Here is a 55,158-nt window from a genome sequence, read left to right on the forward strand (position 1 = left end):
CCGACCGTGGCGCCCTTGCTCTTGAGCCGCTCACGCAGCTCGGCGCGCGCCTTGCGGGCGGCCGCGGCCTTCTCCAGGGCGGCGGCGCGCTGTTCGGGTGACAGGTCAGGAAGGGGCATGGTGCGTGTCCGATCGTGTCGTCGCCGGGGCCTGTTCGCCCCGGCGTCTCTGTGCTGTCTCTCGTGCCGCGTCTGCGGGTCCGGCCCCGGCTCCTCAGGCCCGGCGGTCAACCTAGTAACCGGGAATCCGCAGGTCACGCGCCGTACGCCCGACGTTCTCGATCTCCGAACGTCCGCCGGTGACGCTGTGTGTGCCGTGTGTGTGACCGACCGTGAGACGCGCAGCTCACACCGTATACGGAACGGAACAGGTCCGCCGGACGGGGGATCCGACACGTCCGTCGCGACACGCCGGGGTCAGCGCCCGGCGCGCCGCCCCGACCTGCGGCCGAGCGCCCAGCCGCCGACTCCCGCCAGCACCAGCGCGCCCGCCACCGCCAGTCCCGCACCCAGCAGGGAGCCGTACGTCCAGAGGACGTCGACGCGGTCGAAGGAGAGCTCCAGCGAGCTCTCGTACGCCCGGGTCGGCGTCAGCGGCGCGTAGCTCCCGCCGTACACGACGGCGCCCGGCCGGCTCTCCCGCCGGAACACGACGACACCAGCGACGAGGAGCACCAGCCCCAGCGCCGCGACCGCCCACGGCAGGCCCCGCCTCACCGCGCGAGCTCCTCCGCCCACCGGGCCGCGGCCGCCCGCAGCGCCGCCGCGTCGGGGCCGGCGGCGAGGACGTCGCGGGAGACGGTCGGGACGACGGCGCGCCCATCGCCGAACAGCCGCCGCAGGTCGGCCGGGGTGCCGCCCTGGGCGCCCAGGCCCGGGGCCAGCACCGGCCCGCCGAGGCCGTCGAGGTCGACGTCGAGCGTGCGCAGCGTGGCCCCGACGACGACGCCGAAGGACCCCGTGGTGGCGCCCCAGCGCGACGCCTGGTCCTGCACCGCCCCGAGGTCGGGCAGCGGGTCACCCACCACCCAGCCGGGGGTGTTCCAGCCGCGGACGGTGTCGACGACGACCTGCGCGGCGCTCCGCTCCCCCACCGCCGCGGACTGCAGCGTCCCGGCGTCGGGGTTGGACGTGCGGGCCAGCACGAACAGCCCGCCGCCGGTCAGCCGGGCGGTGTCGACGGCCGGCTGCAGCGAGCCGGGGCCGAGGTAGGGGCTGACGGTCAGGGCGTCGACCGCGCACGGGTGCTCCGGCCGCAGCACGTCGGCGTAGGCGTCCATGGTCGAGCCGATGTCGCCGCGCTTGGCGTCGAGCAGCACCAGCGCCCCGGCGGCGCGGGCCCGGGCGACGCCGTCCTCCAGCACGGCCAGGCCGCGCGAGCCGTGCCGCTCGTAGAAGCCGGACTGCGGCTTGAGCACCGCCACCTGCCCCGCGAGTGCGTCGACGACGGCGTCGGTGAAGCGGGCCAGGCCGTCCGGGGAGTCGGGCAGGCCCCACCGCTCGAGCAGCGGCGCGTGCGGGTCGATGCCCACGCACAGCGGTCCCCGGACGGCGACGGCGTCGGCGAGGCGCTGCCCGAACGGCGCCGTCACCGGGGCACCGACCGCGAGAGCGTCTCGCCGTGCGCGGCGATGCAGTCGCGGGCGAGGAACGGGTCGGCGAAGGCGCCGGCGGCCGACTGGACGGCGTCGGCCCCGGCCTCCCACAGCGCGGCGAAGGAGGCCGGGTCGGTGACCCCGCCCATCGCCAGCACGTCGAAGCGGTGCCCGCCGGCGTCGCGCAGCGCGACCAGCCGGCGGGTGGCGTCCAGCGCCCGCTCGCGGACGGCCGCACCCGAGAGCCCGGCGACCGCCCGGCCGGGGAACGTCGGCTCGCCGTCGTCGCGCACCACCCGGGTCGCCACGGTGTTGATGCCGGCGACGCCGTCGACGAGCGGGCCGATCCGCGGCACCAGCGCGGCCAGCCGCGGCTCGTCCAGCCAGGAGAGCTTGGCGACCAGTCCGGTGCGGTCGTCGAGGCCGCGGCGCACGGCCTCGACCACCGCCACGGTGGCGTCGGCGTCGAGGCACAGCGGCGGCTTCACGCCGTCCGGGGAGGCCGACAGGGTGTTCGGGCAGGACAGGTTCAGCTCCACCACCCCGGCGCCGGCCTCCTGCGCGAGCCGCGCCACGGCGACGAAGTCGTCGACCAGGTCGGTCCCGGCGCCTGCACCCATCACGCTGACCAGGAGCAGCTGGTCGTCGTCGACAGCGGCCAGCGACCGCTCCAGGTCGGCCATCCACTCCGCCGGCGCCGGGGAGGGGACGCCGAAGGAGTTCACGGTGCTGACGCCGGGGTCGCCGGGCGCCGTCCAGTCCCACGGGTGGGAGACGACCTCGTCGACGGCCCCGTCGCGGGGCGGACGCGGCGCGAACGTCCAGTTCGGCTGCTCGTTCGGGTCGTGGGCGCGGCTGCGCACGGTCTTGTACGTGAGCACGCTGAACCCGTTGCGGGCGTGGAAGCGCACCCACTCCTCGCCGCCGTTGAGGACGCACGCGGGCACCCCGACCGGGAAGGCGACGTCGCGGCCGAGCACCCGCCAGCGCCGGTCGCCGGCCCGCGGGCGCTCCGGCAGCCGCGGGCCCACCGGCGTCGCCAGGTTCTCCCGGTAGGAGCCGAGCAGGTCGTAGGACGGCGTCCGCACCCCGTGCGCGGCGAGCACCCCGCCGAGCCGGGCCGTGAACAGCACCCGGGTGAGCAGCGGCAGGTCGCCGGCACCGGCCTCCCCCGCCGCCAGCCGGACGACCAGCGCCCCGGCGTCGGTGCGCAGCGCGTCGAGCGCGGGTGCCGGCGGCGTCGCGAACCGGGTGACCCCGGCGAGGAACGCCGCCGGCAGCCCGTCGAGCAGCCGGCGGGCGACCAGCTCGTCCCGCACGGCGCCGACGACGTCCCCGCCCTCCGCGCGCGAGGGGCGGCTCACGGTGCCGCGGTGAGCGCCGCGTGGACCTCCTGCAGGCTGCGCACCCCGAGGTCGCCGCGGCGCAGCGCCTCGACGCCCTGCACGGCCGCGGCCATCCCCTGCACCGTCGTGATGCACGGGATGCCGGCGGCCACCGCCGCGGTGCGGATCTCGTAGCCGTCCAGCCGCGGCCCGCTGTTGCCGGGCGACCCGAACGGCGTGTTGACGACGATGTCGACGTCGCCGGCCAGGATCCGCTCGACGCAGTTGCCCGGGCCCTCGCTGTACTTGCCGACCACCTCGCAGTCGACGCCGTTGCGCCGCAGCACCCGCGCGGTGCCGGCGGTGGCGAGCACGCGGAAGCCGAGGTCGGCGAGCCGCTTGATCGGGAAGACGGCGGCGCGCTTGTCGCGGTTGGCTAGCGAGACGAACACCGTGCCCTCGGTCGGCAGCGGCCCGTAGGCGGCGGCCTGCGACTTGGCGAACGCGGTGCCGAAGCCGTCGTCGAGGCCCATGACCTCGCCGGTGGACTTCATCTCCGGCGACAGCACGGTGTCCACGCCGTGGCCCTCGACGGTGCGGAACCGGTGGAAGGGCAGCACCGCCTCCTTGACCGCGATCGGCGCCCGCTCGGAGAGGTCGACGCCGTCGCCGGCGGCCGGCAGCACGCCCGCGGCGCGCAGGTCGGCGATCGTCTCGCCCACCGCGATCCGCGCGGCGGCCTTGGCCAGCTGCACCGCCGTCGCCTTGGACACGAACGGCACCGTGCGCGAGGCGCGCGGGTTGGCCTCCAGCACGTAGAGGACGTCGTCCTTGAGCGCGTACTGCACGTTCATCAGGCCGCGGACGCCGATCCGGGCGGCCAGCGCCTCGGTGGCGGCGCGGATCTGCTCGAGGTCGCCGGAGCCCAGGGTGATCGGCGGCAGCGCGCACGCGGAGTCGCCGGAGTGGATCCCGGCCTCCTCGATGTGTTCCATGACGCCGCCGAGGTAGAGCTCGGAGCCGTCGTAGAGCGCGTCGACGTCGATCTCGACGGCGTCCTCGAGGAACCGGTCGACCAGCACCGGGTGCTCGGGGCTGACGTCGGTGGCCTTGGCGATGTAGGCCTCGAGCGTGGCGTCGTCGTAGACGATCTCCATGCCGCGCCCGCCCAGCACGTAGGAGGGCCGCACGAGCACCGGGTAGCCGATGCCGGCCGCGATCTCCCGTGCCTCGGCGAACGTCGTCGCGGTGCCGTGCAGGGGGGCGAGCAGGCCGGCGTCGGCGAGCACCCGGGAGAACGCGCCGCGGTCCTCGGCGTCGTCGATGGCCTCCGGCGAGGTGCCGAGCACCGGCACGCCGGCGTCCTTGAGCCGCTGCGCGAGGCCCAGCGGCGTCTGTCCGCCGAGGGTGCAGACGACCCCGGCGACGGGACCGGCGGCGCGCTCGGCCTCGACCACCTCGAGGACGTCCTCGAAGGTCAGCGGCTCGAAGTACAGCCGGTCGGCGGTGTCGTAGTCGGTGGAGACGGTCTCGGGGTTGCAGTTGACCATCACGGCCTCGTAGCCGGCGTCCTGCAGCGCCATGACCGCGTGCACGCACGAGTAGTCGAACTCGATGCCCTGCCCGATCCGGTTGGGCCCCGAGCCGAGGATGAGCACCGCCGGCTTCTCCCGCGGCTCGACCTCGGTCTCCTCGTCGTAGGACGAGTAGTGGTACGGCGTGCGGGCGGCGAACTCGGCCGCGCAGGTGTCGACGGTCTTGTAGACCGGCCGGATGCCCAGGCGCCAGCGCAGCACCCGGACGCCGTCCTCGCCGGCGAGCTCGGGCCGCAGCGCGGCCACCTGCCGGTCGGACAGGCCGTGCCGCTTGGCGCGGCGCAGCAGCCCCGGGGTGAGCGCGGGGGCGTCGCGGACCTCGGCGGCGACCTCCTGCACCAGCGCGACCTGGTCGACGAACCACGGGTCGAAGCCGCTGGCCTCGGCCACCTGCTCGACGGTCGCGCCGGCCGCCAGGGCCGCCTCGGCGGTGTAGAGCCGCCCGTCGACCGGGGTGCGCAGCGCCTCGAGCAGCTCGGCGGCCGAGCGCGGGTCGGGCGCGCCGGTCCAGAAGCCGGCCACCTTCGTCTCCGTCGAGCGCATGGCCTTGCCCAGCGCCTCGGGGAAGTTGCGGCCCATGGCCATGACCTCGCCGACGCTCTTCATCGTCGTGGTCAGCCGCGGGTCGGCGCCGGGGAACTTCTCGAACGCGAAGCGCGGGATCTTCACGACGACGTAGTCCAGCGTCGGTTCGAACGCCGCCGGGGTGACCCCGGTGATGTCGTTGGTGATCTCGTCGAGGGTGTAGCCGATGGCGAGCTTCGCGGCGATCTTGGCGATCGGGAAGCCGGTGGCCTTCGACGCCAGCGCCGACGACCGGGACACCCGCGGGTTCATCTCGATGACGACCAGGCGCCCGTCGGCGGGGTTGACCGCGAACTGGATGTTGCAGCCGCCGGTGTCGACGCCGACCTCGCGCAGCACCGCGATGCCGACGTCGCGCATCCGCTGGTACTCGACGTCGGTGAGCGTCATCGCCGGGGCGACGGTGACCGAGTCGCCGGTGTGCACGCCCATCGCGTCGACGTTCTCGATCGAGCAGATGACGACCACGTTGTCGCTGCGGTCGCGCATCAGCTCGAGCTCGTACTCCTTCCACCCGAGCACCGACTCCTCGATGAGCACGGTGTGCACGGGTGAGTCCGCGAGGCCGTGGGAGGCCATGCGGCGCAGCATCGCCTCGTCGGTGGCGAAGCCGGAGCCGAGGCCGCCCATGGTGAAGCTCGGCCGGATGACGACGGGGTAGCCGACCTCCTCCGCCGTCTCCAGCGCCTCCTCGACCGTGCCGCACACCCGCGAGCGCGGGGCGTCGGCGCCGATGGACCGGACGATGTCCTTGAACTTCTGCCGGTCCTCGCCGCGGTTGATCGCGTCGACGTCGGCGCCGATGAGCCGCACGCCGTAGCGCTCCAGCGTGCCGTTCTCGTACAGGCCGATGGCGATGTTGAGCGCGGTCTGCCCGCCGAGGGTGGCCAGCAGCGCGTCGGGGCGCTCCTTGGCGATGACCCGCTCGACGAACTCCGGCGTCAGCGGCTCGACGTAGGTGGCGTCGGCGACGTCGGGGTCGGTCATGATCGTCGCCGGGTTGCTGTTGACCAGGCTGACCCGCAGGCCCTCGCTGCGCAGCACGCGGCAGGCCTGGGTGCCGGAGTAGTCGAACTCCGCGGCCTGGCCGATGAGGATCGGCCCGGAGCCGATGACCAGGACGTGCTCGATGTCGGTGCGCTTGGGCATCAGGCGTTCTCCCCCGTGCTGTGCTGGACGACCGGCGCCGGGCTGACGGCCGTGCCGTCCCGCCGGTGGGCGTCCATGAGGTCGACGAAGCGCTGGAACAGCGGCGCGGCGTCGTGCGGGCCGGCCGCCGACTCCGGGTGGAACTGGACGCTGAACGCCGGCGCGTCGAGCAGCCGCAGCCCCTCGACGACGTCGTCGTTGAGGCCCACGTGGCTGACCTCGGCGCGGCCGTACGGGGTGTCGGTGGGCCGGTCGAGCGGCGCGTCGACGGCGAACCCGTGGTTGTGGCTGGTCACCCGGACCGTGCCGCTGACCCGGTCGAGCACCGGCTGGTTCAGGCCGCGGTGGCCGAAGCGCAGCTTGTAGGTGCCCAGGCCCAGCGCGCGGCCGAGGATCTGGTTGCCGAAGCAGATGCCGAACAGCGGCCGGCCGGCGTCGAGGACACCCCGCACCGCGGCCACCGCGTAGTCGGCCGCGGCCGGGTCGCCGGGGCCGTTGGAGAGGAAGACGCCGTCGGGGCCGTGCGCCAGCAGGTCGGCGGCGGTCGCCGTCGAGGGCAGCACGTGCGTCTCGACGCCGAGCGCGGCCAGGTGCCGCGGCGTCGCCGTCTTGATGCCGAGGTCGAGCGCGGCGATGGTGAACCGCCTCTCCCCCTCCGCCGGGACCACGTAGGGCTCGCGGGTGCTCACCTGCGGCGCGAGGTCGGCGCCGGTCATGCCCTCGGCGGCGCGGACCCGGGCGAGCAGGGCGTCGGCGTCGCCGGACTCGCTGCTGATCCCCGCGCGCATGGCGCCGCGCTCGCGCAGGTGGCGGGTGAGCGCGCGGGTGTCGATGCCGCTGATGCCGACGACGCCCTGCGCGGCGAGCTCGTCGTCGAGGCTGCCGGTGGCCCGCCAGTTGGCCGGGCGGCGGGCCGGGTCGCGCACGACGAAGCCGGCCACCCACATGCGGCGGCTCTCGTCGTCCTCGCCGTTCACGCCGGTGTTGCCGATGTGCGGCGCGGTCATGGTGACGATCTGGCCGGCGTAGCTGGGGTCGGTCAGCGTCTCCTGGTAGCCGGTCATCCCGGTGGCGAACACCGCCTCGCCGACCGTCGTGCCGACCTTGCCGTAGGCCTCGCCGCGGAACGTCCGCCCGTCCTCGAGCACGAGGATCGCCTCGGTCACTTCACTGCCTTCCCGTCCAGAACGGTCGCCTCGCCCCGCAGGAACGTGGCGACCACGCGGCCGGGGAGCTCCCGGCCGGCGTAGGGGCTGTTGCGGCTGCGGCTGGCCAGCGCGGCCGGGTCGACGGTGGCCCGGGCGGCGGGGTCCAGCAGCAGGAGGTTGGCCGGCTCGCCGGGGGCGAGCGGGCGGCCGTGGCCGTCGAGGCGGCCGATCGCGGCGGGCCGCACCGACATGCGGTCGGCGACGCCGGCCCAGTCGAGCAGGCCCGGCTCCACCAGCGCCTCGAGGACCACCGAGAGCGCCTGCTCCAGCCCGAGCATCCCGGGCCGGGCCTGCGCCCACTCGCTCTCCTTGTCCTCCACCGCGTGCGGCGCGTGGTCGGTGGCGACGGCGTCGATCGTGCCGTCGGCCAGACCCGCGCGGAGGGCGTGCACGTCCTCGTCGGTGCGCAGCGGCGGGTTGACCTTGAACACCGGGTCGTAGGACTCGGCGCAGGCCTCGGTGAGCAGCAGGTGGTGCGGGGTGACCTCGGCGGTCACCTGGACGCCGCGGGACTTCGCCCAGCGCAGGAGCTCCACCGACCCGGCGGTCGAGACGTGGCAGACGTGCAGCCGCGCGCCCACGTGCTGGGCGAGCAGCACGTCGCGGGCGATGACCGCCTCCTCGGCGGCGGCCGGCCAGCCGGTGAGCCCGAGCCGCGCGGAGCGGTCGCCCTCGTTCATCTGCGCGCCGACGGTGAGCCGCGGCTCCTCGGCGTGCTGGGCGACGACGCCGTCGAAGGCCTTCACGTACTCCAGCGCCCGGCGCATGAGCGCGGGGTCGGCGACGCAGTGCCCGTCGTCGGAGAAGACCCGCACCCGGGCGGCCGAGTCGGCCATCGCGCCGAGCTCGGCCAGCCGCTCGCCCCGGAGGCCCACCGTCACCGCGCCGACCGGGACGACGTCGACCAGCCCGGCCTCCTGGCCCAGGCGCCACACCTGCTCGACGACGCCGGCGGTGTCGGCGACCGGGTCGGTGTTGGCCATGGCGTGCACCGCGGTGAACCCGCCGAGCGCCGCGGCCCGGCTGCCGGTCTCCACCGTCTCGGCGTCCTCGCGGCCGGGCTCGCGCAGGTGGGTGTGCAGGTCGACCAGGCCGGGCAGCGCCACGAGCCCGTCGGCGTCGACGACGGTCGCCCCCGGGACGGACAGCCGGCCACCGACCGCCGCGACCCGGCCGTCCTTCAGCAGCAGGTCGGCGGGCTCGCCGCCGAGCACGCGCGCCCCCTTGATCAGCGTGGTCACGCGTTTCCTCCGAGGAGCAGGTAGAGCACGGCCATGCGGACGCTGACGCCGTTGCCGACCTGCTCGACGATCGTCGAGCGGACCGAGTCGGCGACGTCGGCGGCGATCTCCATGCCGCGGTTCATCGGGCCGGGGTGCATGACGATCGCGTCGTCGGACAGCGCGGCCATCCGGACGGCGTCGAGGCCGTAGCGGCGGCTGTACTCCCGCGCGCTGGGGAAGAACGAGGCGTTCATCCGCTCGGCCTGGACGCGCAGCATCATCACCGCGTCGGCCTTGGGCAGGACGGCGTCGAGGTCGTAGGAGACCTCCACCGGCCACGAGCCCACGCCCACCGGCAGCAGCGTCGGCGGCGCGACGAGGGTGACCTGCGCGCCGAGGGTCGTCAGCAGCCAGACGTTGGACCGCGCCACCCGGCTGTGCAGGACGTCGCCGACGACGACCACCCGGACGCCGTCGAGGCGGCCCAGCCGGCGGCGGATCGTGTAGGCGTCGAGCAGCGCCTGGGTGGGGTGCTCGTGGGTGCCGTCGCCGGCGTTCACCACGCTGCCCTGCACCCAGTTCGCGAGCCGGTGCGGGGCGCCGGAGGCGGAGTGGCGGACGACGATCGCGTCGCTGCCCATCGCCTCCAGGGTCAGCGCGGTGTCCTTCAGGCTCTCGCCCTTGGAGACGCTGCTGCCCTTGGCCGAGAAGTTGATGACGTCGGCCGACAGCCGCTTGGCCGCCAGCTCGAAGGAGATCCGGGTGCGGGTGGAGTCCTCGTAGAAGAGGTTCACCACCGTGCGCCCGCGCAGCGTGGGCAGCTTCTTGACCTCGCGGCCGGCCAGCGCGGCGTCGATCTGCGCGGCCGTGTCGAGGACGAGCGTGGCGTCGTCGCGGTCGAGGTCGGCCGCCTCCAGCAGGTGCCGCTTCACTGCTCCACCACCACGACCTCGTCGGTGCCGTCGGTCTCGGCCAGGTGCACGCGCACCTTCTGGGCGCGCGAGGTGGGCACGTTCTTGCCCACGTAGTCGGCGCGGATCGGCAGCTCGCGGTGGCCGCGGTCGACGAGCACCGCCAGCTGCACGGCGCGCGGGCGGCCGAGGTCGCGCAGCGCGTCGAGCGCCGCCCGGACCGAGCGGCCGGAGAACAGGACGTCGTCGACGAGGACGACGAGCCGGCCGTCGATGCCCGCGTCGGGCAGGACGGTGTCCTCCAGCGCGCGGACGCCGCGCAGCCGCAGGTCGTCGCGGTAGAGGGTGATGTCGACGGTGCCGGTGTCGACCGCCGTGCCGCTGAACGCGGCCACCCGGGCGGCGAGCCGGCGGGCGAGCGGGGCGCCGCGGGTGGGGATGCCGACCAGCACCAGGTCGGCGAGGGACTCCCCCGCCTTCTCGATGAGCTGGTGGGCCATCCGGTCGACCACGCGGGCGACGTCGGCGGGGGCGAGCAGGACGCCGGGCGTGGACGCGCGACCGGCAGGGGGCTCCGGGGAGCCGGCCATCAGGCCTCCTTCCCCGCCTCACGGGACGGGTCGTTAAAGGAGTGGGGTGGACCGGCGACGACCGTACTGCACCCTCCCGTGTGACCGTCGTCGCGCGTCGCGCCACCGCAGGTGGGCACGGGGGGAGAAGGATTCCCCAGGAGGAGGGAGCCGCTGTCGCACCTCCCGACGAACCAGTACGCTCAGTCACCAACGAGCCTCCTCCACGACGACGGACAGTGAGCAGACACGCATGAGCACGGACTACTCGCGGGCCCTGGGCGCCCGGCTGCGGGCCATCCGCAACCAGCAGGGCCTGTCCCTGCAGGGCGTGGAGGACAAGTCGCACGGCCGCTGGAAGGCCGTCGTCGTGGGCTCCTACGAGCGCGGCGACCGCGCGGTGACCGTGCAGCGTCTCTCGGAGCTGGCCGTGTTCTACGGCGTGCCGGTCTCCGAGCTGCTGCCCGACCCGCGCCCGAGCTCGGCGGTCACCTCGACCACGAAGATCGTGCTCAACCTCGAGTCGCTGGGCTCGCTGCCCGCCGACGAGGCCGGCCCACTGGCCCGCTACGCGTCGACCATCCAGGCGCAGCGGCACGACTACAACGGCAAGGTCCTCTCCATCCGCGCGGAGGACCTCAAGTCGCTGGCGATCATCTACGACATGAGCCCCGACGAGCTCACCACCCGGCTGATCGAGTGGGGCGTGCTCAACCCGGGCGGCATGGACGGCATGGGTGCCGGCGCCGATGACGACGACGAGACCTGGGACCGCCGCCGCGCCCCGCGCTGACCCCCGACACACCTCCCCACCACTGCACGAGGCCCGCTCCGGCACCCGCCGGGGCGGGCCTCGTCGCGTCCGGACTCCACTCCCCCGCCCCGCGCGCGCTGTGTGCACGCAGCGCGCTCCGGGGGCTCCCCCGGCCGCGCCGTGGGCACACAGCGCGGTCTCCCGACGTCCGGCTACGACAGAGGCACGCCCCCGCTCCAGCCGCACCTGCCGTCACGGTGCGCGAGGGGGTGACCGCGCTCGGTCCCGGAACTGTCGGTGGGTGCTCCTAGCGTCCGTCCCGTCGCTGAGAACCCGGCGCACGACGCGAGGAGTCCCCGTGCACACCAGCCCACCGGTCGCCCTGCCCGACCCCGAGCTGCTGCTCGCTGCCCGCCGCCGCGAGGCGCTGCGCCGGGCGCACCGGCGTCAGTCGAGCGTGCGGATGGCCGCGATGCTCACCGCCGCCGCGGGCACCGGCCGCCGTCCCTGACGCCGGCCCGGCCCTCAGGCGCCCGGCTCGAGCGCGGCCACGCACTCCTGCAGGTCGGCCAGCAGGCGCTCGCGCCGGTCGGGCGTCAGCCCGGCGAGCATCCGCTCCTGCACCCCGGCGACGGCGACGCTGGCCTCGCGCAGCCGCCGTCGCCCCTCGTCGGTGACCGTCGCCGGCAGCGCCCGGCCCTGCGGTGCCACCGCCGGCCGCGACACCCAGCCGGCGTCCTGCAGGCCGGCCAGCACGCCGGTCATCGCCTGCCGCGTCACGAACGCCGCGCGGGCGAGCTCGGCCACCGAGGAGCCGGGCCGCTGGTCGAGCAGCTCCAGCGTCGCGTACTGGGACACCGTCAGGCCCAGCGGCCGCAGCGCGGTGTCCATGGCGCCGCGCAGCACGGTCGCGGCCTGTTTGAGCACGTAGCCCACCGCCCGGTCGACGTCGCCGACCCCGCCCTCTTGACTCATGTCAGGATCCTGACACACTCGACCATGTCAACATCCTGACATCACTCCCGAGGAGCAGCCATGACCGTCACCGGACCCGACTTCGTCGCCCTGCAGGTCACCGACCTCGAGCGCTCGGCGGCCTTCTACGCCGGCACCCTCGGCCTGCGCCGCGCACCGGCCGGCCCGCCCGGCGCGGTCGTGTTCGCCACCACGCCGGTGGCCTTCGCCGTCCGCGAGCCGCTGCCGGGCGTCGACCCGGCCGCGGCGCGGCCCCGCCCGGGCCTGGGCGTGGCGCTGTGGCTGGCCGCCGACGACAGCCAGGCGCTGCACGACCGGATGGCCGCCGACGGCGTGACCATCCTGGCGCCGCCGGCCGACACGCCCTTCGGGCGGGCGTTCACCTTCGCCGACCCCGACGGCTACGCCGTCACCGTGCACGACGCCCGCTGAGCGGGCGCCGGCCGGCTCAGGAGGAGGTGGGGACCTCGGCGTCGAGGATGGCGCCGAGGACGCCGTTGACGTACGCCGGCGACTCGTCCGTGGACAGCGCCCGGGCGAGCTCGACGGCCTCGTCGATGACGACGGCGTCGGGCACGTCGTCGGCCCACAGCAGCTCGAAGACCGCCATGCGCAGGATCGCGCGGTCGACGTCGGGCAGCCGCTCCAGCGACCAGCCGCGGGCGTGCTGCTCGATCAGCTCGTCGATGCGGCCGGCGTGGGCGGCGACGCCCTCCACCAGCCGGACGGCGTGCTCGGGCATCGGCGGGTTGGCGTGCGCGACGCGCTCGCGCAGCATGTCCACCGGGTCAGCGCTGCGCAGGTCGGCCGCGTAGAGGACGTCGACGGCGCGCTTGCGCGCCTTGGTGCGTGCGGCCATGTGCAGGGGCGCGATCAGTTCGCGCGGCCGAGGTACCGGCCGTCGCGGGTGTCGACCTTGAGCTTGTCGCCGGTGTTGACGAACAGCGGCACCTGGATCTGCGCGCCGGTCTCCAGGGTGGCGGGCTTGGTGCCGCCGGTGGAGCGGTCGCCCTGCAGGCCCGGGTCGGTGTGCTCGACGACGAGCTCCAGCGTCACGGGCAGCTCGACGTACAGCGGCACGCCCTCGTGCACGGCGACGACGGCCTCGGTGTTCTCCAGCAGGTAGTCGGCGCCGCCGCCCACGGTCTCGGCCGGGACCGGGATCTGGTCGAAGGTGTCGCCGTCCATGAAGACGAAGTCGGTGCCGTCCTTGTACAGGTACGTCATGTTCCGCTTGTCGACCGTGGCGGTCTCGACCTTGGTGCCGGCGTTGAAGGTCTTGTCGACGACCTTGCCCGAGAGCACGTTCTTGAGCGTCGTCCGGACGAACGCGCCGCCCTTGCCGGGCTTGACGTGCTGGAACTCGGTGACGGACCACAGCTGGCCGTCGAGGTTGAGGACCATGCCGTTCTTGAGGTCGTTGGTGGTAGCCATCTAGAGGACCAGCAGTTCCTTGCTCGTGAGGGTCAACAACTCGGGCGCGTCCGCCGTGACGACCAGCGTGTCCTCGATCCGGACACCGCCGTGGCCGGGCAGGTACACCCCGGGCTCCACGGTGACGGCCATGCCGGCGGCCAGCCTACCCGCGCCGAGCGGGCCGATGCCCGGCGCCTCGTGGATCTCCAGGCCGACGCCGTGCCCGAGACCGTGGGTGAAGTGGTCGGCGTGGCCGGCCGCGGCGATGACGTCGCGGGAGGCGGCGTCGACGGCGACGACGTCGGCCCCGACCGCGAGCGCCGCCCGCCCGGCGGCCTGCGCCTCGGCGACCAGCGCGTAGACCTCGCGCTGCCAGTCGGCGGCGTGCCCGAGCACCACGGTGCGGGTCATGTCGGAGTGGTAGCCGTCGACGGTGGCGCCGAAGTCGAGCTTGAGGAAGTCGCCCCCGGCGAGCACCGTGCGGTCGGGCCGGTGGTGCGGGATGGCGGAGTTCGCGCCGGTGGCCACGATCGTCTCGAACGACGGCGCCTCGGCACCCAGGGCGAGCATCCGGGCGTCGAGCTCGCGGCCGACCTCCAGCTCGGTGCGACCCGGGCGCAGCGCGCCGTCGGCGGCCAGCTCGGCGAGCGCCTGGTCGGCCACCGCGCAGGCACGGCGCAGCGCGTCGACCTCGTCGTCGTCCTTGACCGCGCGCAGCTCCTCGACGGCGCGCGCGACGCTGACCAGCTCGGGCACCGTGCCGCCGGCGGCGGCGTCGGTGAGCACCCGCTCCAGCTTCCGGTGGCCGTCGACGGTCACCTCGTGACTCTCGTAGCCGAGCCGCCCGGCGCCGCGCGTGACCGCCTCGCGGGCCAGCGCCGGCACGGTGGCGCGGTCGACCAGCAGCTCGAGGTCGGGCACCTGGGTGCCGGCCTGGGTGGTGTAGCGGCCGTCGGTGCCGAACACGTCGCCGCCGTCGGTGCGCAGCAGCAGCGCCCCGTTGGAGCCGGTGAACCCGGTCAGGTAGCGCACGTTGAGCAGGTTGGTGACCAGGACGGCGTCGAGGCCGCGCTCGGCGGCCGTGGCCCGCAGCCGCTCCCGGCGCTCGGCGGCGCGCCCGGTCACCGGTGGCCCCGCAGCGACATCCACTGCAGCGCGAGCACGTAGCCCTCGACGCCGAGGCCGGCGATCACGCCGTCGGCCACGGCGGAGACGTAGGAGTGGTGCCGGAACGGCTCCCGCTTGTGCACGTTGCTGATGTGCACCTCCACCAGCGGCGACTGCAGCGCGGCCAGGGCGTCGTGCAGGGCGATCGACGTGTGCGACCAGGCGGCCGGGTTCAGGATCACCGGGTCGCGGGCGTCGGTGGCCTCGTGCACCCAGCGGAGCATCTCGGCCTCGTCGTCGGTCTGCCGGACCCGGACCTCCATGCCGAGCTCGCGGCCCGCCGTCTCGAGGAGGTCGACGAGCTGGGCGTACGTCGTCGGGCCGTAGACCTCGGGCTCGCGGGTGCCGAGCCGCCCGAGGTTGGGCCCGTTGAGCACCTGGATCGTCACTGTTCCTCCGCAACCGCGGCCCACGCCGCGTCCAGCCATGCCTGCTCGGGGTCGGTCAGGATCGTCGGGTTGCCGATCCCGTCGAGGACGACGAAGCGCAGCGTCGCGCCGCGGGCCTTCTTGTCCACCCGCATCACCGCCTGCAGCGCCGCCCAGTCGCCGCGGTAGGTGATGGGCAGGCCCATCGCCGCCACCAGCTCGCGGTGCCGGTCGGCCTCGGCGCGGGTCAGCGTGCCGGCCTGCGCGCCGAGCTCGGCGGCGAAGACCAGGCCGACGGCGACCGCCTCGCCGTGCCGCCAGCCGAAGTCCTCGACCCGCTCGATGGCGTGGCCGAGGGTGTGCCCGTAGTTGAGGTACTCGCGGACGCCGGTGTCGAAGAGGTCCTGGCCCACCGCGTCGGCCTTCACCCGCACCGCGCGCTCGACGAGCTCCTCGGTGTCACGGCGGCCGGTCGGGTCGGCGGCGAGCAGGTCGAGGATCGCGCCGTCGGCGATGAGGCCGCACTTGACCACCTCGGCCATGCCGGAGCGGAACTCCGCCTCGGGCAGCCCGGCGAGCACGTCGGTGTCGGCGAGCACGCCGGCCGGCGGGTGGAACGCGCCGACGAGGTTCTTGCCCGCCCCGGTGTTGATGCCGGTCTTGCCGCCGACCGCGGCGTCGACCATGCCGAGCACGCTGGTGGGCAGGTGGACGACGCGGATGCCGCGGGTCCAGGTGGCGGCGAGGAAGCCGGCGAGGTCGGTGACCGCTCCCCCGCCCACGCCGACGACGGCGTCGGCGCGGGTGAGCCCGAGCCGGCCGAACTCCTCCCACGCGGCCGCGGCGACCTGCGCGGTCTTGGCGGCCTCGCCGTCGGGGACGACGACGGCCTCGGCGGCCACGCCGGCGGTCTGCAGCGTCTCGACGGCGGCCCCGGCCAGCGCGGCCAGCGGCGGGGCGTGCACGACGGCGGCCTTCGGCGTCCCGGCGAGCACGAGGCCGAGCTCGGCCTGCGCGCCGGCGCCGATGACGACGTCGTAGGGCCGCTCCCCCGCGACCGTCACCCGCCTCACCGGCCGGCTCCCGCCGGGAGGGCGGCGAGCACGTCGGCGACCACGTCGTCGGGGGTGCGCCCCCCGGTGGGCACGACCACGGTGGCGACCTCCGCGTAGAGGGGGGCGCGCTGCTCCAGCAGGGTGCGCAGCATCGCCCGGGGATTGACGGCCAGCAGCGGGCGGTCGCGGGACAGCCCGGCCCGCTTGGCGGCCGAGGGCAGGTCGACGTCGAGGTGGACGACGGTGCCGCCCGCCCGGCCGTGCGCGACGAGCAGCGCGCGGCTGGCGGCGCTGAGCACGGCGCCGCCGCCGAGGGCGAGGACGCCGTCGTGCTCGGCGAGCGCGCGGGCGACCGCCTGCTCCTCGAGGTCGCGGAAGTGCTGCTCGCCGTGGGTGACGAACAGGTCGGCGACGCTGGTGCCGGTGCGCGCCTCGACGTCGGCGTCGGTGTCGCGGAACGGCAGGCCGAGTGCGGCGGCCACCGCCGTGCCGACGGTGGTCTTGCCCGACGCGGGCGGCCCGACCAGGACGAGGAGCGGTCCCGTCACCGGAACGGGAGCGCGTCGAGGTAGGTCTGCACGTTGCGGCGGGTCTCGGTCACCGAGTCGCCGCCGAACTTCTCCAGGACGGCGTCGGCGAGCACCAGCGCCACCATCGCCTCCATGACGACCGCCCCGCGCGGGACGGCGATCGCGTCGCTGCGCTGGTTGATCGCGACCGCGGCGTCGCCGGTGGCGACGTCGACGGTGGCCAGCGCCCGCGGCACGGTGGAGATCGGCTTCATGGCGGCGCGCACCCGCAGCACCTCGCCGTTGGTCATGCCGCCCTCGATGCCACCGGCGCGGTCGGTGACCCGCCGCATCCGGCCGTCCTCGGGAACGATCTCGTCGTGGGCAACCGAGCCGCGGCGGCGCGCGGTCTCCAGGCCGTCGCCGACCTCGACCGCCTTCACCGACTGCACGCCCATGAGCGCACCGGCCAGGCGGGAGTCCAGGCGGCGGTCCCAGTGCACGTGGCTGCCCAGGCCCGGCGGCAGGCCGTGCACGACGACCTCGATGACGCCGCCGAGGGTGTCGCCGTTCTTCCGGGCGTCGTCGACCTCGGCGACCATCACCGCGCTGGTGGCCGGGTCGGCGCAGCGCACCGGGTCGTCGTCGATGCGCGGGTTGTCCTGCGGGCCCGGGACGACGCCGTCGGGGACGGTCACCGGCCCGATCGCGACGACGTGGCTGACCACCTCGACGTCGAGCACCTGACGCAGGAACGCCCGTGCGACGGCGCCGAGCGCGACGCGGGCGGCGGTCTCGCGGGCGCTGGCCCGCTCGAGCACCGGGCGCGCGTCGTCGAAGCCGTACTTCTGCATGCCGGCGAGGTCGGCGTGGCCCGGCCGCGGCCGCGTGAGCGGGGCGTTGCGGGCCTGCCCGGCGAGCACCTCGGGGTCGACCGGGTCGGCCGACATGACCGTCGTCCACTTGGGCCACTCGGTGTTGCCCACCTGGACGGCGATCGGGCCGCCCATGGTCACGCCGTGCCGGACGCCGCCGGTGAGGGTGACGGCGTCCTGCTCGAAGGACATCCGGGCGCCGCGGCCGTGGCCGAGGCGGCGGCGGGCGAGGTCGACGTCGAGGTCGGCGGTGGTGACCCGCACGCCGGCGGGCAGGCCCTCGAGGATGGCGGTGAGCTGCTGGCCGTGCGACTCACCGGCGGTCAGCCAGCGCAACATGCCGGCGATTCTGCCAGCCGGGCCGCGGCCCCCTGCCCGCGGCGGGGCACCGGACCCGGCTCAGGCCAGCGGTCCCTCCACCAGGAGGGCGAGGACGGCGCCGAGCAGCAGCGGCGGGCCGAACGCCACGGGGGTGCGCCAGCCCGCCCGGCCGGTGGCCACCAGCACCAGCGACAGGCCCGCGCCGGCCAGCAGGCCGAGGAACACCCCGGCGAGCAGGACGCCCCAGCCGGCCCAGCCCAGCAGCAGGCCGAGCAGCGCGAGCAGCTTGACGTCGCCGAGGCCGAGGCCGGAGGGGCCGGCCAGCGCGGCGAGCAGCGCGACCCCGCCGGCGACGGCCGCGGCGAGCAGCGCCCGCAGGAACGCCGGCCAGGTGCCGAGCAGCGCCGCGTCGGCGAGCAGCGCGGCCCCGCAGACGGCGGCCGCCGGGTAGGTGACCCGGTCGGGCAGCCGGTGGACGGCGAGGTCGACCTGGGCGAGGACGACGGCGGCGCCGGCGGCCCACGCGTAGGCCAGCGTGGCGGGGCGGTCACCGCCGAGCAGGACCGCGCCGCACAGCAGGGCGGCGAGCACCGCGGCGGTGGTCAGCGCGCGGGCGGGGGTCGGCCGGGCGGACGGCAGCCGGGTGGCCAGCCGGACCGCGGTGCGGGCCAGCAGCGGGCCGGTGGCGGCGGCGACCAGTACGGCGAGGGCGAGCAGCGGGGACAGCGGGCTCAGCGGGCGTCCAGGGCGGCGCGCATGGGGCCGATCGGCGCCGGCTGCCCGGTCATGAGCTCCACCTGGACGGTGGCCTGCCAGAACAGCACCTCGAGGCCGCTGACCACGGTGGCGCCGGCGGCCTGCGCCGCCGCGGCGACCGGGGTGGGCCACGGCGCGTAGAGCACGTCGAGCAGCGTCTGGCCGGACCGCCAGGAGAGCCCGCCGAGGTCGGGGTGCGCGCCGATCGGCACGGTGCTGACCACCACGGGCGCCTCGACCGGCCCGGGTGCGAGCGGCCGGACGGCCGCCTCGACGCCGAGGGTGCCGAGCACCCGGGCGACGTCGGCGGCGCGGGACGGCTCGCGCACGAGGACGTCGACGGTCTCCGCGCCGAGCTCGGCCAGCGCCACGGCCGCCGCGGCCGCCGTGCCGCCGGCGCCGACGATCGCCGCGTGCGCGACCCGCTCGACGCCGCCGACCTGCAGCGCCATCCCGACGCCGTGGACGTCGGTGTTCTCCGCCCGCCACCCGCCGCCGGTGTGCACGAGGGTGTTGGCCGCGCCGAGCAGGCGCGGCAGCGGCTCGACCTCGTCGGCCACGGCGACGGCGGCCTGCTTGCACGGCATGGTCACCGAGAAGCCGCGCCACTCCGGGCCGAGGCCGGCGAGCAGGTCGGGCAGGTCGTCGGCGCCGACGTCGAGGGCGTCGTAGGTCCAGCCGTCGAGACCGAGCGCGGCGTAGGCGGCCCGGTGCAGCAGCGGCGAGAGGGAGTGCCCGACCGGGCGGCCGAGGACGGCCGCCCGGCCGGCGGGACGATCTCCGGGCACCGGCCGGTCAGCCACCGCACCCGAGGCCGGCGTCGGCGCAGCGCTGCCGGGCGGCCATGAACTCCTCGTAGCTGGCGGTGAAGAAGTGCCGCCCGTCCTGCGACTCGAGGACGTAGTAGAGGAGGTCCCCGGTGCTCGGCGCGAGCGCCGCCTCGAGGCTCGCCTCGCCGGGCGAGCTGATCGGCGTGGGCACCAGTCCCGGCCGGGTGCGGGTGTTGTACGGGCCGTCGGTGCGCAGGTCGGTGACGGTGAGGTCGTTGCCGTTCTTGCCGAGCCCGTAGGCGAGCGTCGCGTCGATGCCGAGCGCGATGCCCTGGTTGAGCCGGTTGTAGACCACCTGCGCGACGTTCGGCCGCTCCTCGTCGAGCCGGGTCTCCGACTGGACCATCGAGGCGACGATCACCACGTCGTACACCGAGCGCCCGGCGGCGGCCGCCCGCTGCTCGAGCTGCATGTCGGCGGCGGTCTCGGTGAACCGGGAGACCATCGCGCGCAGCACGTCGGCGGCGGTGGTGTCGGGCTCGACGTCGTAGGTGGCCGGGAAGAGGAAGCCCTCGAGCTGGCCGTTGGCGTAGGCCGGCAGGCCGAGCGCCGCGGGGTCGGCGGCGGCCGCCTGCAGCTCCTCGATCGGCAGGCCGGTGGTCTCGGCGATGCGCTGCAGGGTGGCCGCGACGGTGAAGCCCTCGGGCACGGTGACCCGGGAGACCTGGCGGGCGGCCGGGTCGAGCAGCAGGTCGAGGGCGGCGGCGCCGCTCATCTCGGAGCGCAGGCTGTAGACGCCGGGCTGGATGCCCATGGCGGCGGGCTCGGTCTCGGCCGCCTCGACGAAGGGCGCGGCGGAGGCGATCACGCCGGCCTCGACGAGGGCCCGGGCGATGTCGCTGAGGGTGTCGCCCTCGCCGACGCGCACGTCGACCGTGCCGGTGCCCGAGCCGGCGAAGTCCTCGGCCTCGGGGTTGACCAGGCCGATCAGCGCGCGGCCGCCGAAGACGATGCCGGCGACGAGGGCGGCGAGCACGAGCAGCGCGACCAGGTTGGCCAGCGGGCTGCGCCGGCGCCGGCCGGTGCGGGTGCCGCGGCCGCCGCCGAGCACCGGGTGCTCGTCGGTCGCGGGGTGGTCGTGCTCGTCGTGGTGCGGGTCGTCGTGGTGCGGGTCGTCGTGGTGCTGCTCGTCGCGGCGGCCGCGCCGTCCGCGGCGGCGCTCCTCGCGGCCGCCCGCACCGAGGACGTCCAGGCCGCCGGTGGCGTCGTCGTCCTCGTGGTGGTCGTGGTGGTGGTCGTGGTGGGGGTCGACGTTGTGGTGGTCGTCGTGGGAGCCCCCGTGCGCGTCGGCGAGCGGGTGGGCCTCGGTGGGCGCGTCGGCCTCGTGCGGGACCACGGCCGCGACGGTGGCGTCGGGGTCGGCGTCGGGGCGCTTCGACAGCCGCGACCACGCGCCCTGCGGGCGGGGCGGCAGGCCCTCGGCGCCCGGGCCGGGGCGGGCGCCGCCGGACAGGGGGCCGGTGCGGTCGTCGCCGGAGGAGGCCGCGGGGATCTCGCCGCGGGACGGGTCACCGTCGGGGGCGGCGTGCCGGCCGGCGGTCACCGGGTAGGGGTCGCGGTCGAGCAGGGAGGCGCCGCGGGCGGTGCCGCCGGGCCGCTGGGCGGACGGGCCCACGGGCAGCCAGGTGGTGGCGGGCCCGACGCCGGCGTGCGGCGCGGGCCAGCCGGCGGCGGCGGTCCCGCTGACACCGTCGGACACCGGCCGGCCCCGCCCGTAGGGCGGGACCGGCGGGGTCATGAGCGCCCCCGCTGGGAGTCGAGATAGGCCTGGAGGATGACCACGGCGGCGGCCTGGTCGATCACGGGGCGCTGGGCGCGGCTGTCGAGCCCGTTCGCCCGCAGGGAACTGGCTGCGGTCACGGTGGAGAGCCTCTCGTCGACGAGGTGCACGGGCACGCTGCCGATGCGCCCGGCGAGTGACCGAGAGTAGGCACGCGCTTCCCGGGCGGAGGCGCCCGACGCACCCGACAGGTGCCTCGGCTCCCCCACGATCACCTCTGTCACCTCGTGTTCCTCCACGAGGGCGACGATGCGGTCCAGGTCACCGCCGTCCCGGCGCCGCTCGACGGTCTCCAGCGGGCTGGCGAGCGTGCCCGTCGGGTCCGAGAGCGCGACGCCGATCCGCACCGTGCCGACGTCGAGGCCGAGCCGGCGGCCCTGCCGGGTGCGGCGCGGCGGCAGGGGCAGCCCGGCGGGCAGGCCCTGCGAGAGGTCGATCTCGGTGGTCTCGTTGCGCACCGGCGGGAAGCCGGCGCGCAGGTCGATCTGCTCGGTGCGGTGGTGCACCGGCGGCTGCGGAGGGGCCTGCCGGGGGCGCGACGGCGGCACCGCCGGGCGGCCCTGCTGGCGCCGCTCGCTCACGTCACCGGTCTCGTCGGGGCGCTGCTCGGGCACTCCGGTCACCTCCCTGCGGCGGTCACGACCGCCTGTTCGCCCGCCTGGAGAGCGGCGGGGATGCCGCTGGGGTCCGTGCCGCCGCCCTGCGCGACGTCGGCCTTGCCGCCGCCACGGCCCCCGACCAGCGGGGTGGCCGCCTTCACCAGGTCCCCCGCCGAGAGACCGCGCGCCTGCGCGGCCGGGGTCAGCGCGGCGACCACAGCCACCTTGCCCCCGGCCTCGGAGGCGAGCAAGACGACACCCGGGCGCTCGCCGAGCCGCCCGCGGACGTCGAGGGCGAGGGTGCGCAGGTCGCCGCCGGCCAGCCCCGCGGGCGCCGCGGTGACGACGGCGACCCCGCCGACGTCGCGGGCGTCAGCGGCCAGCTGGCCGGCCGCCGCCTTGGTCTGCGCGGCGCGCAGCTCGGCGATCTCCCGCTCGGCGTCGCGCAGCCGGGACAGGACGCCGCCGACGCGGTCGACCAGCCCGTCGGTGGGCGACTTGAGCAGCTCGCCGAGCTGGCGGACCAGGTCGCGCTCGCGCGCGAGGTAGCGGAAGCCCTCGAGGCCGACGACGGCCTCGACGCGGCGGGCCCCCGACCCGACCGAGGACTCGCCGGTCAGCGCCAGCGTGCCGATCTGCGCGCTGCCGGACACGTGGGTGCCACCGCAGAGCTCGCGCGACCACGGGCCGCCGATCTCCACGACGCGCACCGACTCGCCGTAGGTCTCGCCGAACAGCGCCAGCGCCCCGATCGCCTGGGCTTCCGGCAACGTCATGTAGTCGGCGCGCACCCGGTGGTCGGCGCGGACCGCGGCGTTGGCGACGTCCTCGATGTCGGAGCGCTGCTGCTGGCTGAGCGCGCCCTGCCAGGCGAAGTCCAGCCGCAGGTAGCCGGGCCGGTTGTAGGAGCCCGACTGCAGCGCCTGCGGGCCGAGCACCTGGCGCAGCGCCGCGTGCACGACGTGCGTGCCCGAGTGCGCCTGGCAGGCCGACAGCCGCCACTCGCGGTCGACCTCGGCGGTGAGCTCGGCGCCGTCGCGCAGCGCGCCCTCGAGCACCCGGACCTGGTGCACGACGAGGCCCTTGACCGGGCGCTGCACGTCGAGCACCTCGGCGCGGCCGCCGTCCCAGGTCAGCGTGCCGGCGTCGGCCACCTGGCCGCCGGACTCGGCGTAGAAGGGCGTGCGGTCCAGCACGACGCGCACGACCTCGCCCTCGCCGGCCTCGGCCGGGCCGCCGTCCTCGCCGTCGAGCTCGGCCACGACGCCGAGCACCCGGGAGTCGGTGCGCAGGGTGTCGTAGGCCCGCCAGTCGGTGGGCCCGTGCTCGGCGAGCAGGCGGCGGTAGGCCAGGACGTCGACCGAACCGGTGCGCTTGGCGCGGGCGTCGGCGCGGGCGCGGTCGCGCTGCTGCTGCATGAGCGCGCGGAAGCCGGCCTCGTCGACGGTCACGCCCTGCTCGGCGGCCATCTCGAGGGTGACGTCGATCGGGAAGCCGTAGGTGTCGTGCAGCGAGAACGCCTGCTCGCCCGACAGCGCCGGGGTGCCGGCGGCCTTGGCCTGCGCCACGGCGGTGTCGAACAGCGCCGTGCCGGAGGTGAGGGTGCGCCGGAAGGCCTCCTCCTCGGCGTAGGCGACCGCGCTGATCCGGTCGAAGTCGGTGACCAGCTCGGGGTAGCTGGCGCCCATCGCGTCGCGGGAGACCGGCAGCAGCTCGGGCAGGGTGGCGGTGTCGACGCCGAGCAGCCGCATCGAGCGGACGGCACGGCGCAGCAGCCGGCGCAGGATGTAGCCGCGGCCCTCGTTGCCGGGCGTGACGCCGTCACCGATGAGCATCAGGCCGCTGCGGACGTGGTCGGCGACGACGCGCAGCCGGACGTCGGTGTCGTGGTCCTTGCCGTAGGTGACGCCGGCGAGCTCGGCGCCGCGGCGCAGCACCGGCGACACCTCGTCGATCTCGTACAGGTTGTCGACGCCCTGCAGCAGGAAGGCCACCCGCTCCAGGCCCATGCCGGTGTCGATGTTCTTCTTCGGCAGCTCGCCGACGATCCGGAAGTCCTCCTTGCTCCGGACGTCGGTGAGCTCGTACTGCATGAAGACGAGGTTCCAGATCTCCAGGAACCGGTCGCCGGCCGTGTCGACCAGCGGGCCGCCGTCGGGGCCGTACGCGGGGCCGCGGTCGAAGTAGATCTCCGAGCACGGGCCGCCGGGGCCGTCGGCGCCGGTGTGCCAGTAGTTGTCCTTCTTGCCCAGGCGCTGGATGCGGTCCTTCGGCAGCCCGGCGATGCGGTTCCAGGCCTCGGCGGCCTCGTCGTCGTCGAGGTAGACGGTCACCCAGATGCGGTCGGGGTCGAAGCCCAGCCCGCCGTCGGCGACGGGGCCGGTCACCAGCTCCCACGCGTGCTGGATCGCCCCCTCCTTGAAGTAGTCGCCGAAGGAGAAGTTGCCGTTCATCTGGAAGAACGTGCCGTGGCGGGTGGTCTTGCCCACCTCCTCGATGTCGAGGGTGCGCACGCACTTCTGCACGCTGGTGGCCCGCGGGAACGGCGCGGGCTCGCGGCCGGTCAGGTACGGGATGAACGGCACCATCCCGGCGACGGTGAACAGCAGGGACGGGTCCGGGGACACCAGCGAGGCGCTCGGGACGACGGTGTGGCCGCGCTGCTCGAAGTGCTGCAGGAAGCGGCGGCGGATCTCGGCGGTCTGCATGGCCTACTCGGTGCTCGGGGCGGGACGGTCCCCGCGGGGGTGGGTGCGGCTCAGCGGTCGGCCGCGTGGGCGCCGCGCCGGCCGGAGGGCCGGCCGGGCAGCTGCAGCTGGGTGGTGTCGCGCTCGGGCAGCGGCGCGTCGAGGCCGGTGCCGGAGCGCAGCTCCTCCTCGCGGGCCGCGGCCGCGGCGCGCACGTCGGCGCCGAAGTCGCCGATCGCGTCGGCGAGGTCGCGCAGGCCCTCGGCGATCGAGGCGCCGATGCCCGCGGGGGTCATCTTCTCGGCGGCGCGGGACAGCTTGCGGACGACGAGGGCGCCGATGGTGATGCCCATCGCCAGCCAGAACAGCCGGCGCATCAGGCGGCCCGCCGGGCGGCACGGCGCGCACGCCGGTCGGCCTTGTCCCGGGCGGCGGCCTCGGCGATCGCCTGGCCCTCGCGGCGCTTCTTCGTGGCGCTGCGCACGCCGTAGCTGAACGCGGCGACCTTGATCAGCGGGCTGCCCACGGTGGCGGCGACGACGCTGGTCAGCGCGGCCACGTTGCTCGACACGTTGGCCGCGTTGCCGGTGATGTCGTCGACCCGCTCGAGGTTGCTGTTGACCTGGGCGATCGTCGTCTGGGCCTGGCCGAGGATCGGCTGGCTCTGCTCGCGGACCTGCCGGATGGTCAGCGTCGCCTCGTCGAGGGTGCGGCCGAGCTTCAGCAGCGGGACGGCCAGCAGCACCACCAGCAGCACCAGCGCCAGGGCGGCGATCAGTCCGGCCCACTCTCCTGCGGACACGCGGCGTCTCCTCTTCTCCGTCGGCGGCCGGGAGGGTCGCCTCCCGGCGGGGCAACAGTAGTCGCGGCCCCCGGCGGTCAGCGGGCGCGGCGGACGATCGCGCGCAGCTTGGCCAGCCGGGCGCCGATGCCGGCCTCGACCCCGCGGCCGGTGGGCCGGTAGTAGTCGCGCCCGACCAGCGCGTCGGGCGGGTACTGCTGCGGCACGATCCCGTCGGGCGCGTCGTGCGGGTAGACGTAGGTCTTCCCGTGGCCGAGCTTCTTGGCCCCGCCGTAGTGGGCGTCGCGCAGACCGGGCGGCACCGGCCCGCCGAGGCCGGCCCGGACGTCGGCCACCGACTCGGAGATCGCCACCGTGACGGCGTTGGACTTGGGCGCCGTGGCCAGGTGGACGACGGCGTGCGCGAGCGGGAAGTGCCCCTCGGGCATGCCGATGAAGGCGACGGCGTCGGCCGCGGCGACGGCGGTCTGCAGCGCCGTCGGGTCGGCCATGCCGATGTCCTCGCTGGCGGAGATGACCAGCCGGCGGGCGATGAAGCGCGGGTCCTCCCCCGCCACCACCATCCGCGCCAGGTAGTGCAGCGCGGCGTCGACGTCGCTGCCGCGGATCGACTTGATCAGCGCGCTGGCGACGTCGTAGTGCATGTCGCCCTGCCGGTCGTACCGGACGGCGGCCTGGGCGACGGCGGTCTCCAGCGTGGCGAGGTCGATCTCGCTCGCACCCGCGGCCCGCGCCGCGCCCGCGCCGGACTCCAGCGCGGTGAGCGCCTTGCGCCCGTCGCCGCCGGCGACGCGGACCAGGTGCTCCTCGGCCTCCGCGGACAGCGTCACCGCGCCGTCGAGCCCGCGATCGCTGGTGAGCGCGCGGCGCAGCAGCGTGCGCACGTCGTCGTCGGACAGCGGCTGCAGCGCGAGCACCAGGCTGCGGGACAGCAGCGGGCTGACGACGGAGAAGAACGGGTTCTCCGTGGTGGCCGCGATCAGGCTGACGATCCGGTCCTCGACCGCGGACAGCAGGCTGTCCTGCTGGGTCTTGGAGAACCGGTGCACCTCGTCGATGAACAGCACGGTGCGCCGGCCGCCGTAGGTGAGCTCGCGCTTGGCGCTGGTGATGACCGCGCGGACCTCCTTCACCCCGGCGTCGAGCGCGGACAGCTGCACGAACTGGCGCTTGGTGGCCAGCGAGATGACGTGCGCGAGCGTGGTCTTGCCGGTGCCGGGCGGGCCGTAGAGGACCAGCGACATCGGCTCGTCGGCCTCGACCAGGCGGCGCAGCGGCGCGCGCGGGCCGAGCAGGTGGGACTGGCCGACGACCTCGTCGAGCGAGCGCGGGCGCATCCGCACCGCCAGCGGGGCGCCCGGGTCGACGACGTCGTCCCCCGCCTCCGCGGGCTCGTCGAACAGGCTCGTCACGCTTGTCGACGCTACCCGCGGGGCACGACAGCCCCGTGCAGCAGCGACGCATCGGAGACCAGACCGTCAGTGCCATCGGACTCGGGGCCATGCCCCTGTCCACGAAGACCGACCGGCCCTCGCGCGAGGACGCCGTCGCGGTGGTCCACGCCGCGCTCGACGCCGGCGTGACCCTGATCGACACCGCCGACGCCTACGCCCGCGACGAGTCGGAGTTCGGCCACAACGAGTCCCTCGTCGCCGAGGCGCTGTCCTCGTACGGGGGCGACACGTCCGGCGTGCTCGTGGCGACCAAGGGCGGGCACACCCGCGAGGGCAGCGACTGGCTGCTCGACGGGTCGCCCGCCTACCTGCGGCGGGCCTGCGAGGCGTCGCTGCGGCGCCTCGGCGTCGACACGATCGACCTGTACCAGTACCACCGGCCCGACCCGGAGACGCCGTGGGAGGACTCGATGGGCGCGCTGCGGCAGCTCGCCGACGACGGCCTCGTGCGGATGGTGGGCATCTCCAACGCCGACGTCGCGCAGATCGACGTCGCCCGCTCGATCGTGGGCCCGGCGCTGGTGAGCGTGCAGAACCAGTTCTCGCCGGGGTGGCGGCACTCCGCCGACGAGCTCGCGCACTGCGCCGGGCACGGACTGGCGTTCATCCCGTGGAGCCCGTTCGGCGGGGTGACGGCGGCCGGCTCGCTCGACGCGACGGCGCCGGCGTTCGCGGAGGTGGCGTCCGAGCTCGGCGTCTCGGTGTACCAGGTGACGCTCGCCTGGCACCTCGCGCAGGCCGACGTCGTGCTGCCCATCCCGGGGGCGTCGCGGCCGGCGTCGATCCAGGACTCCGCCGCCGCGACCCACGTGCAGCTGACCCCGGACCAGCTGGCCCGCCTGGACGCCTGAGGGGCGCTCCCCGCGTTGATCATCGGGCGGTTGCCGCTCGTCCCGGCGTGGCCGCGCGTGTCGGCGGCAACCGTCCGATGATCAACTCCCGGGGCGCCAGCCTCGGCTGAGCAGTGCCCGCCGCGTCCGCTCGACGACCACCGCCGGCCCCGCGAGATGGCGGCCGGCGAACCGCAGCACGAGCCACCCGTCGGCGGCCATGAGCGAGTACCGGTCGACGTCCCGCCCGAACTGCTCCGGCTCGGCGTGCTGGCGGCCCTCGTACTCGACGGCTACCCGGTACTGGGCGTACCCGAGGTCGCCGTGTGCCACGACCCGTCCCCGGCGGTCGAGCACCGGGACCTGGACCTCGGGGTCGGGCAGGTCGCTGGTCACCAGCCAGTAGCGCAGCAGGCTCTCCGGCCGGGACATCGCCCGGGCCGACAGCAGCGGCGCGCACTCCCGCGCCCGGACGACCCCGCGCACCCGGTCCGCGCGGGCGAGACGGCGCTCGAGCGACGCGGCGTCGAGGTGACCCGCACGGAGCAGCGCGTCTCCGGTGGCCACCAGTTCCGCCGGCGTGAGCCGTGTCGCCAGGTCGAGGAAGGTCTGCGCGCCCGAGGTCACCCGCAGTCCCCGGACGTCGACCACGTCGTCGCCGCGCAGGTCGCGGACGTGCACCGCCAGCCCGCGGCGCTGCGGCAGGACCGGACGCGGCCGCAGGACGACCTCGACCTCAGCTGGAGGGTCAGACCGCACCCCGAGCAGGACCGCCGCCGTGCCGAGCCCGAAGGCGGCGTCCGGCGGGAGGAGCCGCGTCCATGCCCGGCAGCGCACGGCCACATCGTCGTCCGCCGCGGAGGACAGGTAGAGCCCGGTGGAGACCCGGCGTCCGTCCGCGGTGATCTGGCGGCGCCGCGCTCCGGCGGCGCGGGCCTCGCGCCAGGTGTAGACCAACGGCAGTTCGACGTCGTCCATGCCGTGACCGTCGCGCCACGGCGTCCCCGGGGCCGCGGACGGACGGCGGTCTGTGGACGCCGCGACGGACTGTGGACCGGCGTCAGCAGTCGATCATCGTCCCGTTGCCGCTCACGCCGGCGTGTCCGCGCGTGTCTGCGGCAACGAGCCGATGATCAACTTCCGGCGCCACCCCTCAGCGGCCGAGGACCTCGCGCAGGGCCGCCAGCACCAGGGCCACCTTGTCCGGCGCCGCGTTCGGGCCCATCAGGCCGATCCGCCACACCGTCGCTGCGTACGCGCCGACGCCGCCGCCGATCTCCAGGTCGTAGCGCTCGAGCAGCTCCTTGCGCACCGCCGCGGAGTCGACACCCTCGGGCACCCGCACCGTGGTCAGCTCCGGCAGCCGGTGCCCGTCGGCGGCGAACAGCTCCAGGCCCATCTCCTGCAGGCCCTCGTGCAGCAGCCGGCCGGCCTCGGCGTGCCGGGCGTGCACCGCCTCCAGCCCCTCGTCGAGCAGCCGGCCGAGCCCCGCGTGCAGCGACACGACCATCCCGGTCGGCGCCGTGTGGTGGTAGGTGCGGCCACCGGAGCCGGCCGCCTCCCCCGCGTAGCCGCCGAGCATGCCGAGGTCGAGGTACCAGCTGCGCGGCTTCTCGATCCGCCGCTCCCACGCCCGGTCGGAGATGGTGAACGGCGCGAGGCCGGGCGCGACACCCAGGCACTTCTGCGAGCCGGAGTAGGCGAGGTCGACGCCCCACTCGTCCAGCCGCACCGGGATGCCGCCGAGCGAGGTCACGCAGTCGGCCAGCAGCAACGCGTCGCCCTTGCCGGCCGCCAGCGGCTCGAGGTCCGAGCGCACCCCGGTGGAGGTCTCCGCGTGCACCGCGGCGATCAACTTCGGCGACGGGTGCGCCTCCAGCACGCGCGCGGCGTCGACCGGCTGCCCCCACTCGTGGTCGACCCGCACCACCTCGGCGCCGCAGCGCGAGGCGACGTCGACCATCCGCTCGCCGAACAGCCCGTTGACCGCCACGACGACGACGTCACCCGGGCCCACCGTGTTGACGAAGGACGCCTCCATGCCCGCCGACCCGGTGGCCGACAGCGGCAGTGTGCGGCGGTTCGCGGTGCCGAACACCGTCCGCAGCCGCTCGGAGGTCTCGTCGAGGATCCCGAGGAACACCGGGTCCAGGTGCCCGAGCAGCGGCTGCGCCAGCGCGACCGCCGCCTCCGGGTAGGGGTTCGAGGGGCCGGGTCCGAGCAGGGTGCGGGCGCGCAGCGGCATGCCCGGCACGCTACCGAGCAGCGAGGATCACCACATGACCGACGAGCCCGGCGCGCTGCGCCGCGAGGAGGCCGCCGCGCTGTGGGCGGCGTACACCGCGCAGCGGCCGGGCGGAGGCCCGCCCGAGGACGAGCCGCCCGTCGAGCGCTTCGGCGACGGCCGCGCGCTCGCCGACGAGCTGATCGGGCTGGTCCTCACCGGGACCAAGCGAGCCACCGCCGGCCTGGTCGCCGACTTCGCGCACGACGGCGAGCCGCTGCCCCGCATCGGCGGGCACTGGGTCGCCTGCGACGGCGACGGGCGCCCGCGGGCGGTCCTGCGCAGCACCGAGCTGCGGGTCGGCCGCCTCGACAGCGTCGACGACGCCTTCGCCTGGGACGAGGGCGAGGGCGACCGCACGCGGGAGAGCTGGCTCGCCGGCCACCTCCGCTACTTCACCCGCACCCTGGCCGCACGGGGCGAGCGCTGGGACGACGGCCTCGAGGTCGTCTTCGAGCGGTTCCGGGTGGTCTGGCCACCCGAGGTGGCCGACCGGGCCGACCGGGCCGACCGGGCCGGCTGAGTCAGCCGGCCCGGCCGGGGGTCACGTCGAGGGGTCGCTCGGCCCCGGGGCGCCGGGCTCGCCGGGCAGCGCCGGCTCCTCCGCCACCGCGTCGATGCCGGCCTCCTTGCGCTGCGCGTCCGTGATCGGCGTCGGCGCGCCGGTCAGCGGGTCGTAGCCGGCGCCGGTCTTCGGGAACGCGATGACCTCGCGGATCGAGTCGACGCCGGCCAGCAGCGCGGTGAGCCGGTCCCACCCGAGCGCGGCACCGGCGTGCGGCGGCGGGCCGTAGGCGAACGCCTCGAGGAAGAACCCGAACCGGTCACGGGCCTCCTCGCGGGACATGCCGAGGGTCTCGAACACCCGCTCCTGCAGCTCGGGGTCGGCGATCCGGACCGACCCGCTGGCCAGCTCGTTGCCGTTGACCACCAGGTCGTAGGCGTCCGACAGTGCGTTCGCCTTGTCGTCGGCGAAGCGGTCCCGCCACTCGGGGGTGGGCGAGGTGAATGGGTGGTGCATGAACGTCCAGTCGCCGTCCTCGGTCTCCTCGAACATCGGGAAGTCGACGACGAACAGGAACGACCAGGAGCCCGGCTCGATGAGCTCCAGCCGCTTGGCGATCTCGTTGCGCGCGGCGCCGAGCAGCTCCTGCGAGGACCGGCGGGGGCCCGCGGCGAAGAACACGCAGTCGCCGGGCGAGGCGCCGACGGCCTCGACCAGGCCCGCGCGCTCGGCGTCGGAGATGTTCTTCGCCACCGGCCCGCCGAGGGTGCCGTCCTCGCCGACGGTCACGTAGGCCAGGCCCCGGTAGCCGCGCGAGCGGGCCCAGTCCTGCCAGGCGTCGAACGCGCGCCGCGGCTGCGACCCGCCGCCGGGCATGACCACCGCGCCCACGTAGGGCGCCTGGAACACCCGGAACGGGGTGTCGGCGAAGTACGACGTCAGCTCGGTGAGCTCGACGCCGAAGCGCAGGTCGGGCTTGTCCGACCCGAACCGGTCCATCGCCTCGCGGTAGGTCATCCGGGGGATCTCGGGCACGTCGTAGGAGGCGAGTTCGCGCCACAGCGCCCGCACGACGTCCTCGACGATCGCGAGCACGTCGTCGCGCTCGACGAAGCTCATCTCGAAGTCGAGCTGGGTGAACTCCGGCTGCCGGTCGGCGCGGAAGTCCTCGTCCCGGAAGCAGCGGGCGATCTGGTAGTAGCGCTCCAGCCCGCCGATCATCAGCAGCTGCTTGAACAGCTGCGGGGACTGCGGCAGCGCGTACCACTTGCCCGGCTGCAGCCGCACCGGCACGAGGAAGTCGCGCGCGCCCTCGGGCGTGGAGCGCGTCAGGTCCGGCGTCTCCACCTCGGTGAACCCGTGCCCGGCCATCACGCCGCGGGCGACCCGGTTGATCTCGCTGCGCAGCCGCAGGATCCGCGCCGGGCCCTGCCGCCGCAGGTCGAGGTAGCGGTACTTGTAGCGGACGTCGTCGCCGGCGGCGACGTCGGTCTCGATCGGGAACGGCAGCGGCGCCGACGGCGACAGCACCCGCAGCTCGGCCGCGGCCACCTCGATCTCGCCGGTGGGCAGCTCGGGGTTCTCGTTGCCCGCCGGCCGCTGCCGGACCTCGCCGGTGACGAGCACGCAGAACTCGTTGCGGAGGGCGTGCGCCTCCTCCTCGCGGACGACGACCTGGACGTAGCCCGAGGCGTCGCGCAGGTCGACGAAGACGACGCCGCCGTGGTCGCGCCGGCGGGCCACCCAGCCGGCGAGGGTGACGGTGGAGCCGGCGTCGGCCGCGCGCAGCGTGCCGGCGTCGTGGGTGCGGAGCACTAGAGGGCCTCTCTCAGGGGGTGGGTCACCAGCGGTCGTGCACGTGCTGACGGATGCGCTCGTCGTAGAGGCGCTCGAGGTCGGCGAGCTCGGCGTCGGTCAGCGCCGGGAGGTCGGCGGCCGCGGCGTTCGAGCGGGCCTGCTCCACCGAGCGGGCCCCGGGGATGACGCAGGTGACGCCGGGCTGCTGGACCACCCAGCGCAGCGCGACCTGGGCCGGCGAGCGGTCGCCGCAGATCGCGGTGAACTCGCGCGCGGCGGCCACGCCGACCTCGTAGGGCACGCCGGCGAAGGTCTCGCCGACGTCGAAGGCCTCGCCCTGGCGGTTGTAGTTGCGGTGGTCGTCGGCGCCGAACGTCGTCGACTCGTCGTACTTGCCCGACAGCAGGCCGCTGGCCAGCGGCACGCGGGCCAGGATCCCGACGCCGGCCGCGGCGGCCGCGGGCAGCAGCTCCTCGAGCGGCTTGCGGCGGAACACGTTGAGGATCACCTGGATGGTCTGCACGCCGGGGTGCTCGAGCGCCGTCAGGCCCTCCGCGACGGTCTCCACCGAGACGCCGTAGGCGGCGATCGCGCCGTCGGCGACCATCGCGTCGAGCGCGTCGTAGACCCGCTGGTCGGAGTAGACCGCGGTGGGCGGGCAGTGCAGCTGGACGAGGTCGAGGGTCTCGACGCCGAGGTTGCGCCGCGACCGGTCGACCCACGCCCGCAGGTTCTCCGGGGTGTACTGCGCGGCCTCGAACGGGTCGGCGCGGCGGCCGGCCTTGGTGGCCACGAACGGCCGGTCGGACCGGGCGGCCAGCGCCTTGCGGATGCGCTCCTCGCTGCGGCCGTCGCCGTAGACGTCGGCCGTGTCGAGCAGGGTCACGCCGGCGTCGAGGGCGGCGTCGAGCACGTCGCCCGCGGTCGCCTCGTCGACGTCGCCCCAGTCGCCGCCCAGCTGCCAGGTGCCCAGGCCGACGACGCCGACGTCGGCGCCGGTCCGTCCGAGGGGTCGGGTCTCCATCAGTTGTCTCCCACTTCCTGGGTCACGGCGGTCCGCAGCGCCTCGAACAGGTTCCCCACGGGGACGGCGCGTTGCTCCCCCGTGCGCAGGTCCTTCAGCTGGCCGACGCCCTCGGCCAGGTCGCGCTCGCCGATCACGACCGCGTGCGTGGCACCCGACCGGTCGGCGGCCTTCATGGCGCCCTTGAGCCCGCGGTCGCCGTAGACGGTGTCCGCGGACACCCCGGCCTGCCGCAGCTGCCCGACCAGCCGGACGGCCAGCCGCTTGGCCTCCGCGCCCAGCGGGACGACGAACGCCTGCACCCCGGCGGTCGCGCCGACGTCGAGGCCCTCGGCCTGCACGGCCAGCAGGGTCCGGTCGACGCCGACGGCGTAGCCGATGCCGCTCACGTCGGGCCCGCCGAGCGCGGCCGAGAGCCCGTCGTAGCGCCCGCCGCCGCCGATCGCCGACTGCGCGCCGAGGCCGTGGTGGACGAACTCGAACGTCGTCTTCGTGTAGTAGTCCAGCCCGCGCACCAGCCTGGGCGCCTCGGTCCAGGTCACGCCGAGGTCGGTGAGGTGCTGGCGGACGGCGTCGTAGTGCGCCCTGGTGGAGTCCGACAGGTGGTCGACCATCAGCGGGGCGTCGTCGAGCTGGGCCTGCACCTCGGGCCGCTTGTCGTCGAGCACGCGCAGCGGGTTGATCTCCGCCCGGCGGCGCGTCTCCTCGTCGAGGTCGAGCTTCTCCAGGTAGGCGACGAGCAGCTCGCGGTACTGCGGGCGGCAGGTGGCGTCGCCGAGCGAGGTGAGCAGCAGCTCGAAGTCGCGCAGGCCGAGGTCGCGGAAGCCCTGCACCGCGAGCGCCACCACCTCGGCGTCCAGCGCGGGGTCGTCGACGCCGAGGGCCTCCATGTCGACCTGCGTGAAGTGCCGGTAGCGGCCGGCCTGCGGGCGCTCGTAGCGGAAGGCCGACCCCACGGTCCACAGCTTCACCGGCAGCGCGCCGGTGTGCAGCCGGTGCTCGATGAACGCGCGCATGAGCCCGGCGGTGAGCTCGGGGCGCAGCGTGAGCGAGCGGCCGCCGCGGTCGGCGAAGGTGTACATCTCCTTCGTCACGACGTCGGTGGACTCCCCCACCCCGCGGCTGAAGACGGCGGTCTCCTCGAACACCGGCGTCTCGACGTAGCCGTAGCCGGCCCGCCGCAGCGGCGCGGTGAGGGTGTCGCGGACGGCGAGGAAACGCGCGGAGTCCGGCGGCAGGACGTCGAACGTGCCCTTCGGGGCGGTCAGGCCGCTCACAGTCCACGGCCCTTCGGCGCGGTCCCGGCTCCGGCGGCGGCCTCGGCCAGATAGGGGTTGGTGGCCCGCTCGCGGCCGATCGTCGTGGCCGGGCCGTGGCCGGGCAGCACGACGGTCTCGTCGTCGAGCGGCAGCACCACCTCGCGCAGCGAGGTGAGCATCGCGTCCCAGGAGCCGCCGGGCAGGTCCACCCGGCCGACCGACCCGGCGAACAGCACGTCGCCGGCGAGCAGGCCGGGGGCCTCCCCGAGGTCGAGGGAGAAGACGACGGAGCCCTGCGTGTGCCCGGGCGCGTGGCGGACGGTCAGCTCGACTCCGGCCAGCGAGAGGACCGCGCCGTCGTCGAGCGGGCGGACGTCGGCCGGGTCGGGCAGCCGCACGCCGGTGAGCAGCGGGGCCAGCGCCGGGCCGTGCCAGCGGGCCGGGTCGGCGAGCATCCCGCTGTCGTCGGGGTGCAGGTAGGCGGGGATGTCGTAGCCGTCGCACACGGGCAGGACGGAGAACGTGTGGTCGAGGTGGCCGTGGGTGAGCACGACGGCGACCGGCTTGAGCCCGTCCTCGGCCAGCATGCGGGCCAGCGGCTCGACCGCGTCCATGCCGGGGTCGACGACGACGCACTCCGACCGCGGCCCCGTGGCGACGGCGTAGCAGTTGGTGCCGAAGGCGCCGGCCGGGAACGAGCGGATGAGCACCCGTGCAGGTTACGCGGGTGATCGTGGCCGCTCCGGTCCGGCAACCGGGCGCCCACAGGCGCGCCACCTACACTCGCGGACCGACCAGCGGGGAGACCGCGGACCGCGGCCGAGGCCGGATCTGCGCCCCCGCCGCGCAGCCGTCCGTCCGAGGAGTGTCCGACCCGTGCCCACCAACAAGCAGCGGCGGGTTGCCGCGCAGCGGCGCCTGCAGAAGCAGCTCGAGCGCCGCGCCGAGCTGGCCCGCAAGCGCCGCCGCAACCTGCTCGTCGTCGTCACCGTCGTCGCCGTCGCGGTGGTGGCCGGCGCGGTGGCGCTGTTCGCCGGCATCGGCGGCGACGACCCGGACACCGCGGCGGCCACCGGCACCAGCACCAGCGCCGCCCCGGAGGCCACCGCCGCCCCGGCGACGACGAACGCCGACGGCACGGTCACGTGCACCTACGCGCCCGACACCTCGGGCAACCCGAACCTCACCGAGGCCGGCACCCCGCCCGACCCGGCCGCGACGCCGGCCAGCGGCACCGTGGCGCTGCTCATGAGCACCGACCAGGGCGAGATCCCGCTGACCCTCGACCGGGCCAAGGCGCCGTGCGCGGCGGCGAGCTTCGCGTACCTCGCCTCGCAGCAGTTCTTCGACGGCAGCCCCTGCCACCGCGAGGTCAACCAGCCGACCTTCGGCGTGCTGCAGTGCGGCGACCCGACCGGCACCGGCTCCGGCGGCCCGACCTACAAGTTCGCCGAGGAGGTCACGCCGGAGACGACCTACCCGCGCGGCACGATCGCCATGGCCAACAGCGGCACCCCGGGCTCCACCGGCAGCCAGTTCTTCCTCTGCTTCGTCGACACCCAGCTCTCGCCGGACTACACCGCCGTCGGCACCGTCGACGAGGCGGGCCTGGCCGTGCTCGACACCATCGCCGCGGCCGGCAACGACGGCTCGTTCGAGCCCAGCCCGGGCGGCGGCGCGCCCAACCTCCCGGTGACCATCCAGACGATGACCGTCGTCGGATGAGCCGCCGGCTGCGCGCCGGGCTGCTCGCCGGCGCGCTGGTGCCCCTGGCCGCCGCGTGCGGGGGCGACGTGTCCGGGTCCGCCGCGCCCGCCTCCACCGGGGGCGGGGGCGGCGGCACGGGCGCCGACCCGACGGGGGCGACGGCGACCTGCGAGTGGGTCGCCGCCCGGTCGGGCAACCCCTACGCCGTGGACGTCGCCCCGCCCGGGGCCCGGGTGCCCGCGGAGGGCACCGTGACGCTGCGCATGGCGACGTCGCTCGGCGAGATCGGCCTGGTCCTCGACCGGGCCGGCGCCCCGTGCGCCGCGGCCAGCACGCTGCACCTGGCGGAGGAGGGCTTCTTCGACGGCTCGGCCTGCCACCGCGAGGTCGACGGCGGCGGCCTGCAGGTGCTGCAGTGCGGCGACCCGACCGGCACCGGCGCGGGCGGGCCCACCTACGCGTTCGCCACCGACGTCGACGGCGACGAGACCTATCCCCGCGGCACGATCGCGATGGCCAACAGCGGCCAGGGCCTCGACGGCAGCCAGTTCTTCCTCGTGTGGGGCGACAGCCTGCTCTCCCCCGACTACACGGTGGTCGGCACGGTCGACGACGCCGGGCTCGCGGTGCTCGACGCGGTCGCCGCCAACGGCAACGACGGCTCGCTGGACCCCTCCCCCGGCGGCGGCGCCCCGACCGTCCCGGTGACCATCACCTCGATGGCGCCCGTCGGGTGACCCCCCGCCCGGACCCCTACGCGGGGTTCCCCGAGGGGTTCTTCGACCGCGCCGACGAGCGGCCCGACGCGGAGTTCTACGGCCCGCCGCGGCTGGTCACCCACATCGACGACGGCGCGATCGCCGCGGTCGGCGGCCTCTACGCCGAGCTCGGCATCGACGGGTCGGCCCCGGCGCCCACCCGGGTGCTGGACCTCATGTCGTCGTGGGTGTCGCACTTCCGCACCCCGCCGGCGGAGCTGGTCGTGCTCGGCATGAACGCCGCCGAGCTGGCCGCCAATCCTGCCGCCACCGAGCAGGTGGTGCACGACCTCAACGCCGACCCGCGGCTGCCCTTGCCCGACGGCGACGTCGACGCGGCGGTGTGCTGCGTGTCGATCGACTACCTGACCCGGCCGGTCGAGGTGCTCGCCGAGGTGGGCCGGGTGCTGCGCCCGGGTGGGGTGCTCGCGGTGACGTTCTCCAACCGGTGCTTCCCCACCAAGGCGGTGCGGGGCTGGCTGGCCACCTCCGACGAGCAGCACGGCGCCCTGGTGGCCGAGCTGGTCCGGCGCAGCGGCGCCTTCGGCGAGCCCGCGGTGTCCCTGCGCACCCCGCCGGGCCCGGGCGACCCGCTGTGGGCCGTGGTGGCGCACCGGGCCTGAGGCCCGTCAGAACAGGTCGTCGACCTCGACGTCGACGGCGGCGACCGGCAGCCCGAACGCCGCCTCCGCCACGCCGGTGACGCGGGTGCGCACCGCCTCGACCAGCGGCGGCAGGGACTGCCCGGCGCGCGCGGCGACGGTCAGCGCCACCCGCAACTCCCCGTCGGCGACGGCGGCCCGGCAGGTGCCGGCGCGGACGTCGCCGAGCTCGTCGACGGCGGCGAGGAGCAGCCGGGTGACCGTCCGCTCGGACACCTCGACACGCGCCCCCGGCTCGGCCGACAGGACCAGCGCGCCCGGCACCCGGGGCTCGGCCCGGACGACCGCCATGACGCGCTCGACCAACGCCGGCGGCGCCTGGAGCGCGGCGTCCTCCGCCCGGGCGGCGCGGGTGGCCGCGGAGAGCGGGTCGTCGGGCGGCGGAGCCCCGCCGGCGTCGGTCAGCGCCATGCCGACATCGCCTCCGCGAGGTCGGCGCGGGCGCGGGCCAGCCGGCCGCGGACCGCCGCCGGGCTGGAGCCGACGGCCGCGGCGATCTCCTCGTAGCTGCGGTCGTGCAGCTCGCGCAGCACCCACACCGCGCGCTGCTCGGGGGTCAGCCCGTCGAGCGCGGCCCGCAGCGCGCGGACGCCCGCCGCGGCCTCGGCGACCCGGGCGGGCGACCCGGCCGGTCGGGCGTCGGGCAGCCGCTCGAGGTCCTCGGCGGGCACGCTGCGGCGGTCGCGCAGCCGGTTGAGGCAGCGGTTGGTGGTGGTGCGGTACAGCCAGCCGCCCACGGCGTCGCCGTCGCGCAGGTCGGGCAGCCGGCGCCAGGCGGTGACGAAGACGTCCTGCACCACGTCCTCCGCCTCCTGCCGGTCGGCCAGCATCCGCACCGCCAGCCGGTACAGGACTGTCTGGTATCTCAGCACGAGTTGCTCGAACGCGCCGGTGTCCCCGGCTCGCGCCTCCGCCACCAGGACCGCGTCGGGGACGGGCTGCTCCGGCTCGGCGGCGCTCACGGAGGGTCCTGGGGCACCGCGTCACCGTGCCAGCGGCCCGGCGTGCGCGCACGCCGGGCCGCTGGACCGTGGCGTACCGGGACTCAGCCGCGGCGGAAGGCGTCCTCGACCGACTCCCCCGCCTGCTCCGCGTCGGCCCCCGCCTGGTCGGCCCGGCCCTCGTCCTCGAGGCGTTCGTCGCCGGTGGCCGTGCCCGCGGCCTCCTCCGCCGTGCCCGCGAGCTCCTCCGCCTCGTTGCTGATCCCGTCGCCGAGGCTCATGTCTCCTCCTCGTCGGGGCGGCCGTTCCGCCCGTCCCGAGGAGGAGCCGCGACGGGCTCCTCCGTCACGCGGACGACCCGGTGACGGGGGTCACACGAGGATCCGCGCCCCTCCGCGTGACGAACGCCGATCGACCGGGTCCTACCTGGTGACGCGCCATCCGGTCGCGTCCGTCCGACCGAGGGAGGAGACCTCATGCGCACCACGACCAGCAGCACCTCCGGCAGCACCTCCGGCACCACCAGCAGCGCCACCGCCGGCACCTCCGCGGCCCCCGCCGTCGCCACCCGCCAGTCGCCCGCCCCGACGGCAGGTAGCGCCCTGGTCGCCGGCAGCCACGGCAGGACGACCATCGCCGACACCGTCGTCTCGAAGATCGCCGGGATGGCCGCCCGCGAGGTCAGCGGCGTCCACAGCCTCGGCGGCGGCGTCGCGCGCGCCTTCGGCGCCATCCGCGAGCGCATCCCCGGCTCCGGCGGCCCGAACGTGGCCCAGGGCGTGTCGGTCGAGGTGGGCGAGACCCAGGCCGCCGTCGACATCGACATCGTCGCCGAGTACGGCGTCTCCATCGCCGACCTGGCCGCGGGCATCCGCCGCAACGTGATCACCAGCCTGGAGCGGATGACGGGGCTGGAGGTCGTCGAGGTCAACATCAGCGTCAACGATGTCCACCTCCCCAGCGACGAGGAGGCCGAGCAGCCCAGCCGGGTCGCGTGAGCGCCCCCGTGACCGGCGCGGTGGACGCCGACCGGGTGGCGGCGGCCCTCGCCGCCGTCCCCGGGGTGGCCGGCCTCACCGCCGGCCCGGCCGGGGCGGGCACCTACCTCCCCGGCCGGCGGGTCGACGGCGTCGTGCTGACCGCGGTGCCCGGCGGGCGCCCGGACCGGGTGACCGTCCACGTGGTCGCCGCCGCCGGGACGGCGGTCCGCGAGGTGGCCGCCGCCGTCCGCGAGGCGGTGGCGGCGGTCGCCCCGGGCTCCCCGGTGGACGTCGTCGTCGAGGACGTCGTCGTCGAGGACGTCGCCGAGCCCGTCCCCGTGCCCCCGGCGCCGGGCGGCGGCCGGCCGTGACCCCGTCCGACGACGCCGCCCGGCGCCGGGCCGAGCGCGCGTGGGTCCGGGAGCACCACCCGGACCGCGGCGGCGACCCGGCGGTGTTCGCCGCCGGGCTCGCCGCCCTCCGGGCCGGCCGCTCCCCCGACGCGCCGGCCGCCCGGTCGGCCGGCGCCCGCGTCACCGTCGTCCGCGCCCGCGGGCCCCGCGCCTGGCTGCGGCGCCTGCTCGGCCCGCGCCGCCGCACCCCACCCCGCACCCTCCGCTGACCTCCCAGGAGAAGTCCATGCGTCCCAGCCTCGCCGGCCTGCTGGTCGGCCTCGTCCTCGGCCTCGCGGCCGCCTTCGGCGGCTTCGTCGCCTTCCTGCTCGTCGCCGTCCTCGGCGCGGCGGGCTTCCTCGTCGGCCAGGTGGTCGAGGGCCGGATCGACCTGTCCGGCTACCTGAGCGGGAGCGGGGGACGCCGGTGAGCGCCCCCGCACCGCCCGGTGACCTCCCCGGAGCCGCCCTCCCCGATCCCGCCGCCCGCGGGCGGCTGACCGTCGCCGACCGCGCCGTCGAGCGGATCGCCGCCCAGGCCGCGGCGGAGGTCGACCGGGCCACCGGCGCACCCCGCCGGGTGCTCGGGATCGCCGTCGGCGGCGCCGACGACCGCCCGCAGGTCAGTGCCCGGGTGGACTGGCCGGTGGCCACCGTCGCCGTGACCATGTCGGTCTCCTGGCCGGCGCCGGTGCTGCAGGTGACCGAGCAGGTGCGCCGGCACGTGGAGGAGCGGCTGGCCACGCTGGCCGGGGTCCGCACCGCCGGCGTCGACGTGCGCGTCACCGCGCTGACCGGCGCGGCCGACCGCGATCGGCGGGTGAGCTGACCGTGCGCACCCTCGACCGGGTCCTCGCCGTCCTGCTCGCCGCCGGCGGCCTCGTCCTCGGCGTGCTCGTCGTCGTCGAGGTGGTCGCCGCCGGGCTCGGCCGCCCGCCCGTGGCGCTGCCGTACTCCCCCGTCGCCGCGTGGCTGCGCGAGACGCCGTGGTCGTCGGCCGCCGCGCTGGCGGTCGCCGCCGGGCTCGCCGTGCTCGGCCTGGCACTGCTGGTCGCCGAGCTCGCGCCGCGCCGCCGCACCGATCTGGTGCTGACCGGCGACGACCCCGCCACCACCGCCACGCTCTCGGTCCGCAGCCTCGCCCGCGTGCTCGAGTCGGCCGCCACCGGCGTCCCCGGGGTCGAGCGCGCCTCGGCGCGGGTCCGCCGCCGGCGGGCCCGGCTGTCGGTGCACGTCCCCGTGCGCGACGGCGAGGAGGCCACCCGGATCGGCCGCGAGGCGCAGTCCGCCGCGTCGGCCGCCCTCGACGCCCTGTCCCTGCGCGCGGCCCCGCGGCTGCGCGTCCGCACCCGCCAGGAGGTCCGGTGACACCGACCGCCCCCACCCCGACCGCCCCTACCGTCCCCGCCCCGGCGTCCGGCGGCCCGCCTGCCGGCCCGGCGGCGCTGCGGCCCCGCACCCGCGCCCGCGGCGTCGTCCGCGCCAACCGGCTGGTGCTCGCACTGGTGGGCCTGCTGCTCGCCGGTGCCGGCGGCGCCGCGCTGGCCGCCGGTTCGGGCGCGTTCGGCGGCGGGGTCGCCGACCGGCCGGTGCTCGACGGGTCGGTGTCGCGCTTCGCCGAGGCGCACGGCTGGTACTGGCCGGTCGTGGCGGTCGGCGCCGGGCTGGTCGCGCTGCTGTCCCTGTGGTGGCTGCTCGCCCAGGCCCGCAGCGACCGCGTCTCCGCGCTGCCGCTGTCCCGCGACCCGCGGCGCGGCCACACCGACCTCGACGCCGCCGCGCTCACCGGCGCGGTCGAGGACGAGGTCGAGGGCTACCGCGGCGTCGCCCGGGCGCGCGCGGCGCTCTCCGGCGCCGCCACCGCCCCGGCGCTGGCGCTCACCGTCACCCTCGACGGCCGCGTCGGCCCCGGCGAGCTGCACCCGCGGGTGGTCCAGGGCGCCGTGGCGCACGCCCGGCAGGCCCTGGGCCGCCCGGACCTGCCGGCCCGGGTGGAGTTCGTGCTGCCGCGCCGCCCCCGCCGGGACGTGCGCTAGGCGGTCACCCGCTCGACGTCGAAGACGCCCTCGACGTTGCGTACCGTCTGCAGCACCGCGCCGAGGTGGGCGGGGTCGGCCAGCTCGAAGGTGAACCGGCTGACCGCCACCCGGTCGCGGCTGGTCTGCACCGACGCCGACAGGATGTTGACCCGCTCGTCGGCCAGCGCCTTGGTGACGTCGGAGAGCAGCCGGTGCCGGTCGAGCGCCTCCACCTGGATGGAGACGAGGAACACCGAGCCGGGCTGGCTGGCCCACTCGACCTCGACCAGCCGCTCGCTCTTGCGCCGCAGGTCGGCGGCGTTGGTGCAGTCGGTGCGGTGCACGCTCACGCCGCCGCCGCGGGTGACGAAGCCCAGGACGTCGTCGCCGGGCACCGGGGTGCAGCACTTGGCGAGCTTGGCCCAGACGTCGCTCATCCCGTGGACGACGATGCCCGGGTCGCCGGCGGTGCGGCGGTGCAGCGGCCGGCGGGTGGGGATCGCGGTCTCGGCGATGTCCTCGGCCGCGCCCTCCGCGCCCCCGAGCGCGGCGATCAGCTTCTCGACGACCGAGGCCGCCGACATCTGGTTCTCCCCCACCGCGGCGTAGAGCGCGGTGACGTCGGCCAGGCGCAGGTCCTTGGCCAGCGTGGCCAGCGCGTCGCCGCCGAGCAGCCGCTGCAGCGGGAGGCCGGCCTTGCGCATGGCGCGGGTCAGCGCCTCCTTGCCGGCCTCGACGGCGTCGTCGCGGCGCTCCTTGGTGAACCACTGCCGGATCTTGGTCCGGGCGCGGGAGGAGCCGACGAAGCCCAGCCAGTCCTTCGACGGGCCGGCCGTGGGCGAGCGGGAGGTGAAGATCTCGACGACGTCGCCGTTGCTCAGCGTGCTGTCGAGGCTGACGAGCGTGCCGTTGACCCGGGCGCCGATGCAGCGGTGCCCGACCTCGGTGTGCACCGCGTAGGCGAAGTCCACCGGTGTCGCACCGCCGGGCAGGCTGACGACGTCGCCCTTCGGCGTGAAGACGAAGACCTCCTGCGGACCGAGGTCGTAGCGCAGGGTCTCGAGGAACTCGCCGGGCTCCTGGGCCTCCCGCTGCCAGTCGAGCAGCTGGCGCAGCCACAGCATGTCGTCGGGCGAGCCGGCCTTGGTGGCGCCGAACTCCCCGGGCCCGGGGCGGCCGCCGGAGCGGGCCTTCTCCTTGTACTTCCAGTGCGCGGCGATGCCGTACTCGGCGGTGCGGTGCATGTCGTGCGTGCGGATCTGCAGCTCGACCGGCTTGCCCTGCGGGCCGATCACCGTCGTGTGCAGCGACTGGTACATGTTGAACTTCGGCATCGCGACGAAGTCCTTGAAGCGGCCCGGCACCGGCTGCCAGTGCGCGTGCATGATGCCGAGCGCCGCGTAGCAGTCGCGGACGGTGTCGACCAGGATCCGGATGCCGACGAGGTCCCAGATGTCGGTGAAGTCCCGGCCGCGGACGATCATCTTCTGGTAGATCGAGTAGTAGTGCTTGGGCCGGCCGGTGACGACGGCCTCGATCTTCGCCGCCTTGAGCTGCTCGGTGACCGACGAGGTGACCTCGGCCAGGTAGGTGTCGCGCGAGGGCGCGCGCTCGGCCACCAGCCGGACGATCTCGTCGTAGCGCTTGGGGTACAGCGTGGCGAACGCGAGGTCCTCGAGCTCCCACTTGATGGTGTTCATGCCCAGCCGGTGGGCCAGCGGGGCGAGGATCTCCAGCGTCTCGCGCGCCTTCTTCTCCTGCTTCTCCGGCGGGAGGAAGCGCAGCGTGCGCATGTTGTGCAGCCGGTCGGCGAGCTTGATGACCAGCACCCGCGGGTCGCGGGCCATCGCGACGATCATCTTGCGGATCGTCTCGGCCTGGGCGGCGTCGCCGAGCTTGACCTTGTCGATCTTCGTGACGCCGTCGACGAGGTGCGCCACCTCGGGGCCGAAGTCGGCGCTGATCGCCTCGAGGGTCTTGCCGGTGTCCTCCACCGTGTCGTGCAGCAGCGCCGCCACGAGCGTGGTGGTGTCCATCCCGAGGCCCGCCAGCACGGTGGCGACGGCGAGCGGGTGGGTGATGTACGGGTCGCCGCTCTTGCGCTTCTGGGTGGCGTGCGCGGCCTCGGCGACGTCGTAGGCCCGCTGCAGCAGAGCGAGGTCGGCCTTCGGGTGGCTCTGCCGGTGCAGCGCGGCCAGCGGCTCGAGCACCGGGCGGACCTCGCTGCGCTGCCCGGCGACGATCCGGCGGGCCAGCCGGTCGCGCACCCGGCGCGGGCGCGGGGCGGCGCCCTCCTCGGGTGGCTCGCTGCCCACGTCGTCGGGGCGGCGGACCACCGGGCGGGCCGGCAGCGGCGCGCGCTGCTCCTCCGGCACCGTCCCGCCGGCCTCCCCGGGCCGCGCGGCAGCCACGTTGGTGGCGGGCGCGTCGGGGGCCACGGCGGACTCCTGCCTTCGGGGGGAGGACCTCCCCTCCCATGCTAGCCGCGCCCGGCCGGGGAACCGGCCGGGCGGGCCCGAGTCGTGACCCTCAGGTGGTCCAGAGGGCGTGCACGGCGTGCGGGGCGAGCCGGTCGCGGCCGCCGAGCGCGGCGAGCTCCACCACGACCGAGACCGCGGTGACCACGGCGCCGAGCTCCTCGACCAGGGCGACCGACGCCGCGAGCGTCCCGCCGGTGGCGAGCACGTCGTCGACCAGCAGCACCCGCTGGCCCGGGTGCAGCGAGTCGGTGTGCATCTCGATGCTCGCGGTGCCGTACTCGAGGGCGTAGTCGGCGGCGACCCGCTCGCGTGGCAGCTTGCCGGCCTTGCGCACCGGCACGACGCCGACGCCAGCGTGCAGCGCCACCGCGGCGGCCAGCAGGAACCCGCGTGCCTCGACGCCGACCACGACGTCGAAGCCCGGGTCGCCCGGGACGCCGTCGTCGGCGTGCGCGACGGCGGCGGCCCGCGGGTCCTCCAGCGCCGGGGACGCCAGGCCCTCGACGATCCGGCGGAAGGCCGGGCCGTCGGCGAACACCGGCGTCAGGTCCCGGAACAGCACGCCCGGGGTCGGGAAGTCGGGGACGTCGACGGCGAGGGCGGCGATGACCTCGTCGACCGGCGCCTCCGCGGCCGGGACCGGCCGGCCGGTCACCGGCGCTTCTTGCCGCCGCCGGGGCGGGACCCCGGCCGCTGCGGGCGCTGGCCGGGCCGCGGGGCGGCCGTGGCGCCGTGCGGCACGCTCCGGCGGGGCGCCTCCGGGCCCACCGACGACGGCGACTCGACGACGACGTCGGCCTGCGCGGGCCCGAGCGTGCCGGCGTCCCGCTCGGCGAGCGCCACTCCCCCGCCGCGGGCGGCGGAGCGGTTGCGGCGGGCGCTGGCGACCGGGCCGGCCGCGGCGCGGCCGCCGCCCTGGCGCGCGGCGGCCGACCGGCGCGCGAGCACCCGGCGGCGCAGCGCCTGCACCTCGGGCTCGCGCTCCTTGAGGTCGGCGACGATCGGGGTGGCCAGGAAGATCGACGAGTAGGCGCCCGCGGCGAGGCCGACGAACAGCACCAGCGCGAGGTCCTTGAGCGTGCCGACCCCGAGCAGCCCGGCGCCGACGAACAGCAGGCCCGCCACCGGCAGCAGCGCGATCACCGAGGTGTTGATCGAGCGCATGAGCGTCTGGTTGACGGCCAGGTTGGCCGCCTCGCCCCAGGTCATGCGGGCACTGCCGGACAGGTCGCGGGTGTTCTCGTCGACCTTGTCGAAGACGACGACGGTGTCGTAGAGGGAGAACCCGAGGATCGTCAGCAGGCCGATGACCGTCGACGGGGTGACCTCGAAGCCGACCAACGCGTAGACGCCGGCGGTGACCACGAGGTCGTGCAGGAGCGCGACGATCGCGCCGACCGCCATCTTCGGCTGGAACCGGATGGCCAGGAAGGCGATCACCGCGACCAGGAACACCGCGAGGGCCAGCAGCGCCTGGTCGGTGATGTCCTGGCCCCACTCGGCGCTCACCGACTCGGGGCTGACCTGCGCGGGGTCCAGGCCGGCGGCGTCGGCGACGGCCTCGATGACGTCGCGCTCGGCGGCGTTGTCGAGGGCGCCGGTGCGCAGCAGGATCGTGTTGCCGCCGACCACCTGCGCGGAGGCGACGTCGGCGCCGGCGTCGGTGGCGGCCTCGCGGACCTGCTCCAGCTGCGCCGCCTCGCCGGTCAGCCGGAAGCTGTTGCCGCCGGCGAAGTCGATGCCGAAGTTGAAGCCGCGGAACAGCATCGACGCGATGCAGACCAGCACGACCACCGCGGTGACCTTGTAGATCAGCCGGCTGCGGCCGACGACGTCGAGCCCCGCCTCGCCGTTGTAGAGGCGGTGCGCCAGCGAGGCGCGGTGCGGCGCCCGGCGGGTGCCGGTCTCCCCCTCGGCGGGCAGGCCGGCGTCGGCCAGCGCGTCGTCGTCGGCGGCCGCGGCGGCGTCACCGGCGGCGTCGGCGTCGGCCGCGCGCGCCTCGTCGGCCTCGGTGCCGACGGGGAGCTCCTCGTCGGGCCGGTCCTGCTCGCGGCTCATGCCTGGCTCCTGTCCTGGGTGGCGCGCCCGCCACTGCCGGCGCCGACGAGCTGCCGCTCGGCGGCGGCCATCGGGTCGGTGGCGCGGCGCGAGCGGTCGACGCGGCCGAGGCCGGAGAACCGGCTCTGCCCGAACGCCTTGAACCGCGCGAGCACCGCCATCAGCGGGTGGGTGAAGAGGAAGACGACGACGAGGTCGAGCACCGTGGACAGACCCAGGGTGAACGCGAAGCCCTTCACGTCGCCGATGGCCAGCCAGTAGAGGATCGCCGCGGCGAGGAAGCTCACCGCGTCGGCCGACAGGATGGTGCGGCGGGCGCGCACCCAGGCGCGCGGCACCGCCGACCGCAGGCTGCGGCCCTCGCGGATCTCGTCCTTGAGGCGCTCGAAGTAGACGACGAACGAGTCGGCCGTGATGCCGATCGAGACGATGAACCCGGCGATGCCGGCGAGGCTCAGCGTGAAGCCGATCTCGCGGCCAAGCAGCACCAGGCTCGCGTAGACCACGACCGCCGACAGCAGCAGGCTGGCGATCATCACCAGGCCGAGCAGCCGGTAGTAGACCAGCGCGTAGACGAACACGAGCGCGATGCCGATGGCGCCGGCGATGAGGCCGGCCCGCAGCTGCTCGGCGCCGAGCTCGGTGGAGATCGACTGGGCGGTGGCCTGCTCGAAGGTCAGCGGGAGGGCGCCGTAGCGCAGCTGGTTGGCCAGCTCCTCGGCGCTGGCCTGGTCGAACTGGCCGGTGATGGTGGTCTGGCCGTTGATGGCGCCCTGGATGGTGGGCGCCGAGACGACGCGGCCGTCGAGGGTGAAGGCGACGTTGCTGCCGACGTTCGCGGCGGTGTACTCGGCCCAGGTGGACCGGCCCTCGCCGTTGAAGTCCAGCAGCACGACCCACTCGCCGGTGGTCTGCTGCGTGCCGGCGCTGGCGTCGGCGATCTCGGTGCCCTCGATGATCGTGGGGCCGAGCAGGTACTTGGTCGTGCCGTCCTCGCTGCAGGCCGCGACGAAGTCGTCGGGGCGCGCGATCTCGCTGCGGGTGTCCTCCGCCGAGCAGGTCAGCGTGGCGAACTGCGCCGCGGCCTCCTCCTGCGTGACGGCGGGGCGGTCCGGGTCGAGCGCGGGGTCGCTGACGGCGCCGTCGCTGCCGGTGGCCGGGGCCGACCCGCTGCCGGTCGACACGGCGTCGGTCGGCGTGGCGCCGTCGGTCGGGGCCGCCGAGTCGGTGGGCGCCGCCGAGTCGGTGGGCGCAGCGGAGTCCGTGGGCGCCGCCGGGTCGCTGGGGGTCGCGCCGTCGGTCGGCGCCGCGGAGTCCGACGGCGTCGCGGGGTCGCTGGTCTCGGCCGGGGCGGCGGGCTCGGGCGCGCCGATCACCGGGCGGAAGCGCAGCTGCGCGGTCTGGCCGAGCTCGCGCGCCTGCTCGCCGTCGTCACCGGGCACCGAGATGACGATGTTCGTGTCGCCCTCGGTGACCACCTCGGCCTCGGCGACGCCGATGCCGTTCACCCGCTGCTCGATGATCTGGCGGGCGAGCTCGAGGTCCTCCGGGGCCGGCGCCTGCCCGTCGGGCGTGCGCGCGGTCAGGGTGACCGTGGTGCCGCCGCGCAGGTCGAGGCCGAGCTGCGGCGTCCGGTCGGTGCCGGTGAAGAAGATGAGGCCGTACAGGACGGCCACGATCAGGACGAACGCGCCGAAGTAGCGGCGCGCCGGCAGGGCGCGGTTGGCCACCGGGCGTCCCGTCAGAGGGTCTTGCCGGAGGGGCCGTCACCGGGACGGTCGTCCCGGAGGGGCTCCTCCACCGGCTCGACGACGGTCTCGCCGGTGGCCAGCGGGCCGGGCACCGCACCCGCGGGCTGGCGCACCTGGATGACCGCCTGGCGCGCGTAGGTGACGACCACGCCGGGGGCCACCTCGACCTGGATGGTGGCCGGGTCGTCGAGACCGGCCACGGTGGCGTACACGCCGCCGGCCATCGTCACCGGCACGCCGATCGCCAGCGCCGACTGCGTCTGGTTCTGCTGGCGCTTGCGGGCACGGGCGGGCAGCACCACCAGCGCCACGAAGGCCAGCACGAGCAGGAGCAGGGGGAACAGTTCCACGGCGGGGGTGCCTCTCTTCCGCGCTCGCGTGCACGCGGTCGGTGCGGTCCGGGTCGGGACCGCTCGGGTACGTCGGCCGTGGCGCGCGGGCCGGCCCCCGCCGACACCGGGTCGCGGAGCCGGGACCCGTGCGGCCCGGCGAGGGGCCGACTTGCGCGCCAGCGCCGATGAGTCTAGGCGTCGAAGAGCGGTTCCGACGACGAACCCGGGTCACGCGGGACGGCTGTGACACCGCCGAGGGGGATCCCGCCGCGCGGCACCGGCCGGCCGAGGTGGCGCCAGGCCGCCTCGGTGGCCACCCGCCCGCGCGGGGTGCGGGCGAGCAGGCCGGCGCGCACGAGGAACGGCTCGCAGACCTCCTCGACGGTGTGCGGCTCCTCCCCCACGGCGACCGCGAGCGTGCTGACGCCCACCGGGCCGCCGTGGAACTTCCCGACCAGCGCCTCGAGCACCTCGCGGTCGAGCCGGTCGAGGCCGAGCTCGTCGACGTCGTAGAGCGCCAGCGCCGCGCGGGCGACGGCGCGGGTGACCCGGCCGTCGGCCTCCACCTCGGCGTAGTCGCGCACCCGGCGCAGCAACCGGTTGGCGATGCGGGGTGTGCCGCGGGAGCGCCGGGCGATCTCGGCCGACCCGTCGTCGGTGAGCTCGACCCCGAGCAGGTCGGCGCTGCGGGCGAGCACCTGCTGGAGCTCGGCCGGCTCGTAGAACTCCATCTGTCCGACGAAGCCGAACCGGTCGCGCAGCGGCCCGGTGAGCAGGCCGGCGCGGGTGGTGGCGCCGACGAGGGTGAAGGGGTTGATCTCGAGCGGGATGGCGGTGGCGCCGGGCCCCTTGCCGACGACGACGTCGACGCGGAAGTCCTCCATCGCCATGTACAGCAGTTCCTCGGCGGGCCGCGCGATGCGGTGGATCTCGTCGATGAACAGCACGTCGCCGGGACCGAGGTTGGACAGCATCGCCGCGAGGTCGCCGGAGCGCTCGATCGCCGGGCCGCTGGTGATCTTCACGGCGGTGCCGAGCTCGGAGCCGATGATGAGCGCGAGGCTGGTCTTGCCGAGGCCGGGCGGGCCCGACAGCAGCACGTGGTCCGGCGGCCGGCCCCGGCGCTTGGCGCCCTCGAGCACGAGCGCGAGCTGGCGGGCGACCTTGGGCTGGCCGATGAAGTCGGTCAGCGAGTGCGGCCGCAGCGCCGACTCGACCACCCGCTCCTCATCGCCGGCCTGCGGGGAGACGGCGAAGTCGCGGCTGATGCCCGACTCCACCTCCCCGGTCAGCGACCGGTCGAACGGCGCACTCATGACCGGCCCAGCAGCTGGAGGGCCTGCCGCAGCAGCGACCCGACGTCGACCCGGCCGGTGGTGGTGAGCTGCTCGTCGGCGACCGGCGCCAGGGCGGTGAGCGCGGTGTCGGCCTCGCGGGTGGACCAGCCGAGCCCGACCAGCGCCGAGGACAGCTGGTCGCGCCACGGCGCCACCGGGGTGATCGGCGAGCCCGCGGCGGCCGGCGCGCCGTCGAGCTGCGTGTCGGTGGTCGTGGTGCCCAGCCGGTCGCGCAGCTCGAGGATCAGCCGCTCGGCGCCCTTCTTGCCGATGCCGGGCACCTGCATGAGCGCCTTGACGTCGGCCATGGAGACGGCGCGGCGGACCTCGCGCGGCGGGTGGATGGCCAGCACCGCCTGCGCCAGCCGCGGGCCGACGCCGTTGGCCGTCTGCAGCAGCTCGAACAGCGAGCGCTCGTCGTCGTCGGCGAAGCCGTAGAGGGTCAGGGAGTCCTCGCGGACGACGAGGCTGGTGGCCAGCCGCGCCTGCTCGCCGACCGTGAGCCGGGCGATGGTGCCGGGCGTGCACTGCACCGAGAGGCCGACGCCGCCGACCTCCACCACCGCGCCGTCGGGCCCGACGGCAGCGACCCGGCCGTGGACGCTGGCGATCACCGGGACACCCCCTGCCAGCGCGGCAGCGTGCGCTGCACGACCGGCGCGCCGATGCCGCCGGCGATCGCGGCGACCCGGAGCCGCTGCTGCGCCGGGCCGCGCCACACGTGGCAGACGGCCAGCGCGAGCGCGTCGGCGGCGTCGGCCGGCTTGGGGGCGGCCGCGAGGCCGAGCACCCGGGTGACCATGAGGGTGACCTGCTCCTTGTCCGCGCGGCCGTTGCCGGAGATGGCCGCCTTGACCTCGCTCGGCGTGTGCCAGGCGACCGGGCGGTCGGCCTGCGCCGCGGCGAGGGCCGCCACGCCGGCGGCCTGCGCCGTGCCGGTGGCGGTGCCCTTGTTGTTCTGGGTGAACACGCGCTCGATGGCCACGACGTCGGGCCGGTGCTCGCGCAGCAGCGCCGTCACCTGGGTGTGCAGCTCCAGCAGCCGCAGCTCCAGGTCGAGGTCGGCGGAGCTGCGGATCACGCCCACCCCGACGGCGGCCGGGCGGGCGCCGGGCCGGCCGTCGACCACGCCCCACCCGCACCGGGTGAGCCCCGGGTCGATGCCGAGCACGCGCATGCCCGCCCCCTTCCTCCGAACGCCTGTTCGACGCCCACCGTAACGGTCCCCGACGACGGCGCCCCGGCGCAACACGCGGCGTGCGCCGCGTGCGGCGACGGCCCGGGCCCGGGCTCCCGCTCAGGCGACGCCGATCGCCACCAGCGGGCCGGCCGCGGGGTCGAGCCACCGCATCAGCGTCTGCAGCCGCCCCCGTTCGACCGCCACGCAGCCCGCGGTGGGCGCGCCGTTCGTCACGTGCAGGAAGAACGCCGAGCCCGCGCCCGGCGTCCCGCCGCTGTTGTAGCCGATGACGACGGCGTGGTCGTAGACGGCGCCGGCGGCCAGCAGGTTCTCCCCCGCCCGCTCGTCGAACGGGCAGGTGCCGGCGGCGCAGCGCGCGTGCCGGTTGTACAGCGGGCTGGCGACGTCGGAGACCCACCAGTCCTCGGCGTCGACCTGCCGGTAGGGGAGGCCGCTGCCGGGGTCGGCCGCGCGGCCGAACGCCTCGGGCAGGGCGAAGGTGCCCGCCGGCGTGCGGGTGGAGCCCTCGCGGGCGGCGCCGATCCCGGCGGACCCGACCCGGGCCGGCCACGGGCCGAGCACCGCCGTCCAGCCGGTCTCGCCGAGCTCCCAGGCGGTGAGCTCGGCGGTGGTGGCGCCGGCCGAGGCGGCGACCACGGTGACCACCTGCGCCGACCCGCCGGCGTCGACGTCGAGCGGGAGGACGCCGGGCACCGGTGGCGCGGGCTCCTCGGCGGGCGGGGCGGCCGGCCCGGGGACGGGCTCGGCCGACCCGGCGGGCTCCGCGGACGGCGCGGCCGCCGGCTGCGGGACGGCGGTCATGCGGGCCACCTGCCCCACCGCCGGCCGCCGCCCCACCGGCTCGGGCGCGGTGTCGGCGGGGAGGTCGGCGGGGAGCAGCACGGCGGAGGCCCGGGTCGCGGCGACGACCGGCTCCGGCGGGGCGATCCCGCCGAGCACCCCGGCCGACAGCAGCAGGACGGTGAGCACGCGCGCGGCGCGTGCGCTCGCTCCGGCCACCTGGTCCCCGCGTCCCCCAGACGCCGCCCGGCGCGGCGCGTCGGACCCATGCTCCGGCCCCGCGGGGCCCGGGCGCCGTCAGCGCCGGGGTGTCCGGGGCGGGTGGGACGGGCGGGACCGCCCGGCCTCATCCGACGTTGGCGAGGACCTCGTCGGGGACGTCGTAATTGGCGTACACGTTCTGCACGTCGTCGCAGTCCTCGAGCGCGTCGATGAGACGGAACACCTTGCCGGCGCCCTCCTCGTCGAGCTCGACGGTCACGCTGGGCACGAAGCCGGCCTCGGCGGAGTCGTAGTCGATGCCGGCGTCCTGCAGCGCGGTGCGGACCGCGACGAGGTCGGTGGGCTCGCAGACGACCTCGAAGGTGTCGCCGAGGTCGCGCACCTCCTCGGCGCCGGCGTCGAGGACGGCCATGAGCACGGTGTCCTCGTCGACGCCGTCGGCCTGCGGCACGACGATGACGCCCTTGCGCGTGAACAGGTAGGACACCGAGCCCGGGTCGGCCATCGAGCCGCCGTTGCGGGTCATCGCGGTGCGCACCTCGGAGGCCGACCGGTTCTTGTTGTCGGTGAGGCACTCGATGAGCACCGCGACACCGCCGGCCGCGTAGCCCTCGTAGGTGATGTTCAGGTACTCGACGCCGCCGGCCTCGGCACCGGACCCGCGCTTGACCGCGCGGTCGATGTTGTCGTTGGGGACCGACGACTTCTTCGCCTTCTGGATGGCGTCGTAGAGCGTCGGGTTGCCGGCCGGGTCACCGCCGCCGGTGCGGGCCGCCACCTCGATGTTCTTGATCAGCTTGGCGAACAGCTTGCCGCGCTTGGCGTCGATCGCGGCCTTCTTGTGCTTGGTGGTCGCCCACTTGGAATGGCCGCTCACGGCTGTCCTCCCTCGTCCCGGCGCCCGGCACCGGAGCGCGGGCGGACCCGTCGATCCTACCGAGCGCGCCGCGGGCGCCGTCCCGGCCGCGGGTGGCGGGCGGCCGCCGGGAGGCGGGCGGGACGCGGCGGCGGGTCAGCCGCGGGGCGTGCCGGCGCCGAGCGGGACGGCGTCGAGGCCGTCCTCGACGTCGAAGAAGCGGGGCAGCGGGCGGTCGGCGTGCAGCCGCAGCAGCCTGGGCACCCGGCGCTGGCGGAGCAGGTGGGTGTCGCGGACGGCGTCGTTGTAGAAGCGCCGGGCCAGCGCCATCCGCCCGTCGGCCTCGGCGAGGGCCGCCAGCCGCGCCGCCGGCACGCCGGGGACCTCGGGCGGCAGCGCCCGCACCTCGCGGCCGAGGGCGTTCTCGGCCAGCTCGCGGTCGCCCGTGAGCGGGTGGCGGGCGTCGTGGGCGGCGGTCTTGAGCCGGCCGGCCCGCTCCTCACCGAGCGCGGCGGAGTGCTCCGAGGCGAGGTCGCCGGCCAGGTCGGCGCGCTGCCGGAGCCGGTCGTCGAGCACGGCCCAGGTGCGGGCCACGCGGGCCTCCAGGCGGCGCAGGCGGGTGAGCGTCCAGGCGGTCCACGCCAGCAGCAGCGCGACGACCCCCGCGGCGAGGAGCAACCAGGCGTCGGGCGTCACGGACGCCCACGCTAGCGGCGCACGCGCCGCAGCAGGGACGGCAACACCCCGTCCGGGGTGCCCGGTGACCCGGTGGCGGCGGCCAGCCCGGCGTCGTCGGCGGCGGTCACCTCGCCGGCCCCGGGCGCGGCGACGGTCTCGTAGACGGCGAGCACGCGGCGGGCGACGACCTGCCAGTCGTAGGCGGCCGCGGCCTCCCGGCCGGCGGCCGACAGCGCCCGCCGGCGGTCCGGGTCCCGCAGCAGCGCCGACAGCTCGCGGGCCAGCGCCGGCGCGTCGCCGCGGCGCACCAGGACGCCGGCGTCGCCGTCCTCGAGCACCCGCGCGAACGCGTCGAGGTCGCTGGCCACGATGGGCGCGCCGGCGGCCATCGCCTCGATGAGCACGACGCCGAAGCTCTCCCCCAGCAGGTTCGGCGCGCAGTAGACGTCGACCGAGCGCAGGAACGCCGCCTTGTCGGCCTCGGAGAGCTCGCCGAGCAGCGCGACCGAGGGGCGCAGGTCCTCCCCCACGGCCTCCCGCAGCGCGTCGGGGTCGCCGCGCCCGGCGATGAGCAGCCGCGCGCCGGGGTGCTCGGCCACCACGGCGCGCATGGCCTCCAGCAGCACCGGCAGGCCCTTGCGCGGCTCGTCGTAGCGGCCGAGGAAGCCGATGGTCGGGCCGTCGACGCCGCGCGCGGCGCCCGGCAGCGTCGGCCCCTCGGCGAAGAACGGCACGTGCACGCCGTTCGGGATGATCACCGCGTCGCCGCCGAGGTGCTCGACCTGCACGCGGCGGGCGAAGTCCGACACCGCGATGCGGCCGCTGATCTTCTCCAGCCACGGCCGGACCACCGGCCCCCACGCGGCCAGCCACTTCGACCGCACCGTGGCGGCGTGGAACGTCGCCACGATCGGCCCGGTCGCGATCATGCAGACCAGCAGGCCGATCGACGGCGGCGCCGGGTCGTGCACGTGGACGACGTCGAAGTGGCCCTCGCGCAGCCACCGGCGCACCCGGGCGGCCGAGACCGGGCCGAACTGCACGCTGGCCATCGAGCCGTTGTACGGGATCGGCACCGTCCGCCCGGCCCAGGTGAGCCAGGGGTCGGTCAGCGACTCCTCGTGCTCCGCGGGGGTGAGCACCTCGACGGAGTGGCCGAGCCCGCGCAGGGTCTCGGCGAGGTCGCGCACGTGGTACTGCACCCCGCCGGGCACGTCCCACTGGTAGGGGCAGACGAGACCGATCCGCATCAGCGCCGCCTCGCGGCCGGCGGGTCGGGCGGGACGTCGGCCCAGATCCGGCCGAGCACGTGCCAGTCCTCCGGGGCCACCGCGAGGGCGTCGGTGAAGGCGTCGGCCACGCCCTGCATGCCCGCCCCGACCCGGTCGCGCAGCCGCCCGGGCCCGTCGACGCGCACCTCCGGGAAGACGGCGAACTCCCAGCCGCGGTCGGTGAACCGGCAGACCGCCGGGTGCAGGGCCGCGCCGGTCTGCGCGGCGAGCAGGGCCGGGCCGGCGGGCATCGTCGTCGGCCGGCCGAAGAACTCGACCGGGACACCGCCGGGGCCGAGGTCGCGGTCGGTGAGCAGGCAGGTGAAGCCCCCGGCGGCGAGCTCCTCGCGGAGCACCGCGGAGCTGGGCCGCTCACCCCCGGTCAGCGGCAGCACCCGGATGCCGAGGGACTCCCGGTACTCGAGGAACCGCCGGTAGAGCGACTCCGGGCGCAGGCGCTCGGCCACGGTCGTGAACGGCCCGCCCAGCCAGTCGACCAGCCACACGCCGGCGGCGTCCCAGTTGCCGC

General features: G+C 75.9%; 62 protein-coding genes (2 of these 62 cut by a window edge). 15 read left to right on the forward strand and 47 right to left on the reverse strand.

The features are described 5' to 3' along the window. The 9 genes from mihF to pyrR form a co-directional block, all read right to left on the reverse strand. Nucleotides 1-119, reverse strand: the start of a protein-coding gene (gene mihF / locus BUE37_RS21690) for an integration host factor, actinobacterial type (RefSeq protein WP_073422536.1). 238 nt of this gene lie to the left of the window's left edge; the window shows 119 of its 357 coding nt (coding positions 1-119); it begins with the start codon at nt 117-119; its stop codon lies off the left edge, out of view. Nucleotides 120-416: 297 nt separating this feature from the next. After that, nucleotides 417-716, reverse strand: a complete 300-nt coding sequence (locus BUE37_RS21695; protein ID WP_073422537.1) for a hypothetical protein — start codon at nt 714-716, stop codon at nt 417-419. Next, nucleotides 713-1,591 carry an orotidine-5'-phosphate decarboxylase gene (gene pyrF, locus BUE37_RS21700; protein WP_073422538.1) on the reverse strand — a complete coding sequence of 293 codons (879 nt, stop codon included), beginning with the start codon at nt 1,589-1,591 and terminating at the stop codon, nt 713-715. Before pyrF ends, BUE37_RS21695 begins: the two co-directional genes overlap by 4 nt. Then, nucleotides 1,588-2,958 carry a beta/alpha barrel domain-containing protein gene (locus BUE37_RS21705; protein ID WP_245794864.1) on the reverse strand — a complete coding sequence of 457 codons (1,371 nt, stop codon included), beginning with the start codon at nt 2,956-2,958 and terminating at the stop codon, nt 1,588-1,590. Before BUE37_RS21705 ends, pyrF begins: the two co-directional genes overlap by 4 nt. After that, nucleotides 2,955-6,248, reverse strand: coding sequence for a carbamoyl-phosphate synthase large subunit (gene carB, locus BUE37_RS21710; protein WP_073422539.1), 3,294 nt, complete (start codon nt 6,246-6,248; stop codon nt 2,955-2,957). Before carB ends, BUE37_RS21705 begins: the two co-directional genes overlap by 4 nt. Continuing rightward, complete coding sequence (gene carA, locus BUE37_RS21715) at nt 6,248-7,414, reverse strand: glutamine-hydrolyzing carbamoyl-phosphate synthase small subunit (RefSeq protein WP_073422540.1); 1,167 nt, start codon at nt 7,412-7,414, stop codon at nt 6,248-6,250. Before carA ends, carB begins: the two co-directional genes overlap by 1 nt. Beyond that, on the reverse strand, nt 7,411-8,697 hold the full coding sequence (locus BUE37_RS21720; protein ID WP_073422541.1) for a dihydroorotase: 1,287 nt from the start codon (nt 8,695-8,697) through the stop codon (nt 7,411-7,413). The genes carA and BUE37_RS21720 overlap by 4 nt, the downstream gene beginning before the upstream one ends. After that, entirely contained in the window at nt 8,694-9,611 is a 918-nt protein-coding gene (locus BUE37_RS21725) for an aspartate carbamoyltransferase catalytic subunit (protein ID WP_073422542.1), read from the reverse strand. Before BUE37_RS21725 ends, BUE37_RS21720 begins: the two co-directional genes overlap by 4 nt. After that, nucleotides 9,608-10,180, reverse strand: a complete 573-nt coding sequence (pyrR, locus tag BUE37_RS21730; protein WP_073422543.1) for a bifunctional pyr operon transcriptional regulator/uracil phosphoribosyltransferase PyrR — start codon at nt 10,178-10,180, stop codon at nt 9,608-9,610. Before pyrR ends, BUE37_RS21725 begins: the two co-directional genes overlap by 4 nt. 232 nt (nt 10,181-10,412) lie before the next feature. Between pyrR and bldD the strand changes: the two genes are divergently transcribed. Continuing rightward, nucleotides 10,413-10,952 carry a transcriptional regulator BldD gene (bldD, locus tag BUE37_RS21735; RefSeq protein WP_073422544.1) on the forward strand — a complete coding sequence of 180 codons (540 nt, stop codon included), beginning with the start codon at nt 10,413-10,415 and terminating at the stop codon, nt 10,950-10,952. Between the two features lie 319 nt (nt 10,953-11,271). Further along, a complete protein-coding gene (locus tag BUE37_RS24095; protein WP_175562960.1) occupies nt 11,272-11,424 on the forward strand; it encodes a hypothetical protein in 153 nt (50 codons plus the stop codon). Nucleotides 11,425-11,438: 14 nt separating this feature from the next. Here BUE37_RS24095 and BUE37_RS21740 read toward each other — a convergent pair whose 3' ends face one another. Further along, a complete protein-coding gene (locus BUE37_RS21740) occupies nt 11,439-11,888 on the reverse strand; it encodes a MarR family winged helix-turn-helix transcriptional regulator (protein ID WP_073422545.1) in 450 nt (149 codons plus the stop codon). A gap of 60 nt (nt 11,889-11,948) precedes the next feature. On the opposite strand from BUE37_RS21740, the gene BUE37_RS21745 reads away from it, so the two are divergent. Further along, a complete protein-coding gene (locus tag BUE37_RS21745; RefSeq protein ID WP_073422546.1) occupies nt 11,949-12,320 on the forward strand; it encodes a VOC family protein in 372 nt (123 codons plus the stop codon). Nucleotides 12,321-12,336: 16 nt separating this feature from the next. Here BUE37_RS21745 and nusB read toward each other — a convergent pair whose 3' ends face one another. The 15 genes from nusB to BUE37_RS21820 all read right to left on the reverse strand — a co-directional run bounded on the left by nusB (nt 12,337) and on the right by BUE37_RS21820 (nt 26,465). Then, nucleotides 12,337-12,747 (reverse strand): transcription antitermination factor NusB, encoded by a 411-nt coding sequence (gene nusB, locus BUE37_RS21750; RefSeq protein WP_073422547.1) that lies wholly within the window; start codon nt 12,745-12,747, stop codon nt 12,337-12,339. A 14-nt stretch (nt 12,748-12,761) separates the two neighbouring features. Then, nucleotides 12,762-13,322 (reverse strand): elongation factor P, encoded by a 561-nt coding sequence (gene efp / locus BUE37_RS21755; protein ID WP_073422548.1) that lies wholly within the window; start codon nt 13,320-13,322, stop codon nt 12,762-12,764. Next, entirely contained in the window at nt 13,323-14,429 is a 1,107-nt protein-coding gene (locus tag BUE37_RS21760) for a M24 family metallopeptidase (RefSeq protein ID WP_073422549.1), read from the reverse strand. Beyond that, nucleotides 14,426-14,860, reverse strand: coding sequence for a type II 3-dehydroquinate dehydratase (gene aroQ, locus BUE37_RS21765; RefSeq protein WP_073422550.1), 435 nt, complete (start codon nt 14,858-14,860; stop codon nt 14,426-14,428). Before aroQ ends, BUE37_RS21760 begins: the two co-directional genes overlap by 4 nt. After that, complete coding sequence (gene aroB, locus BUE37_RS21770; protein WP_073422551.1) at nt 14,857-15,912, reverse strand: 3-dehydroquinate synthase; 1,056 nt, start codon at nt 15,910-15,912, stop codon at nt 14,857-14,859. Before aroB ends, aroQ begins: the two co-directional genes overlap by 4 nt. After that, complete coding sequence (locus tag BUE37_RS21775; RefSeq protein ID WP_073422552.1) at nt 15,909-16,442, reverse strand: shikimate kinase; 534 nt, start codon at nt 16,440-16,442, stop codon at nt 15,909-15,911. The genes aroB and BUE37_RS21775 overlap by 4 nt, the downstream gene beginning before the upstream one ends. Beyond that, the gene (gene aroC / locus BUE37_RS21780) at nt 16,439-17,617 is read right to left on the reverse strand and encodes a chorismate synthase (RefSeq protein WP_073422553.1); all 1,179 of its coding nucleotides are present in this window, start codon (nt 17,615-17,617) and stop codon (nt 16,439-16,441) included. The genes BUE37_RS21775 and aroC overlap by 4 nt, the downstream gene beginning before the upstream one ends. Nucleotides 17,618-17,677: 60 nt before the next feature. Continuing rightward, nucleotides 17,678-18,190, reverse strand: coding sequence for a prepilin peptidase (locus BUE37_RS21785; RefSeq protein ID WP_245794866.1), 513 nt, complete (start codon nt 18,188-18,190; stop codon nt 17,678-17,680). A 140-nt stretch (nt 18,191-18,330) separates the two neighbouring features. Then, nucleotides 18,331-19,158, reverse strand: a complete 828-nt coding sequence (locus BUE37_RS21790; RefSeq protein WP_245794868.1) for a shikimate dehydrogenase — start codon at nt 19,156-19,158, stop codon at nt 18,331-18,333. Beyond that, complete coding sequence (gene mltG, locus BUE37_RS21795) at nt 19,151-20,923, reverse strand: endolytic transglycosylase MltG (protein WP_073422554.1); 1,773 nt, start codon at nt 20,921-20,923, stop codon at nt 19,151-19,153. Before mltG ends, BUE37_RS21790 begins: the two co-directional genes overlap by 8 nt. Beyond that, the gene (ruvX, locus tag BUE37_RS21800) at nt 20,920-21,579 is read right to left on the reverse strand and encodes a Holliday junction resolvase RuvX (protein WP_217651351.1); all 660 of its coding nucleotides are present in this window, start codon (nt 21,577-21,579) and stop codon (nt 20,920-20,922) included. Before ruvX ends, mltG begins: the two co-directional genes overlap by 4 nt. A gap of 5 nt (nt 21,580-21,584) precedes the next feature. Next, the gene (gene alaS / locus BUE37_RS21805) at nt 21,585-24,272 is read right to left on the reverse strand and encodes an alanine--tRNA ligase (protein WP_073422555.1); all 2,688 of its coding nucleotides are present in this window, start codon (nt 24,270-24,272) and stop codon (nt 21,585-21,587) included. Between the two features lie 50 nt (nt 24,273-24,322). Then, complete coding sequence (locus BUE37_RS21810; RefSeq protein WP_073422556.1) at nt 24,323-24,628, reverse strand: hypothetical protein; 306 nt, start codon at nt 24,626-24,628, stop codon at nt 24,323-24,325. Continuing rightward, nucleotides 24,628-25,053 (reverse strand): DUF948 domain-containing protein, encoded by a 426-nt coding sequence (locus BUE37_RS21815; protein ID WP_073422557.1) that lies wholly within the window; start codon nt 25,051-25,053, stop codon nt 24,628-24,630. The genes BUE37_RS21810 and BUE37_RS21815 overlap by 1 nt, the downstream gene beginning before the upstream one ends. A gap of 77 nt (nt 25,054-25,130) precedes the next feature. Continuing rightward, on the reverse strand, nt 25,131-26,465 hold the full coding sequence (locus BUE37_RS21820) for a replication-associated recombination protein A (protein ID WP_073422558.1): 1,335 nt from the start codon (nt 26,463-26,465) through the stop codon (nt 25,131-25,133). Between the two features lie 35 nt (nt 26,466-26,500). Between BUE37_RS21820 and BUE37_RS21825 the strand changes: the two genes are divergently transcribed. Further along, the gene (locus tag BUE37_RS21825; RefSeq protein WP_073422559.1) at nt 26,501-27,358 is read left to right on the forward strand and encodes an aldo/keto reductase; all 858 of its coding nucleotides are present in this window, start codon (nt 26,501-26,503) and stop codon (nt 27,356-27,358) included. Nucleotides 27,359-27,439: 81 nt separating this feature from the next. Here BUE37_RS21825 and BUE37_RS21830 read toward each other — a convergent pair whose 3' ends face one another. Then, nucleotides 27,440-28,315, reverse strand: a complete 876-nt coding sequence (locus BUE37_RS21830; RefSeq protein ID WP_073422560.1) for an endonuclease domain-containing protein — start codon at nt 28,313-28,315, stop codon at nt 27,440-27,442. 175 nt (nt 28,316-28,490) lie between these two features. Beyond that, nucleotides 28,491-29,582 (reverse strand): pyridoxal-phosphate-dependent aminotransferase family protein, encoded by a 1,092-nt coding sequence (locus BUE37_RS21835; RefSeq protein WP_073422637.1) that lies wholly within the window; start codon nt 29,580-29,582, stop codon nt 28,491-28,493. A 34-nt stretch (nt 29,583-29,616) separates the two neighbouring features. Between BUE37_RS21835 and BUE37_RS21840 the strand changes: the two genes are divergently transcribed. Then, nucleotides 29,617-30,144 (forward strand): ASCH domain-containing protein, encoded by a 528-nt coding sequence (locus BUE37_RS21840; protein WP_073422561.1) that lies wholly within the window; start codon nt 29,617-29,619, stop codon nt 30,142-30,144. A gap of 21 nt (nt 30,145-30,165) precedes the next feature. On the opposite strand, the gene aspS is transcribed toward BUE37_RS21840, so the two are convergent. From aspS to BUE37_RS21860, 4 genes are read right to left on the reverse strand one after another with little or no spacing between them, the layout of a single operon-like run. Next, on the reverse strand, nt 30,166-31,941 hold the full coding sequence (aspS, locus tag BUE37_RS21845) for an aspartate--tRNA ligase (protein ID WP_073422562.1): 1,776 nt from the start codon (nt 31,939-31,941) through the stop codon (nt 30,166-30,168). Between the two features lie 25 nt (nt 31,942-31,966). Continuing rightward, a complete protein-coding gene (locus tag BUE37_RS21850) occupies nt 31,967-32,947 on the reverse strand; it encodes an aldo/keto reductase (RefSeq protein WP_073422563.1) in 981 nt (326 codons plus the stop codon). Further along, entirely contained in the window at nt 32,947-34,224 is a 1,278-nt protein-coding gene (hisS, locus tag BUE37_RS21855; RefSeq protein WP_073422564.1) for a histidine--tRNA ligase, read from the reverse strand. Before hisS ends, BUE37_RS21850 begins: the two co-directional genes overlap by 1 nt. Then, nucleotides 34,221-34,916: an MBL fold metallo-hydrolase gene (locus BUE37_RS21860; RefSeq protein ID WP_073422565.1), complete on the reverse strand. Its 696-nt coding sequence runs from the start codon at nt 34,914-34,916 to the stop codon at nt 34,221-34,223. The genes hisS and BUE37_RS21860 overlap by 4 nt, the downstream gene beginning before the upstream one ends. 166 nt (nt 34,917-35,082) lie before the next feature. Here BUE37_RS21860 and BUE37_RS21865 point away from each other — a divergent pair, with 166 nt between their 5' ends. Genes BUE37_RS21865 through BUE37_RS21875 form a run of 3 tightly spaced genes read left to right on the forward strand, consistent with a single transcriptional unit; the run spans nt 35,083 to nt 37,294 of the window. After that, complete coding sequence (locus tag BUE37_RS21865; protein WP_073422566.1) at nt 35,083-35,931, forward strand: peptidylprolyl isomerase; 849 nt, start codon at nt 35,083-35,085, stop codon at nt 35,929-35,931. After that, nucleotides 35,928-36,650: a peptidylprolyl isomerase gene (locus tag BUE37_RS21870; RefSeq protein ID WP_073422567.1), complete on the forward strand. Its 723-nt coding sequence runs from the start codon at nt 35,928-35,930 to the stop codon at nt 36,648-36,650. The genes BUE37_RS21865 and BUE37_RS21870 overlap by 4 nt, the downstream gene beginning before the upstream one ends. Next, the gene (locus tag BUE37_RS21875) at nt 36,647-37,294 is read left to right on the forward strand and encodes a class I SAM-dependent methyltransferase (RefSeq protein ID WP_073422568.1); all 648 of its coding nucleotides are present in this window, start codon (nt 36,647-36,649) and stop codon (nt 37,292-37,294) included. The genes BUE37_RS21870 and BUE37_RS21875 overlap by 4 nt, the downstream gene beginning before the upstream one ends. A 6-nt stretch (nt 37,295-37,300) precedes the next feature. Here the strand turns inward: BUE37_RS21875 and BUE37_RS21880 are convergent, their stop codons facing one another. The 3 genes from BUE37_RS21880 to BUE37_RS21890 all read right to left on the reverse strand — a co-directional run bounded on the left by BUE37_RS21880 (nt 37,301) and on the right by BUE37_RS21890 (nt 38,555). After that, nucleotides 37,301-37,744 carry an Asp23/Gls24 family envelope stress response protein gene (locus BUE37_RS21880; protein ID WP_073422569.1) on the reverse strand — a complete coding sequence of 148 codons (444 nt, stop codon included), beginning with the start codon at nt 37,742-37,744 and terminating at the stop codon, nt 37,301-37,303. Further along, a complete protein-coding gene (locus BUE37_RS21885) occupies nt 37,735-38,295 on the reverse strand; it encodes an RNA polymerase sigma factor (RefSeq protein ID WP_073422570.1) in 561 nt (186 codons plus the stop codon). Before BUE37_RS21885 ends, BUE37_RS21880 begins: the two co-directional genes overlap by 10 nt. 83 nt (nt 38,296-38,378) lie before the next feature. Then, nucleotides 38,379-38,555: a CsbD family protein gene (locus BUE37_RS21890; RefSeq protein ID WP_073422571.1), complete on the reverse strand. Its 177-nt coding sequence runs from the start codon at nt 38,553-38,555 to the stop codon at nt 38,379-38,381. Nucleotides 38,556-38,750: 195 nt separating this feature from the next. Between BUE37_RS21890 and BUE37_RS21895 the strand changes: the two genes are divergently transcribed. Genes BUE37_RS21895 through BUE37_RS21925 form a run of 7 tightly spaced genes read left to right on the forward strand, consistent with a single transcriptional unit; the run spans nt 38,751 to nt 41,681 of the window. After that, nucleotides 38,751-39,272 carry an Asp23/Gls24 family envelope stress response protein gene (locus tag BUE37_RS21895; protein ID WP_073422572.1) on the forward strand — a complete coding sequence of 174 codons (522 nt, stop codon included), beginning with the start codon at nt 38,751-38,753 and terminating at the stop codon, nt 39,270-39,272. Further along, entirely contained in the window at nt 39,269-39,625 is a 357-nt protein-coding gene (locus BUE37_RS21900; RefSeq protein WP_073422573.1) for a hypothetical protein, read from the forward strand. Before BUE37_RS21895 ends, BUE37_RS21900 begins: the two co-directional genes overlap by 4 nt. Continuing rightward, the gene (locus BUE37_RS21905) at nt 39,622-39,876 is read left to right on the forward strand and encodes a hypothetical protein (protein ID WP_073422574.1); all 255 of its coding nucleotides are present in this window, start codon (nt 39,622-39,624) and stop codon (nt 39,874-39,876) included. Before BUE37_RS21900 ends, BUE37_RS21905 begins: the two co-directional genes overlap by 4 nt. A 17-nt stretch (nt 39,877-39,893) precedes the next feature. Then, complete coding sequence (locus tag BUE37_RS21910) at nt 39,894-40,076, forward strand: DUF2273 domain-containing protein (RefSeq protein ID WP_073422575.1); 183 nt, start codon at nt 39,894-39,896, stop codon at nt 40,074-40,076. After that, the gene (locus BUE37_RS21915; protein ID WP_073422576.1) at nt 40,073-40,474 is read left to right on the forward strand and encodes an Asp23/Gls24 family envelope stress response protein; all 402 of its coding nucleotides are present in this window, start codon (nt 40,073-40,075) and stop codon (nt 40,472-40,474) included. The genes BUE37_RS21910 and BUE37_RS21915 overlap by 4 nt, the downstream gene beginning before the upstream one ends. A gap of 2 nt (nt 40,475-40,476) precedes the next feature. After that, nucleotides 40,477-41,013: a DUF6286 domain-containing protein gene (locus BUE37_RS21920; protein ID WP_073422577.1), complete on the forward strand. Its 537-nt coding sequence runs from the start codon at nt 40,477-40,479 to the stop codon at nt 41,011-41,013. After that, nucleotides 41,010-41,681, forward strand: coding sequence for a hypothetical protein (locus BUE37_RS21925; RefSeq protein WP_083629011.1), 672 nt, complete (start codon nt 41,010-41,012; stop codon nt 41,679-41,681). Before BUE37_RS21920 ends, BUE37_RS21925 begins: the two co-directional genes overlap by 4 nt. Here BUE37_RS21925 and BUE37_RS21930 read toward each other — a convergent pair. From BUE37_RS21930 to BUE37_RS21990, 13 genes are all read right to left on the reverse strand, one after another. Further along, nucleotides 41,678-44,101: a RelA/SpoT family protein gene (locus tag BUE37_RS21930; protein WP_073422578.1), complete on the reverse strand. Its 2,424-nt coding sequence runs from the start codon at nt 44,099-44,101 to the stop codon at nt 41,678-41,680. The genes BUE37_RS21925 and BUE37_RS21930 overlap by 4 nt on opposite strands. 91 nt (nt 44,102-44,192) lie before the next feature. Beyond that, the gene (locus BUE37_RS21935; protein ID WP_073422579.1) at nt 44,193-44,798 is read right to left on the reverse strand and encodes an adenine phosphoribosyltransferase; all 606 of its coding nucleotides are present in this window, start codon (nt 44,796-44,798) and stop codon (nt 44,193-44,195) included. Continuing rightward, a complete protein-coding gene (gene secF, locus BUE37_RS21940; protein WP_073422580.1) occupies nt 44,795-46,201 on the reverse strand; it encodes a protein translocase subunit SecF in 1,407 nt (468 codons plus the stop codon). The genes BUE37_RS21935 and secF overlap by 4 nt, the downstream gene beginning before the upstream one ends. Then, entirely contained in the window at nt 46,198-47,931 is a 1,734-nt protein-coding gene (gene secD / locus BUE37_RS21945; RefSeq protein ID WP_083629012.1) for a protein translocase subunit SecD, read from the reverse strand. Before secD ends, secF begins: the two co-directional genes overlap by 4 nt. A gap of 11 nt (nt 47,932-47,942) precedes the next feature. After that, on the reverse strand, nt 47,943-48,302 hold the full coding sequence (locus BUE37_RS21950; RefSeq protein WP_083629013.1) for a preprotein translocase subunit YajC: 360 nt from the start codon (nt 48,300-48,302) through the stop codon (nt 47,943-47,945). Nucleotides 48,303-48,475: 173 nt separating this feature from the next. Beyond that, the gene (ruvB, locus tag BUE37_RS21955; RefSeq protein WP_073422581.1) at nt 48,476-49,600 is read right to left on the reverse strand and encodes a Holliday junction branch migration DNA helicase RuvB; all 1,125 of its coding nucleotides are present in this window, start codon (nt 49,598-49,600) and stop codon (nt 48,476-48,478) included. After that, the gene (gene ruvA / locus BUE37_RS21960) at nt 49,597-50,235 is read right to left on the reverse strand and encodes a Holliday junction branch migration protein RuvA (protein ID WP_073422582.1); all 639 of its coding nucleotides are present in this window, start codon (nt 50,233-50,235) and stop codon (nt 49,597-49,599) included. Before ruvA ends, ruvB begins: the two co-directional genes overlap by 4 nt. Continuing rightward, a complete protein-coding gene (gene ruvC / locus BUE37_RS21965; protein ID WP_073422583.1) occupies nt 50,232-50,798 on the reverse strand; it encodes a crossover junction endodeoxyribonuclease RuvC in 567 nt (188 codons plus the stop codon). Before ruvC ends, ruvA begins: the two co-directional genes overlap by 4 nt. Nucleotides 50,799-50,918: 120 nt before the next feature. Next, complete coding sequence (locus tag BUE37_RS21970; protein ID WP_139253097.1) at nt 50,919-51,821, reverse strand: L,D-transpeptidase family protein; 903 nt, start codon at nt 51,819-51,821, stop codon at nt 50,919-50,921. A 127-nt stretch (nt 51,822-51,948) separates the two neighbouring features. Continuing rightward, on the reverse strand, nt 51,949-52,701 hold the full coding sequence (locus BUE37_RS21975) for a YebC/PmpR family DNA-binding transcriptional regulator (protein WP_073422584.1): 753 nt from the start codon (nt 52,699-52,701) through the stop codon (nt 51,949-51,951). A gap of 135 nt (nt 52,702-52,836) precedes the next feature. After that, the gene (locus tag BUE37_RS21980) at nt 52,837-53,376 is read right to left on the reverse strand and encodes a LemA family protein (protein ID WP_073422585.1); all 540 of its coding nucleotides are present in this window, start codon (nt 53,374-53,376) and stop codon (nt 52,837-52,839) included. Between the two features lie 11 nt (nt 53,377-53,387). Further along, the gene (locus tag BUE37_RS21985) at nt 53,388-54,608 is read right to left on the reverse strand and encodes a glycosyltransferase family 4 protein (RefSeq protein ID WP_083629014.1); all 1,221 of its coding nucleotides are present in this window, start codon (nt 54,606-54,608) and stop codon (nt 53,388-53,390) included. Then, nucleotides 54,608-55,158, reverse strand: partial view of a phosphatidylinositol mannoside acyltransferase gene (locus BUE37_RS21990; RefSeq protein ID WP_083629015.1) — the 3' portion only. 385 nt of this gene lie beyond the right edge of the window; only the last 551 of its 936 coding nucleotides appear in the window; the start codon falls outside the window, past its right edge; the stop codon is at nt 54,608-54,610. Before BUE37_RS21990 ends, BUE37_RS21985 begins: the two co-directional genes overlap by 1 nt.

The sequence above is a fragment of the Geodermatophilus nigrescens genome (assembly GCF_900129495.1).
In the GTDB taxonomy this organism is placed as follows: domain Bacteria; phylum Actinomycetota; class Actinomycetes; order Mycobacteriales; family Geodermatophilaceae; genus Geodermatophilus; species Geodermatophilus nigrescens.

Excerpts from the sequence above, each read along its gene's own strand:
- carB (WP_073422539.1), bottom strand. The coding sequence starts at position 6,248 with ATGCCCAAGCGCACCGACATCGAGCACGTCCTGGTCATCGGCTCCGGG.
- pyrR (WP_073422543.1), bottom strand. The coding sequence starts at position 10,180 with ATGGCCGGCTCCCCGGAGCCCCCTGCCGGTCGCGCGTCCACGCCCGGC.
- bldD (WP_073422544.1), top strand. The coding sequence starts at position 10,413 with ATGAGCACGGACTACTCGCGGGCCCTGGGCGCCCGGCTGCGGGCCATC.
- BUE37_RS21740 (WP_073422545.1), bottom strand. The coding sequence starts at position 11,888 with ATGAGTCAAGAGGGCGGGGTCGGCGACGTCGACCGGGCGGTGGGCTAC.
- BUE37_RS21745 (WP_073422546.1), top strand. The coding sequence starts at position 11,949 with ATGACCGTCACCGGACCCGACTTCGTCGCCCTGCAGGTCACCGACCTC.
- nusB (WP_073422547.1), bottom strand. The coding sequence starts at position 12,747 with ATGGCCGCACGCACCAAGGCGCGCAAGCGCGCCGTCGACGTCCTCTAC.
- efp (WP_073422548.1), bottom strand. The coding sequence starts at position 13,322 with ATGGCTACCACCAACGACCTCAAGAACGGCATGGTCCTCAACCTCGAC.
- aroC (WP_073422553.1), bottom strand. The coding sequence starts at position 17,617 with ATGTTGCGCTGGCTGACCGCCGGTGAGTCGCACGGCCAGCAGCTCACC.
- mltG (WP_073422554.1), bottom strand. The coding sequence starts at position 20,923 with ATGACCCCGCCGGTCCCGCCCTACGGGCGGGGCCGGCCGGTGTCCGAC.
- alaS (WP_073422555.1), bottom strand. The coding sequence starts at position 24,272 with ATGCAGACCGCCGAGATCCGCCGCCGCTTCCTGCAGCACTTCGAGCAG.
- BUE37_RS21810 (WP_073422556.1), bottom strand. The coding sequence starts at position 24,628 with ATGCGCCGGCTGTTCTGGCTGGCGATGGGCATCACCATCGGCGCCCTC.
- BUE37_RS21830 (WP_073422560.1), bottom strand. The coding sequence starts at position 28,315 with ATGGACGACGTCGAACTGCCGTTGGTCTACACCTGGCGCGAGGCCCGC.
- BUE37_RS21835 (WP_073422637.1), bottom strand. The coding sequence starts at position 29,582 with ATGCCGCTGCGCGCCCGCACCCTGCTCGGACCCGGCCCCTCGAACCCC.
- BUE37_RS21840 (WP_073422561.1), top strand. The coding sequence starts at position 29,617 with ATGACCGACGAGCCCGGCGCGCTGCGCCGCGAGGAGGCCGCCGCGCTG.
- BUE37_RS21850 (WP_073422563.1), bottom strand. The coding sequence starts at position 32,947 with ATGGAGACCCGACCCCTCGGACGGACCGGCGCCGACGTCGGCGTCGTC.
- BUE37_RS21870 (WP_073422567.1), top strand. The coding sequence starts at position 35,928 with ATGAGCCGCCGGCTGCGCGCCGGGCTGCTCGCCGGCGCGCTGGTGCCC.
- BUE37_RS21880 (WP_073422569.1), bottom strand. The coding sequence starts at position 37,744 with ATGGCGCTGACCGACGCCGGCGGGGCTCCGCCGCCCGACGACCCGCTC.
- BUE37_RS21890 (WP_073422571.1), bottom strand. The coding sequence starts at position 38,555 with ATGAGCCTCGGCGACGGGATCAGCAACGAGGCGGAGGAGCTCGCGGGC.
- BUE37_RS21895 (WP_073422572.1), top strand. The coding sequence starts at position 38,751 with ATGCGCACCACGACCAGCAGCACCTCCGGCAGCACCTCCGGCACCACC.
- BUE37_RS21910 (WP_073422575.1), top strand. The coding sequence starts at position 39,894 with ATGCGTCCCAGCCTCGCCGGCCTGCTGGTCGGCCTCGTCCTCGGCCTC.
- secF (WP_073422580.1), bottom strand. The coding sequence starts at position 46,201 with ATGAGCCGCGAGCAGGACCGGCCCGACGAGGAGCTCCCCGTCGGCACC.
- ruvB (WP_073422581.1), bottom strand. The coding sequence starts at position 49,600 with ATGAGTGCGCCGTTCGACCGGTCGCTGACCGGGGAGGTGGAGTCGGGC.
- ruvC (WP_073422583.1), bottom strand. The coding sequence starts at position 50,798 with ATGCGCGTGCTCGGCATCGACCCGGGGCTCACCCGGTGCGGGTGGGGC.
- BUE37_RS21985 (WP_083629014.1), bottom strand. The coding sequence starts at position 54,608 with ATGCGGATCGGTCTCGTCTGCCCCTACCAGTGGGACGTGCCCGGCGGG.